Raw genomic sequence first — 57,671 nt, forward strand, 5'->3', positions numbered from 1 at the left:
TTTCCAGAATTGTAGATAGGCGTCTGGCACCAATATTCTCCGTCCCCTGGTTGACGTCAAAGGCGATTTGGGCGATGCGAGAGATTGCTTCCTGCGTGAAGACCAATTTAATACCGTCGGCATTCATTAAGGCGATGTACTGCTTAATCAAAGAGTTGGTGGGGTCCTTCAGAATTCGTTCGAAGTCCTCTTTAGTCAACGCATTTAATTCTACACGAATCGGGAAGCGTCCTTGAAGTTCCGGAATTAAATCACTTGGCTTCAACTCCGCAAAGGCCCCGGCAGCGATGAAGAGGATGTGGTCAGTTTTCACAGGTCCATACTTTGTGCTAACCGTTGATCCCTCAACGATTGGCAGGATATCTCTTTGCACCCCTTCACGCGAGACCTCGCCAGATTGCTTCTTCTCACCACTTGTAATCTTATCAATCTCATCGATGAAAATAATTCCATCCTGCATGCTGCGTTCAATGGCGTTTTGATAAATCTGATCGTAATCAATCAACTTCTTGGACTCTTCTTGAACCAATAACTCACGTGCCTTTGAGACTGGTAGGGTGCGCTTGATTTTCTTCTTCGGCATGAGACCACTCATCATCGAGTTCATATCAATGCCCATCTGGCCCATCATATCGTTCATCGGATTAACTTTGCCAGCCTCTTCAACCTCAATTGTCACATCCGTATTTTCAAGTAAGCCGCGATCCAGCTGCTCCTTTACCGAAAGTCTTTGGTTCAAGACATTGTCGTCAACCTCTTCCTCAGGCTCACCTTCAGCGGGATTTTGGCCACTCATCAACAAGCTCATCATCTCTTGCATGTTATTCTGGCGTTTTTCCTTTTTGATACCAGGAACGAGTAATCTAACCAGTTTTTTGTCCGCTTCCGCTGTGGCACTTGCACGAACCCGACTCATTTGGTCTTTCTCTTCCATGGCTACCGCAACATCAACAAGGTCACGCACCATGGATTCGACATCCCGACCAACATAGCCAACCTCTGTAAACTTTGTCGCTTCAACCTTGACAAAGGGCGCTTCGACAATCTTTGCTAGTCTGCGCGCAATTTCGGTTTTACCAACACCCGTTGGTCCTGCCATCAGGAGATTCTTCGGTGTAATTTCCTGTTGTAACTCTTTAGAAAGCTGCATTCTTCTGTACCGATTATAGAGAGCGACACTGACAGCCTTCTTGGCCTCATTTTGACCAATAATATATTCATCTAATACTGCAACAATTTCCTTTGGTGTTTGAACTGCCATCCTAATTCTCCTTCAGCATATCGGTTTTGATATCGTCATTCGTGTAAACGTCGATACCACTAGCAATGCGGACCGATTCCTCTGCAATCTCAGTTGCACTCATGTCACTTGCATGTCTAATCATTGCTACGGCAGCAGCTTGTGCAAAGTTACCGCCAGAACCAATCGCCACAACGTTCTCATCGGGCTCTAGCACCTCACCACCACCTGATATGAGTAGCAAATCTTCCGCATTAAAAGCAATCAAGAGAGCCTCCAGCTTCTGCAAGGTGGGATCTTTACGCCAATCCCGAGCAAGTTCAACAGCAGCACGTTTCAGATTGCCAGAATAAGCCTCTAGTTTGTTCTCCAACCTTTCCTGAAGGGTGACGGCGTCGGCCACACCGCCGGCAAAGCCAATCACGACCTGATCGTTATAAATCCGGCGAATCTTTCTGGCAGTTTGCTTACTAATCACTTTTTCGCCCATTGTGACCTGACCGTCACCGGCAATTGCGGTTACACCGTTAAATTTCACTGCACTAATTGTTGTCATTAATTAATCCTCTTTCTTTAATTCGTTGCTGTTACGTGGAAAATACTTTTGGTAATCATGTTGTAAATGTTCCATCGTGACATGAGTATACGCCTGTGTGGTCGATAATGAACTATGTCCCAGCAATTCTTGAACAGTTCTTAAATCTGCTCCGTTATTTAACATTTGGGTGGCGAAAGTATGCCGCAACATATGCGGGTGAATCTTCGCTGATAGTGCGGACTTCTCAATTATTCTGTCCAACACATACGTAATCCCCCTACTAGTAATCTTACCACCACGATTGTTCAAGAAGACATAGTCGTTAGTTTGACCAGATTTAGCTAGAAGCTCGGGGCGCACATTATCGAGATAGTCGGTCAAAGCCTTTTTGGCGTGTTCACCAAATGGCACGTAGCGATCTTTATTACCCTTACCATGGACCAAGATAATCTTTAGCGTCAAATCGAGCTGAGCAATGGTCAAGTCTGCTACCTCACTCACACGCATTCCTGTTGCATAAAATAATTCCAGTAACGCGGCATTTCGTCTGTCTAGAGGTGCCTCTCCCGTAGTTGCAGCAAATAAAGCCACCATCTCTTGCTCATAGAAGAAACGGGGTAACTTCTTCTCATTCGTACGCAAGTAGACCGACTCAGTTGGGTTTTTACGTAGTATTTCACGCTTAATTAAGAAGTGGTAAAAGGAGCGTAACGCTGATATCCTTCGCGCAATGCTATCACGTTTATTGCCCTTATCATCTAAGAATGCCATAAATAATTCAACATCTCGATTAGAAACGTTTGAGAAACCGGTAAAGCCCCCATTTTCTGTCAAGAATTGCACGAAACTGGCCAAATCCTTCTTGTATGCTAAAACCGTATTTACTGAGTAACGCCGTTCATTTGTCAAATAGTGTAGAAATTGCTGTATTTGGTCTTCAGAATCTTCGATCAATTAATTACCTCTTGTCTAGAAATTTCTTGTTGAAAATTTGCTAAATCAGCTAATGCTTTCTGAGAGAGCGCTAGATTGCGTTCTTTCTTTTGGCGAATCCGCGTAGATAACGTTGGCACGAGTGCGAAGTTAGCATTCATCGGTTGGAAATGTTTTGCATTTGCGTGGGTGATGTAGTGGGCCATCCCACCAAGCTCTGTCGTTTCCGGGAAGATGATGGGTGCGAGCCCCATTGCTGCTTGATAGGCATTTAACCCGGCCACTAGTCCGCTTCCAGCACTTTCTACGTATCCCTCAACTCCCGTCATCTGTCCAGCAAAAAATAAGCCGGATTGCATCTTCGATTCGTAATTTTGCTTTAATAAAAGTGGTGAGTTGAGGTAGGTATTTCTGTGCATCACACCGTAACGAATAAATTCGGCCTGCTCCAGTCCCGGAATTAACCTAAACACCCGCTTTTGCTCGGGCCATTTCAGATGGGTCTGGAAACCAACGATGTTATACATCGTCGCCTGCGCATCATCCTGACGTAACTGGATCACCGCAAACGGTTCCTCACCTGTCGCTGGGTTCTCCAGTCCAACAGGTTTCAACGGACCAAAGAGCATTGTCTTAAATCCACGGGCTGCCATCACCTCGATTGGCATGCAACCCTCAAAGACCCCTTCATCCTCAAATCCGTGCAGTTCAGCAGTCTCCGCCTTGACCAATTCATTATAAAAGAGCTCAAACTCGCCCTTAGTCAGCGGGCAATTCAAGTAAGCTGCCTCGCCACGATCGTAGCGGGACTTTTTGTAGACTTTCGTCATATCGATGGAGTCTGAGGAAACAATCGGTGCGGCCGCGTCAAAGAAATGGAGGCTATCCTGCCCGTTTAGCTGCTTGATTTGCTCAGCCAGCGCGGGACTGGTCAACGGACCCGTTGCCACAACCGTTACACCAGCGCGGGGCAGTTCTGTTACCTCATCCTGGATAACCTCGATGTTTGGCATACTCAATAGCTTATTGGTTACGAATGCCGAAAAGTGATCACGATCAACGGCTAACGCCCCACCGGCTGGGACGCGATTGGCATCTGCTGCCGCCATGATAAGCGAGTTGAACTGACGCATCTCTTCTTTCAAAAGTCCAACAGCGTTCGTCAATTCATTTGACCGCATTGAGTTGGTACAAACTAACTCAGCAAAATTCTGCGATTGGTGCGCGGGCGTCATCTTCTTCGGGCGCATCTCATATAACTTTACTGTCACATCTGGGTGTTGTGCAATTTGCCATGCTGCCTCGGCTCCGGCTAGTCCTCCGCCAATCACATTGATTACTGGTTTCATCTGCTATCCTCATATTTTCAATATTTAATTGCATAAAAAAATAATATCATTTAGTAGCGAATTAAGTAACCGGTTTCGCACCAATGATATTAAAATTTAACAAATATTATTTTTGAATCTCTTCTTCGTAATCACCGTTCGGACACACAACCCGGCGACCGCCCTTAACCTTCTTCTCAACCAAGAAATGGCCATCCTTAGGACAGTCTCGGCCAATTGGCCGGTCCCATGAAACGAAATCACATTCTGGATAGCGAGAACAACCATAAAATAATCTGTTACGCTTAGATTTCTTCTCAACCACTTGGCCAATATGACATTTCGAACATGTCACGCCAATTTCCTTGACTATCGGCTTGGTGTTACGACAATCTGGGAAACGTGAACAAGCATAAAACTTACCGAAACGGCCTAGTTTAATGACCATCGGTGCACCACAGATATCACAATTGAAGCCGGCTGGTTCATCCTTTATCTGAACTTTCTCGATTTCAGAGTCTGCCTTAGTCAGCTCTTTCTCAAATGGCTTGTAGTACTCGTCGACCACAGTCACCCAATTCTTCTGACCTTCTTCGACGGAGTCTAGATCATTTTCAAGTTGCGCTGTGAAGTCAATATTTACAATATCTGGGAAGAACTCTTCAATCAACGCATCGACAATTTCACCCAAGTCAGTCGGCACAAACGACTTCCCTTCGAGCTTCACGTAATATCGTTTTTGAATCGTATCTATCGTCGGTGCGTAAGTTGATGGCCGACCGACGCCATTCTCCTCAAGCGCTTTGACTAAGCTTGCTTCTGTGTAACGAGCTGGCGGCTGCGTGAAGTGCTGTGCAGGATCGGTCTTAGAAAGTTTGACCTGCTCACCCTCCAAAAGCTCTGGTAATTCGTCCTTCTTACTTGTTTTCGCATCACTCAGATCATATACTTTCGTGAAACCCGCAAATTTAATCTTGGAGCCGTTGGTCCTAAAAGTAACACCATTTTGCTCGATATCCGCCCGTACGGTATCATAAACCGCTGCGGTCATCTGACTGGCAACGAAGCGAGACCAAATCAGCTGGTATAGTCGCATTTGATCCCGCGAGAGGATGTCTTTCAAGCTCTCTGGCGTCCGAAAAACACTTGATGGCCGGATTGCCTCATGGGCATCTTGGGCTCCTTCTTGGTTCTTTACCGTTTGTGGCTTATGGGCTGCGAACTGTTCCCCGTATTCCTCATGAATAAACTTAGCAGCATCGTGCTTAGCAACGCTTGAGATCCGCTTAGAGTCCGTTCTCATGTACGTAATCAAACCGACCGTGCCCTCTTTACCGAGGTTAATTCCCTCGTAAAGCTGTTGCGCAATCATCATGGTCTTTCTAGTCTTGTAGTTCAACCGTTTATTAGCTTCTTGTTGGAGTGAGCTGGTGGTAAAGGGAGCAGCTGGCTGGCGCCGCCGTTCCTTTTTGACGACCGCAGTAATGTCAAATGGTTTATTCTTATCTATTTGACCCAGTAACTCTTTTACTTCATCGTTGTTTTTTAACTCTTTTTTCTTGCCATTCACACCATAAAAGGAGCTGACAAATTTGGTTCTACCTTTAGCAAACTCTGCGTCAATCGTCCAGTACTCTTCAGGATTGAACGCCTTTATTTCCTTTTCACGCGTGATAACCAGATTGAGTGCGATAGATTGAACACGACCAGCACTCAGACCCTTCTTCACTTTCGCCCACAGAATAGGTGAGATAGAGTATCCAACGATCCGGTCTAAGACACGACGAGCCTGCTGTGCGTCGACTAGATCCATATCAATCGAACGTGGCGTCTTAAACGAATTTTTCACGGCATCTTTTGTTATTTCATTGAAAACCACGCGGTTCTTTGAGCCATCGGGTAATCCCAGAATATGCGACACATGCCACGCGATGGCCTCACCCTCACGGTCCGGATCGGCCGCGAGATAAACGTTATCAACCTTTGCCGCCTCTTTTTTAAGATTCTTGATGGTTTCGCCCTTACCACGAATGGATATGTACTTTGGTTCATAATTATGTTCGAAATCGATTCCCATCTGCGACTTTGGCAAATCACGAATATGTCCGAGGCTAGCCACAACATGATAATTGCGCCCCAGATATTTTTCAATAGTTTTGGCTTTAGCAGGTGATTCTACAATCACGAGATTCTTCTTAGGCATTAAAAAGCCCCTTCCTGTTTACTGACAAAAATTAGACTAAGTCTAAAATATAAAAAAATTTCTGTCAATAAATTAAATCCAATATGTCAGCAGACTCTATCATTCCATAATTAGGAGAAATTGTCTAATGAAAAATCAATGATTGGTGTCGCACCCGCGGCAATTAGTTCATTTGTTCCCGCTGAAAGCGGGCTCGTGATTGGGCCTGGAATAGCGAAAACATTGCGATTTTCTTGTAGCGCAACATTGGCAGTGATTAGGGAGCCACTTCTTTGTCTTGCCTCGGTCACAACTACGTCCTCAGCAACCCCAGCGATTAATCTGTTGCGCTCGGGAAATCTAAAACGGGCGGGTGGCGTGTCTGGCAGGTACTCGCTCAACAATAATCCTTTTTTCGCCACCTGCTTTTGCAATGCGTGATTCCGTTCAGGATAGAAGTGATTCACCCCACTGCCAATAATACCAATCGTTGCCCCACCAGCAGCCAACGCGTACTCATGGGCCAGGCAGTCAACACCCTCTGCAAGACCCGAAATAATTATTTTCTGTTTCGCCACCAGCGCAGGCACTAACTCCTGTAGAATTTGACGGCTATAGGCAGAATTCTTTCTGGCGCCCACAATCGCTACACCATGTCCATTTAGTAACCGAATATCGCCCTGATAAAACAACAATAGCGGTGGGCGGTAGATTTCCCGGAGTTTCTCCGGGTAGGCAGCATCGAAAAATGATATTACACCGCAAATCTTCTTAATCCGCTGAACATTCCTGCGCAGTTCTAAGTCAAATATAATTTGCTGAAGCTGATACAGTAGTTCCAGATCCGGCACAACCGCTTTAAGTGTCGTCAGATTGACATCGTCTACCTCTGACAGTTTGCTGGTTAGTTCGAGCATTTCACGGTACTTGTATTTTTGACTCATCTTCGTTAATAGTAAGAATTCTGTTTTGTTCATAAAAAAATCTCCTTTGCTATATATACGCAAAAAAAGGAGATAAACATTTATTTAGTTTTTAATTTTTATCCTGAGCAACAAGATACTGTGAGACAGGCGCAAAAGACCGGCGGTGAATGAAACAAGCACCCAAGCGCTCTAGCCCCAAAAGATGCTCATTTGTGCCATAGCCTGCATTACTAGAGAAACCGTAGCCAGGGAAAACAGCATCGTAAGAGTCCATCAAACGGTCACGCAGCACCTTGGCCACGATGCTTGCCGCCGCAATCGAGTTGCTTTTGGCATCACCTTTAACCAGCCGTACCTGTTCAATCTCCACGGGTACCTGCATCGCATCTACTAGCAGTAATGTCGGTTGAATATCTAGCTGTGAGACAGCCGCCGCCATCGCCAGTCTGGTTGCTTCATAAATATTCACTTGGTCAATTACTTGCGCGCTCTCTATGCCAATGCCTACTGCGACTGCCTGTTCAATAATTTTCAGAAATAATTCGTCACGCTTATGTTTAGTGAGCTGCTTCGAGTCGTTAACATCTAACACACTGAAGTCTTTTGGCAAGATCACTGCGGCTGACACAACAGGACCCGCTAACGGGCCACGTCCTACTTCGTCAACACCTGCAATATACTTGTGTGTGGTCCAATATTCACGTTCAAGAGCAAATCTTGCCTCGAAGGCTGCACTTCTTTTTGCTTCCTGTAAAAGTCCTTTCTCGTATCTTTGACGTAATTTCTGTGCCCCACTGCGCGTGTCTTTTGCGAGCGCTGCTAAAAACTCTGCGCTAGGTGGGAGCGAATTAGTAAATAGAATATCTTTTAGTGCCAAAAGACTCGGCTGTTTAGTTTCTGTTAGTGGTCGATCCTGCCTAGTCATTATGCGCCACCCAATCTAATGATATTCGGCCGAGCTTCAGCTTTCTGAATCGTTGTAACAGTATTAATGCGAAACGGTCATAGTCGTCTCGATAACCGAACTGCTTGGTTAACTGCAACAACAATTCTGGCGTACTCTGTGCGTCTAAATCTGTTACTCTAGTAAATTCTCGTAACTGGCGCGTATAGTTGGTCTTTAAGAAATCCAAGAGATAAATTGCAACGTCATCCGCATGGAAGATACTATCCTTAATCGCACCACAGGCGGCGAGCTTGTAGCCTACCTCCTGATCATCAAACTTGGGCCACAAAATTCCAGGCGTGTCGAGTACTTGAATGTTGCCCTTTGCTTTCAGCCAATTCTGGTTCTTGGTCACGCCGGGACGATCGCCTACGACTGCGACATTCTTCCCAACTAAACGGTTCAAGATAGTCGATTTACCACAGTTCGGGATGCCGACACAAACAGCCCTGATGGTTGGACTGAGTGCACCCTTTGCCATAATCTTCTTTGTTTTAGCAGCAGTAGCCTGCTTGATCAACGTCACAAGTTGCTCAATCTGTGAGTTATGCTTAGCATCCAGTGCGATGACAAATTCATGACCTAAATTGCTGAAATAAGTAACCCAACGTTTCGTCTCGACTGGATCAGCCAAGTCAGCTTTATTTAGGACAATTAAATGCTGCTTTTTCTGGGCCAACTTTTCAATTAACGGGTTACGTGAGGATAATGGAATACGCGCATCAACCACCTCGATGACGACATCAACCAGTTCAAGAATATCAATAATTTGGTTCTTGGCCTTGTTCATGTGTCCTGGATACCATTGAATATTTGCCATCTAGCGGCCCCTCCTCTATATTCTTTAGACTAAATATCTTTTTTCTAAAAGCACGTCTCAAAAAAAGAACGTGACTAGCACGTTCTATTTTAGCATTATTACGTTTAATTTAGAATGTTAGTGTTTCTTCGCAACACGTTCTTGTAAATCTAATAGTCGCTGCTCTATTTCGTCCCTGGCGCTACGAAAAGCCGCCATTATCTCCGACTCCGTTCCTGTTGCTTGGGCTGGGTCTGCCACTGGCCAATGTTCTTTCACAATATTAGCCGGTGTCGCTGGACAACGATCACGCGCGTCACCACAAAGCGTAACCACTAAATCACTGCTCATGAGATAGTCGCCATCAATCAGAGTTGAAACATTTTTGGAGATGTCTACACCACTTTCGGCCATCACTTCGACCGCACGTGGATTCAGACCGTGTACTTCAACCCCCGCACTTGCAACACGCCAATCCGATCCCAGAATCTTCTTGGCAAAACCCTCCGCCATTTGGCTTCGACACGAATTTCCCGTACATAAAAAATATACTTGTGGCATTTCTCTTTCCCCCACCGTTTCTTATTTCTTCGCCTCAGCAACCGCCGTACTGAGAGTCTGGTCATCGTTTTGTGCTTTGAGTGCAATTAATTCATATAACTTATTCTGATTGGTTGCATCAACCTCACCCTTAACTGGAAGATTATTAGCTGTCTGAAACTTTTTGACAGCGGTAAGAGTAGCAGTATCATAGACACCTGTCAGATGATTATTCAGATATCCTAGTGCCATGAGGTACTGTTGCAATACCGAAACATCCAAACCCATTGTATTTGCTTTTAACGTTTCACCACTAGTGAAGCCGGTTAACTTCATATAACTAGGAACCGCAACTGCGATGTCCGGTTTCAAGCCCTTATGATTAATCCATGTACCGTCAGGTGTGAGCCACTTGGCTACCGTGTACTTATACTCGAAGTTCGGGTCAGTACCGTTAACTTCCTGAACGGTTCCCTTACCGTATGATGTCTGACCGACAAGCTTTGCCCCAGCCGACTGTTTTAGTGCGGCGGCGAAAATCTCAGCCGCACTCGCGCTATTACCGTCGATTAAAATAATTGGTTTAATGGTGGTAATCCGCTTGCGTCCCCGAATCTTTGTACTAGACTTAATAATTTCCGGTTTGCCAGTCTTACCCTGGTATTGCATGATTATCTTCTTGTTCTGCACAAACTGTGCAGCGCTCTCTAAGGCCGCATCCATAACACCACCAGGATTCCCCCGAACATCGATAATTACTTTCCGCACACCCTGCTTCTCAAAAGCGCTTAAGTTCTTTCTCAAGTCCTTACCTGTATTTGTGTCAAACTGGCTGATGGCGATGTAAGCTAGTTGATCATCCAGCATCTTTGTAGTGAGGCTACTTTGCGTAATCTTCGCCCGTGTGAGCGTCACATTAAACGATTCCTTGTCACGCTGCACCTTAATCGTTACCTTGGTACCAACCTTGCCACGAATTAAACTTGAGGCTTGACTGATATCACCATCCTTGATTGTCGTCTTATCAACGGCCAAAATAAGGTCACCGGCTTTAAGATTGCTCTTTGCAGCAGGAGTTTCTGGCATAATAGAGTCGATTACAACCTGTTTATTTTTAGAGACCACCGTCACGCCAACGCCACCAAAATTAGTACCGGTGATTGTTTGGTTTACCTGCTTTGTCTGACTGTCATTCAAAGAAATCGAATAAGGATCTCCTAGAGCGTCAAGCATACCAGAAATAGCACCTTGCTGTAATTTTGTGGCAGAAATTTTCTTGTAGTAGCGTTGCTGTAGTTGTTGATAAACCTGCTCAACTTTCGCCAAGCCGACCGGCTTCTCTGCCGCCTGTTCATTCAGTACTGTCAGCACAATTGCTAATGTTAAAAAAGCTCCTACCAGAAGGCTGGCAAGAGCGATTAAGAATGTGTTTTTTCGCGAAAAGACAACCCGCTTCTTGTTCTCATTTGCTTTTTTCATCTAACTATCCTAGTTCCACTTTAAATTTACTGTTTTTAATTCATTTTATCCAGGTACATCCTGTATGCCTCATCGAACACATCCATGTTAGGTAAATAGCTACCATTCAGTTCCAAATAATTAGATAATTCTTCATAATCCTGCATCTGTTTAGGAAAATATTGGTCATTAAACGCATTATTGGCAAACTCTGCAATCATGGTGTGACTGTCAGGATTTCTGAGCGTCATTAAGTACTGGTAGAAACTTTGTCTCATCAAATTTATCAGCCCTATTCTGTATAAAAAATCACTGCAAATGCGCCGCGACCAGCATGAGTTGCCACAACCGAACTAGTCTCACGTACCAAAATAGGCACAGTGGGATTAACCGCATGAATTTGGTCAGCAAACTCGTTCATTTCAGCTTCAGCGTCGACGTGCGACAAGCCAATCTCAACGATGTTCTTGTATTTCTTAATCGTATCAATGACTTCTTGCTTGAATTTATTCACCGTCTTTTGCCCACGACCCTTCTGTGCAATCTCAAGCTTACCGCCCTGCATCTTTAGGATTGCTTTGATATTCAGTAGCGTAGCAATACGACCGGTTGTCTTACCAAGTCGTCCGCCCTTGATGATGTTGTCGAGGTTAACCACAACCAACTTAAGGTAGGTGTTTTCCTGAATTTGCTTGACATGGGCAACAACTTCATCCATTGAGTGCCCTGCCGCGATATCCTTCGCTGCCGCGATGAGCTGCTGCCCTTGGGCACGGTCCGTATACTCGCAGTCAACCACTGTAATGGCATCTGTTTCTAGAATCTGCACCGCCTGCCTTGCGGCATTTACCGTCCCGCTGAGTGATTCCGCCATCATAATCGCGAGTACCTGACTACCATCTGCAATTAATTCCTGAAAGACCTCGACGAACTTGCCGATGGCCGGTTGAGACGTTGATGGCAAGTCCTTAGCTAGTTCCATCTTCTGCACGAATTCCTTTCGTGAGATATCCACCTCATCGACGTAGTTCTGCCCGTCAATGTTAATGGTCAATGGTACAATTGTAATCTGGTATTGTTCAATCTCTGCTGGTGTTAGTTGGACTGAAGAGTCGGTTACTAATTTAATTTTCGTCAATTTTTTACTTCCATTTCAAATAAGTATTTGTAAATGTGTTAACATTACTTAGTAGCCTCCACGTATCTGATGAGTCGAGCAGACACTAGTTACTACATATCAGTATATCAAATGTGGAAAGCCATATCATAAATTAAATGTTAAATTTACAGAATGAGGATGAATATTTATGCGAATTAGCGAACTTTTTAAAGTGCCAGAGCCCAGATCAAAGGCCTACAACATTGTGAATGAAACATTTGGGGCGGTGACTCATGGTATCGGCTTCTTCCTCTCGGTAGCGGGACTAGTAATGCTAATTATCAAAACGATCCCGGAGCATGATACACTCAAGCTGGTCTCGTTCATTATCTACGGTAGTTCCCTAATTCTGCTGTACCTCTTTTCGACTCTTTACCATAGCTTAGTCTTTACACGAGCACGTCATGTATTTCAGATATTTGATCACAGCTCAATCTTTATCCTAATCGCTGGTTCATACACACCGTACACGTTGGTCGGTGTTGGCGGGCGGTTTGGCTGGATCATGTTTGTGCTAATTTGGGTGCTTGCAGTGCTCGGAATTCTCTACAAAATTTTCCTAGTCGGGAAGTACGGCAAATTCGAGACTATTCTCTATATCATTATGGGGTGGCTAGTCATACTAGCCTCAAAGCCCCTTGTGGCGACACTTGGACCGACGGGTTTCATGTTGCTCGTCAGTGGTGGCGTTGCATATACATTCGGGGCATTACTCTACAGTATGAGAAACGTACCATTTATCCATGTAATTTGGCACATTTTCGTCATGTTGGGTTCAATCTTAATGTACTTTTCAATTCTCTTCTATCTATAAACGATTTCAGGCAAAAAGGGCGGAAAATTTTCTGCCCTTTTTTATTTGAATCCTGGCCTTGCTAAATCATTACGCTGATAGATATAGAAATGGTGGGGATAAATATTTCGTTCATCAACACGACCCGCTAACTCTTTTATGAGTTCAAATTTAGTTAAATCAATCTGGGGCATTTTGGTGTCACCAGCAATGGTATTCTGGACTTTTGTGATATACAAAAGATCGACCTCACCGACCAATGCTTCATAAATTTGTGCTCCACCTATTACGAAAATTGTTTCATCCTCTGCATAAGGTATCTGCTCAAGGTGATGCAGCAATTGAGCAACAGAGTGAACAACAGTGACACCCGCATAACTCCAATCCGGGTTTCTCGTCAGAACAATATTCTCCCTCTCTGGTAGAGGTTTGACGTGCAAAGAGTCAAAGGTTCTACGTCCCATCACAACGGGATGCCCTTTCGTCTGTTCCTTGAAGAACTGCATGTCGTCTGGCAAGTTCCAAGGTATGACCCCATCTTTACCAATATAACCAAGGCTATTTTCAGCCCAAATAAACGCGATTTTTTTCATTAGATTGCCACCGGTGCCTTTATTGTATTTTGTGGATGATAGTTAACGATGTTGAAATCAGTCAATTGATAGTCAAACAAATTTGGTTCGTTCACTTGTGTACTAAAGTGATTGATACGCAATTGCGGGCCCGCATTCGGTGTACGTGCTAACTGCATCTTCGCCTGGTCGACGTGGTTTGCATAAAGGTGCACATCGCCAAATGTGTGGACTAACTCGCCCACCTCTAGGTCGCAGATATCAGCAACGATATGCGTGAGTAGCGCATAACTCGCGATATTAAATGGTACTCCTAAAAAGACGTCACCAGAGCGTTGGTACAGCTGACAAGAGAGTTTACCATCGAGCACATAGAACTGAAACAACGAGTGACATGGGGGAAGCGCCATACTCGGTACATCCTCAGGATTCCAAGCACTGACAATTAACCTGCGCGAATCCGGATTACTCTTGATTGTCATGACAACATTGAGCAGTTGGTCGATTGTCTCACCGTTTCTGCTCTGCCACTCACGCCATTGCTTACCATAAACCGGACCAAGGTTACCAAAACGCTGGCTAAATTGTTCATCAGTCAGAATTTTTTGGACGAACTTGGCATGCTCTAATTCATACTGATGCTTGAAGTCCAGATTGGTGAGCACACGATGACCGAAATCAGTCATGTCAGGTCCTGTATACTCTGTACTTCTGACATAGTTCAAAAAAGCCCACTCATCCCAAATATGATTATTATTTTCCAACAAATATTTGATGTTCGTATCGCCATGCAAGAACCAAAGTAGCTCACTTGCAATCAGGCGGAACGGTACTTTCTTGGTCGTTAACAAAGGAAAATTTTCTTGAAGGTCAAAGCGCATTTGATAACCAAATAGGCTATAAGTGCCCGTTTTTGTCCTGTCTTCTTTGAAATTTCCCTCTGTTACCAACTTATTCAAAAGTGTGAGATACTGCAGTTCATTATTGTTCATGGCAATCCCAAAAGCTTTCCAAAAGATTTTAACTAATTCTAGTTTACCAAAGAACAAAAAAAATAAGCTAAGAAAACAACCTCTCTTAACTCATTTAATTAACTTTGTCGGTTAGCCGAATAATTGACTAGTCATTATAAACGTCAAAGACGGTTTTCTCACGGTCAATCATGATGTGCAGGTGGCCGTCTTTCTCTGAAATTTCAGTTGTTTGATACTGATTATCCAACCCGTTTACGTCTTTTTGCTTGAATGGGAAGTAAATCATGATGGGCTCTTCAAGTGCTGCCTCTTCACCAAATTGGACTTCACACTTCTCAATGTCTTGGTATTTCACAACTCTGGCGAACATTCCTGCCTGAACGGCAGCAATATCGTTTTCACCACCATGATCAGCATCTGGCATGATATCAGCTTGGAAAGATTTGCAAGGATGAATCTCTTCAATCTTCCCGCCATCGATTCTGCCATAACTAGTAGTCACACGTGAAATCCAAATATCACTGAAATCCTTGTGATCAACAATCCAAACATCGCCATTTCTAAAGTAGAATTTTACTGATTGTAATACATGTTTCATATGCTTTCCCTCGCTTTCTGAAAATATCATACCACACTTGTGATTTTTTTAACATACTTTGCGATACTTTTTTGATTATTTTTTATTTGACCAGCGAGGATGGCATCGAGCGTTAGTTGGAGCAATCGCCCAATCCGTGGTCCTGCGGGAATTCCCAGGTTTGCCATCAGGAAACGTCCATCAACGGCAAGCTCGTGGGCATCCTTTAGCGGTAGGTGGTTATACCTGTCAATCAGGACCACCCCATTGACTGGTTCTCCCAGAATATCAGCTAAGTCAATCGTCGAAGCTAATGTAGTCACACCGAAATCGAATAACTCACGGTTTGTCAATTCACGCTCACTCACTATGTCGAAACACTCAACGATTTGTTGAACCTGATGTGCAACTTCATTCGAGTTTTTCCAAGTTCGCATAAATGCACGAACCTCATCATTGGTCAGTTTAATTAAAACAATAATTAACGCCCAAAAAATCGGTTCCGTTGTTGGAAAAAAATTTAATGTTAGATAATTTTTTAACAAGCTGCTTTTACCAGCTAGGAGTGGTAAATCTTCTATTAATTCGGAATCGATAAGCACACTAAAGCCATCCTTACTGTCCGGCCCCAAGCCAAGCTTCAAGAACTCCTCTCTAATTCGCTCCACTGCAATATGGTGAAGCAGCTCACGGTTCTCTGTAATGGCCTTCTTCGTATCCCGCTCTAAAGTAAACCCTAATTGGCTTACAAATCGGACCGCACGCATCATTCTTAGCGCATCTTCATGAAACCTCTCACGTGCCTCACCGACAGCTCGAACAACTTTATTATTCAGGTCGGTAATGCCACCAAAATGGTCGATAATCTCACCGCTACCAGCCATTGCTAAAGCATTTATTGTGAAATCACGGCGCTTTAAATCTTCGCTGAGATTCTGGACAAATTCTACATGATCCGGACGTCTGAAGTCCTGGTAGGTCGATTCTGTTCTGAAAGTCGTTACCTCGTAGAACTCTTCGCCATATTTCACGGTGACCGTACCGTGTTGAATACCTGTGTCAATCGTCACGGGAAAGATCCGCTTCACCTCGGCTGGATAAGCATTAGTTGCAATATCAACGTCATGAATTGGTCGTTTCAGTAAGAGATCGCGGACTGATCCGCCAACGAAATACGCCTTAAAACCAGCCTGTTCAAGATTTTTAATTATGGGTCGTGCTTCTTTGAAAATTTGTGGTAAGTCTTCAACAATCATCAAGCTTGCCGTCCTTTTTAATTTTTATGTATTATCATAGTGTCTAGCGTCGAATGGTGCTACATTAGTATCTAGGGAGGAATTGTGGAATGACTAAAAAAACATTACTACACGAGAGTGGCACACTGCTCATGATCATGCTAGGCACCGCCATCTACGCACTAGGTGTTGTTGCCATTAATATTCAAAATAATTTGGCAGAGGGCGGCTTAACCGGTATCACATTGATTCTGCGCTTCTGGTTCCACATTGATCCCGCTATCTCGACGATTATCTTAAATATACCATTGATTCTATTAGGATATCGTTCGATGGGCAAAAAAGCACTTTTCTACACGATTTGGGGCACAGGCTCCCTCGCCCTCGCCCTTTTTATCTGGCAACGTATCCCTATTATATCGCAATTAAATATTGAACATGATTTATTTATTGCCGCAATTCTTGCTGGATTGATAGGCGGATTTGGTGCTGGAATTGTATTCAAGTTTGGTGGTACAACGGGTGGGACGGATATCATCGCCAGAATACTAGAAATACGTTTCAACCTCCCGATTGGTCGAACTCTTCTGACAGTCGACTTTCTTGTCTTGACAGCGTCTCTTTCCTACCTGAACGTTAAGCAGATGATGTACACCCTCTTTGCTTCATTTGTCTTTTCAAACGTCGTGAACTTCACCCAGGAAGGCTCATACAGTGCTAAAGGTGTGCTCATTATCAGCCAAAAGTACGCGGAAATTGGTCAGATGATCGATTTGAAATTGGAGCGAGGCTATACATACTTGATGGCCGAAGGCGGATTTGAGCAAGATCAGAAGAAAGTCATCTATTCAGTGGTCAGTCGCGCCGAGATACCTGCATTGAAGGAACTCATCATGCAAGAAGATTCCAATGCATTCATTTCCATTATAGATGTGCATGAGGCTTTTGGTGAAGGTTTTTCCCACAACAAGAAAAAAACTAGGCTGTTTACCCGTCGGTAACTACCTAGTTAATCAAATAATTTTCGTATGAATACCTATGACTTACTCGTCAAGACTCTGGAGCAGTTCTTGCATTTCGAAATCCTCAGGCTGGAGTTTCAGATAAGAGTTGAGTGCTAGTTTCAAACTAGTTGTATCACCAAGTTCTTGGAAGAGGTGGATAACCTGAAGTAAGAAATCGGTATTATCATTGAAACTACGGTACGCCAATAAATATTGTGGGCGTGCCTTTTCTAATTCATCCAACGAATCATAGGATACCGCCAGATTCCAGTGGGCCTGATCTTCAATCTCTTCATCTGCAATCTCCTCAAACAACCCAATATTCTTCTCATGCTCACCTTGCTGCAAATAGAGATTGCTGAGTGATAATCTTAAGCTAGAGTTATCCGGATTAACGGCTAGTCCATCTTCGAGCAGCTTAATTGCAGTTTGATAATCCTGTAGATTAGCAGCTGCCTTAGAGCCAAGATCGTACAAAACCTCATCAAATTTATTGTAGCTCAGACCGATTTGAGCAGTTGCAAGGACGTTGTCATTATCGTGTTCCTGCTGATACGCCAGGGCCAAGTTGGGATAGACATTAACGTAGTCTGGTTGTACTTCAATCACGCTATTAAACGCCTCGATTGCCTCCTTGATTCTATCTGCTTGGAGGAAAATTAGGCCGCCCTCATACTGCGCGTTGATATCTAATTCATCGGTGTTGGACTGGGCAATTAGGTCTGAAGCTCGTTCAAATTCACCGATGTGTGCCCAAGTATTTGCCAAGCGCCGATTGATATCAACTCCGCTCAGTTCGCGGATGTTCTCCCGAATCAGTTTCTGATAATATTCAAGCGCATTATTATAGTTACCAATTGCGTAAAATAGCTCGGCCAAGGCAAACCAGACCACTTCCTCGTCAGGAGCTAATCTAGTGGCCTCTAGCAGCTTTTGTTCTGCTGCCTCAACCAGTCCCTCGCTCTGGTAGTAATCCGCCTGAACAAGCAGGGATTGCACATACGCTGTGGAAGCAGGATTGATTTCGTACAAAAGCTGCAAGCCAGCATAAATCTGGTCCTCGTTCACTAGAATCTCGGCAAGATATACTTTGAAAATATCTTCCTGTGGAAAATCGGCAATGAGCTGGCGGTATATGTCTTTTGCATAATCACTGAAGCCATAGGCGGTAAGCTCCTCAGCGAGGCTAGCAATAACCTCTGGTTCGTCATTCTTTAGTGATAAATCAATGGTTTTCTTTAAATCAGTAAATTTATTTTGCTCAATTTGTTGTAACGCATCCTCTGCATAACTCATTTAATCATCTCCTTTGAAGATTCTACTATTAACTCTCTCTTAGCGCCAATTATTTGAGCCGCTATCAAAAATAAGCCGGGAAAATTTTCGCGGCTTATTTTCTACCATTTATTTTGGCTATATTTCTTAACGTAGTTCACTTGTCGAGCAAATAGGTAACTGCTTCGCTTCAAACTACGATCAGCCGAATAGAATAATGGATTACCCCACTTCTTTTGTCGAATCAGTCTACGAATATCTTTCTTAACTGTGGGATTAAATACAAAGTGCCGTAACACCATCTTTGGCACAATCGAGAACAGGTACTCAGATTGGTTATACTCAATCGGCAGTTCTCTTTGTGCGACACAATCTTCAACCAAATACTTAGCCATGTTATGTCCTGTCTGAGTTACGTAATAGCTAGAGCGGCCCTGGCGAATATTTATTTCGAATATCTTAAACTTCTGATCACGTTTGTCATACTTAATATCAAAGTTTGCAAATCCCGTATAGCCAATCTTCTCCAAAATTTCCTGCATCTGCTTCATCAAGGGTAGATTGTTACGGGTAATAATTGCTACCAGATTACCAATCGCAGTTGGTGTATGTTCCTGTAAGACAACTTGCCCCAATGCCACCAACTCGGTTTTGTGATTTGAGTTAACATAAAGCACACCATCCCACATATTCGTATCATCACCGGGAATAAACTCTTGGATTATCAGTTCATCGTCATACCCAGCATTTCGCAGTAACTTGATAACGCCAAGTACCTGATCTCTCGTCTTCACCCGATAAACCTTCTCTTTACCTGCAAAGTGCATATCGAAATAAGCTACGACGTTGCTAGGCTTAATAATTAGCGGATATTGTAATTTGCTATCATCAAACTGCTCCGGTGTTTCATTGCGCCCCACAAAAATTGTATTGGGGTGCTCTATTTGTAACGTATCACACAATTCATAGAAACTTTTCTTATTCTGAAGTTGATCCATGATTGCAGCACTTGGATAGTTAAAGACATAATACTTTTTGAGAAATTCTGCATTCAGGATGATATTGCGAACGTAAATATCACTTGTACCCACCAACAGAAGCTTTTTACCGGTGCGCTGGTATTTTTGCGCTACTCGTAAAAGAATGTGAGCAAACTCCGTTTCATCATGAAGCTTTGGAAAGTACTCAATTGCCTCCGGGATACTACTAAGTCTAGTAAACGGTAGCGGCGCAGAACCCACCAGGATTGGTTTAATGCCATACTCTTGGTGAAACGAAATAGCCATGTTGTACGTATTAATATCTGTCCCAACAATTACAGGAATAAAATTTGATTTCAAAAAATTAACTCTCTCTTCTCTTGCTCAAACTATTAATGTGAGTATACAAAGGAATTCTAGCCTTTTTCAATAATAACAGCAACAAATTAATTTACAGAAAATCAGCATAATAAAAGGTTTTTCCCCTTTTTTGCCTCTTTTGGGTACCAGGACAAAAAACAAACCGCTGAGGCTCAGAGCCCCAACGGTTTTGCTTCCGTAATTATTTAACTGCGTCCTTAAGCGCCTTACCTGGTTTGAATGCAGGTACCTTGCTTGCAGGGATTTCAATCTCTGCGCCAGTTTGTGGGTTACGACCCTTACGTGCTGCACGGCTACGTACTTCAAAAGTACCGAAACCGATGAGTTGTACTTTGTTGCCTTTTGAAAGATCCTTTTCAATTGAACTGAAAACAGCGTCTACTGCTGTTGCAGCATCTTTCTTAGTCAACTTAGCTTTCTTAGCTACTTCTGCAACTAATTCTGCTTTGTTTGCCATTCAATTCACCTCCCGAAGTTTGAACACATTGTTCAGAGTTTATTCCTATTACTAGAAACGAGAAAAATGTTGTTGCCATCACTTTTCTTGTCTTAAAATTATCACAGAAACCGCTTAACAACAAGCTTTTTTTGCAAAAAAGTTGGAAAAAAACGTTATTTTAGAGTTTTTTGGCAATAAAAGGACTCAAAACATGGAAAAGCCCGTCTTTAACTACTTTCTTTCCCGTGGAATAAGCTTAATTGGCGTTCCGGTAAAGTCAAAATTCTGGCGTAACTGATTAATCAAAAATCTCTGGTATGAGAAATGAAGTAGGTCCGGATCGTTGACAAATACCACAAAAGTTGGCGGATTTGTTGCAACTTGAGTCATATAATAAACTCGCAGCCTTTTCCCATTGACCAAAGGCGTTGGTGTTATTCTTGTGGCCTCAAGTAGGAGATCGTTTAATACAGCAGATTGAATCCGTTGATTCTGATTTGCATGAACTTTTTTGACCAATTCTGGTAATTTGGCTATCCTTTGTTTAGTCCTAGCTGACACGAAAACTATTGGTGCGTACTCTAGGTAAGAAAATTCTTGACGGACTTTAGTCTCAAACTCCTTCATCGAATGATTGTCCTTCTCGATGAGATCCCACTTATTGACCACAATCACAATTCCCCGACCAGCTTCATGCGCGTAACCAGCGACATGCTTGTCCTGCTCGATAATTCCGGTTTCGGCATCGATCACTACTAAAACAACATCGGAACGGTCAATCGCACTCAAAGCACGCATGACGGCGTACTTCTCCGTCTTCTCATACACTTTGCCGCGCTTGCGTATTCCGGCAGTATCGACCATCGTAAATTCGGTTCCATCTGCAGTAAATTTGGTGTCAATTGCATCACGAGTCGTACCCTCGATGTCCGACACAATTACGCGCTCCTCGCCAAGCAGGGCATTAACAAGTGACGACTTCCCGACGTTCGGACGGCCGATAAAACTAAATTTGACCGTATCATCTTCCTCTAACTCGTTCTCCTCAGGGAAGTTCTTGATGATCTCGTCAAGTAAATCACCAATTCCTGTACCATGAGCACCGGAAATTGGAATTGGGTCACCTAAGCCCAGGCTGTAGAAGTCAAAAATATCATTTCTTTGTTCTGGATTATCTGCTTTATTAACCGCGAGAATAACCGGTTTGTTGGTTTTGAACAGCATCTTAGCGATAGTCTCATCCATCAGCGTCAAATGAGCCGTTACATCCGTTAGAAAGACAATGACGTCTGCTTCATCAATTGCAACTTCCGCCTGTGCCTTAATCTCCTCGTTAAACTCATCATTACCTAATTGGATACCACCGGTATCGATGAGACTAAAGTTACGTCCGAGCCAATTTGCATGCGCATAAATTCGGTCACGCGTTACACCAGGGGTGTCTTCGACAATCGAAACACGTTCATTGATTATTCTATTAAAAATCGTGGACTTACCAACATTGGGCCTACCCACTATCGCAACTACTGGCGTTTTCATATCTTGAACTCCTCTAAAAAAAGCTGACTTGAGGTCAGCTTAATTGTGTTCGCCTGTACAACCTCTTCCGCCTAGTTCTACATTCTTTGACTTACTTAGTAAATCTTGAATGAATTCACTAGTGCTCAGAAGCTGACCGTACTGGCTCACTAATTGTTTCTATTTCATTTAGTCTTTTAATTGATCACCAATGAGGTCGCCAACCGCAAACCCATTATCTTGATCAGCTAAATACTTCTTAGTCACATCTTCATCAGAATCTGCTTTACTATCATTGTCGTCGGCAGGTTCGTTGACTTGCTTGATTGACAATGAAATTCGTCTTTCATTGGTGTCGATGCTTAGTACCTTAACTTGAACCTTATCACCAACTGCCAGCTTGTCTGAGGGAACCTTGACATGCTCGTTAGCAATTTCAGAAACGTGTACCAAACCTTGGATACCATTTGCAATCTCAACAAAAGCCCCGAAATCAGTTAATGATTTAACTTCACCATCGACGATATCGCCAGGCTTGATTTCGTTAGTCGCCTTTTCAAAAGGTGAGACTTCAGTTTGCTTGATTGAAAGCGAAATACGTTGCTTGTCAGTATCAATACCGATTACCTTAACCTGTATTTCTTGATCAGGTTTCAACACATCACTAGTCTTTTCAACACGCTTGTATGAAATCTCGGAAATATGAACAAGTCCATCCACACCACCAAGATCGACAAATGCGCCAAAGCTGGTTAGACGAGAAACTTTGCCTGTAACCACATCGCCAACCATCAACTTAGATGCAACACGTTCGAAAGCTTCTTCGTGCTCTTGTGCAAGTAGGTCTTTTCTGCTCAACACAAGTCTGTTCTTTGTTGCATCGATTTCTGAAATTTTTAGTTGCAAAGTTTGACCAATGTACGGCTTGAGGTCTGACACGTAGTGATCGCTGATCAGTGATGCCGGTAAGAATCCTCTTGTACCAACATCCACCAATAGGCCACCACGAACTGAGCCTGTAACTTTACCCTCAATAACTTTGCCAGCTTCGAAATCAGCTTCGAGTGCCTTAAAGGCCTCTCTCTCTTTCAAGCGAGTTGTGCTAAAGAGGAATTCACCATTTTCCTTATCACCACTTGCTTTTCTCAGAACTAATGCCTCAAACTGATCGCCAACTTTAACGAGATCTTGCAATTTTGCATTATAATCGTGTGTATATTCTTTCTTTTGAATTGTTCCTTCGACGCCGGCACCGACCACACCAACGACGATTTGGCTATCTTCAACTGTTAACACTTCAACGTTAACAATCTTGCCGACTTCAACCCCATTCATTTCTTGTAGAGCATCCATCATAAAATTATTATTGTCTACCATAAGTACCTCCCAATGTCTCTTTTATATTTTAGAGTAAAACTAAGAATTTTACTAGCTTTTTAGCTATTTTTCTCTTGATTTTTTTTCACCACTGCGATTATTGCCTCAACCACGTCCGAAATTGTCATGTTCGTGGTGTCGATTTCCACAGCATCATGCGCTTTTTTTAGCGGTGAAATGGCCCTGTGAGAGTCTTTGTAGTCCCTCGCGGAAATATCCTGCTCAAGTTGTGCAAGCGCAAGGTTAATTCCTTTTGATTGAAAATCTTCTTGGCGTCTTTTAGCGCGTGACTCAACGCTAGCTGTTAAAAATATTTTAACTTTGGCATTCGGCAATACTGTTGTCCCGATGTCACGGCCATCCATCACGACGTCATGCTCACCAGCTAAATTCCGCTGTAGAGCCACCATCTGCTCCCGAACGCCGGCAATAGCGGATACGGCGGACACATTAGCCGCCACCTCAGGTGTGCGAATGTCGTCTGTCCGATCAATCTGATTGATATAAATATGCTGAACACCATCAATCAAGCGGAAATCGATTATTATAGCTTTGGCCAACGTTGTGATGCTTTCTTCATCGCTTAAAGCAACTCCCCGCTCTATCGCCAATAAGGTAACAGCACGGTACATTGCTCCTGTATCAATATAGATGAATGAGAGCCTTTCGGCGACAATCTTTGAAACAGTACTCTTACCGGCCGAAGCGGGACCGTCTATTGCAACTTGCATTTTTTTCTCCTTAAAAAAGGAAGACTTATCGTCTTCCTAAGTTTATTTGAGTTTTAGGGTCGTACCAGGGTAAATCGGTGATTCTAGTGTCAAATTATTTAACCTCAATAAGTCATCAATACTCACCCCATTAGCTTGGGCAATTGCATACAATGAATCACCCTGAACAGCTGTATAACTATTCGCATTTGTATCAGTTTCCTCAGTGGTTGAACTTGTAGTTGAACTCTGGCTCGACTCTGCATGACTAGCTGATGTTGTTGTGACACTAGAACTCGAACTACTCTTCACAACCTCGCTAGATGATTGTGATTTTTTCGAGCTCGATTTTTGTGACTTTGTCGAGCTCGATTTTTGTGACTTTGTCGAGCTCTCTTTACTGCTCTGACTAGATTGAACAGTCACATCCTTCGCAGTGGGGTTATTGCTCAAGAAATAGTGAAAAGTCGGAAATAAGGCGACAAAAGCGATTGCGATAATTAAAACTACCGCAGCTAGCCGATTTTTCTTCTTTCTTTTATTACCCTGAACCCGCGACAGTTGTTCATGCTTACTGCGATGTTTTCCGGATTGATTCCTTTTTAATTCACTCATGTTGGACTCCTAAAATTACTGTTTAAATTCTAACACACGAGGAATTAAGTTTCCATCTAAATTCATTTCTGGCGGTTAAGATATCTTTGCAGGATCGGAACCAACGAACTCATTAAGATAAAGGTGGCAATTGAAAGCACCAATCCTTTAACCAGATTAAATGGGATGATAGTGAATAAAATATAATTCAACAATGATGTGGTCAGCTTAAACCCAGCCAGAGAAATATACAGTGGTGTCACAATTACATAGTTAAGAACTGAAAGAACAAAGGTTAACATTAATGTGCCTGCGACAAGTCCCGCAATTTTGGTAAAGAACGTCTTATTCTTCTTGGTTAGGTAATAAAGTGGCAGAGCAAAGGAAACTGATGCCGCAAATGCGGCCACATCACCAACTAGTGACATCAAGTTAGCACCCTTAATTAGAAAATCCAACGTGGCTTTGATTAGCGCGATTAGTGTTGCGCCGAGCGGACCATAAATCATGGCCGAAACAGCAACTATCACGTCACTTAGGTCCATCTTCAGATACGGAAAGGCCGGGATGATCGGAAAAGAGAACTGCATTAGGATAAAGGCCATCGCACCAAGCATTGCCCAACTAATCTGGACACTCAACCGACTGTTCTTTTTGATATTTACATTCTTCAACATTTTTCCACCTCAACAAAAATAGTCTGTTGCTTCAGCAACAGACTTCTCCAAAGTGAATAAGCCTGTCTTCTTTTATCTAGACTTTAACTATCGGTGTTGGAAATTAACCAACTCAGCCAGTTTTACCTGGGTCGCGGACTTTACCGCCGGTCGGGAATTGCACCCTGCCCTGAAGACAACATTTATGATATTTGATTACGCTTTCATTCTACAACAAGTTCGCGTAATTTAGCAACCTCTGTTTTAGAAAGTTCACGGTATTGACCAGCCATCAAAGATTGTAAGTCGAGAAATGCATAGCGTTCACGACTTAGCTTCAGTACCGGATGACCAATCTTTTGAAACATTTTCTTGACCTGGTGATACCGTCCCTCGTGAATAATCAATGAGACAACACTGGTGTTGTGGTCATGATTATTGGAAACGACGCGGACCTTTGCTGGTGCCGTCTTCTTACCGTCAACCAGCACACCACGGCGCAGCTGTTTCACCTCAGCGGAATTGTCTAGGATAATTCCTTGCACCTTGGCCGTATACTGCTTCTCTACCTCACCTTTTGGGTGCATTAAGAGATTAGCTAATTCACCGTCATTAGTCAACAATAATGCACCGGAGGTATCATAGTCTAGTCGGCCAACTGGATACAGACGGTATGGCTCGGGCACTAAATCAATCACGGTTTTTCGTTCCTTGTCATCTCGCACCGTTGAGACAACACCCCTTGGTTTGTAGAGCAGAAAGGTATGGTGTCGCTCCTTCTTGATTGGTACACCCATTACCTCAATATTGTCATCTGCACTCACTTTTACACCCAGGGTCTTGATTACTTCTCCGTTAACCGTGACCTGTCCTTGAAGAATCAAATTCTCGGCCTTTCGTCTAGATGTAACGCCCGCAGCCGCAATCACCTTTTGTAGTCTTTCTTCCATCTCATTCCTCGTCTTCTATGGGGGATTCTACTTCATTTCTTTGAAAAAGATCAACTTGACCCTTCTCATCGAAATCATCATCAAAATTTTCTAAAATAGGTAGTTCCTGCAACGATTCGTAGCCAAAATACTGTAGAAAATAGCTCGTGGTCACATACAAATTTGGGTGACCAACTACATCCTTCTTACCATCCACAGTAACTAGACCACGACCAATCAGCGTCTGCAATGCTCCGCTGCTACTTACACCTCTTACATCATCAATCTCTACTCTCGTAATTGGCTGTCGGTAAGCGACAATCGCTAATATTTCAAGTGCCGCTTGACTAAGTGAGTTAGACTGATCCTTTTGGAAATAGTTCTCAACAACTTCGCTGACACTGCTTTTAGTCGTCATTTTATAAGTATTATTGATTTTAATAATCTGTAATGCGCTATTATCATCGTTATCCAGGCGATTCTCTAGATGCTCAATTAATTGACGCACCGCTGGCTGTGCAATACCCAGGACCTCACTGATGACCGCCTGTGTGAGTCCCTCATCACCGCTAACAAACAATAAAGCTTCTAATTCAGTTTCCTTTGACATTAAGCATCCTCATTTTTTTGTAAAATCAAATCAGCAAATTGATTGTGTTGGATAACAATCAAAAACTTCTTGCTGACCAACTCGAGTACTGCCAGAAATAATCCTACCACATAGTTGATGTCTAACTGATTCTCAATCAAGTTAAAGAAGCTTAAACTGCTTTTCTGCTCAAACATCTGCTTGAGGTAGTCCACCTGAAACTCGACCGAGGCCTCACTAATCGTTAGCGTCCCAATTTGCGGACGCCGTAACTGATAGCGTTGCATAATTTGTGCAAAAGTATTACTCAGATCCGTCGACGTCACCACCCCGACTGGCAGTGGCTTCAATAGTTTATCTGGTGGATTGGTGGGCTCTTTGGACTGCACCTTTGGTGTCTCTAAATCTCGCTCTTTGAGAAATACCGCCACCTTCTGAAATAACTCGTACTGTAGCAGCTGGTCGACCAGTTCCTGTCTAGGGTCCACATCCTCATCATATTCACCCTCAACAAAGTCGTTTTTGGGTAAAAGGACGGATGATTTAATGCGTAGCAGTGTCGATGCCAAAACAAAATATTCCCCCGCCAGGTTTAAATTCATTCGTTTCATCTGATTAAGATAGCTTAGATACTGCTGTGTAATTTGTGCAATTGGAATATCGTAGATATCGATTTTCTGTGACTTAATCAGGTGGAGGAGCAAATCTAGTGGCCCCTCAAAGTTGGGTAAGTTAAGTTCCAGGTTATCCATGGTTCTGCCTCGTGAAGTCACTTAATAATCGAGCGTACTCAGGCGTTGCCAGTACCTCGTCGTTTGGAAAGGCATGTGCCAAATCTGCTAACAAATTAAACTCATTTTGTTGATCACGATAATTAGGTGCAAGCGAAATATACCGCAGCATGACAAATTGCTCCGTCATTTGAATACCTACAATACCAACAAAATCTTGATCGGGCTCTGGTCGGTAGAGAAATATTTGGTATTCATCAGTTTGATTATAGAGCTTCATCTCATCCTTTAAATTTCGAATATTTTTGAAATCAGTCAGGTAAGATAGAAAGCCCATTACTATTTTTTCATAATCTTTCTTGTACTTATAAAGCATATTGATCCCTGTCTATGCTCTAGGATGAGCTTCTTGATAAACTTCCAGCAGGCGTTTTTGCGAGACGTGCGTGTAGATTTGGGTAGTCGAGATATCACTATGCCCCAGTAATTCTTGCACCACACGCAAATCAGCGCCATTTTCCAATAAATGAGTTGCAAAAGTGTGCCGCATTGTATGTGGCGTCACATCTTTCGTAATCCCGGCACTAGTTACATAGGTCTTCAGTTTCTTCCAGACTCCCTGACGGGTAAGCTTTCGACCCCGGGCGTTCAAGAAAACAATATCGGTGGCAATCCCAGCGTCTAATAGTTGGCGTTCACGGACCTCACTGAGATACTTCTGTAGCCAGAACAAGGCGACGTTACCAACGGGAATCAGCCGTTCTTTGTTTCCCTTACCCAGAACCTTAATTAATTTAAGATCCAGATGTAGGTTACTCATACTTAAACTGATAATCTCGGAGACCCGCATACCTGTAGCGTATAGAAGCTCGAGGAGTGCACGATCACGCAAACCAAGAGAGGTTGTAGTATTGGGCTGTTCTATCAGTCGTTCAACCTCGGAAACACTGAGCACAACCGGTAAATGTCGTTCGTGTTTCGGTGAATCGATCTCTTGCATGGGATCAATCTCCACGATTTCCTCTTTGATTAACCACTGGTAAAACTTTCTAAGAGCCGAAATCATGCGGCTTACGGAACTTGTTTTCTTCTGCTGGTCACGTTGCGTCGCTAAGAAGTAGTCAATGGTGACTGCCGGTACCTGAAAGGTGGTAAGCCCTTGACCAGCCAAGAAATTGGTATACTCTGTCAAATCCTGGCGGTACGCGACGATTGAATTATGGGATAATCCGCGTTCTAAGCGGGCAAATCGTAGGTAATCAGCGATAATTTCATTCAGCTTCGTCATGGTCAACTAACTTAATCTCATGCTTCTCTTTATCTTGCGTGATCAATCTATTCTTCAATAGGTGCCCGATGGCCCGTTTGAAGCTAGACTTGCTAATTCCAAAATGCTGTTTAATATCTTCCGCCGCACTAGAATCCGCAAATGGTAGTGTTTTATCTGCTGTGCGCTTGATCATCATCAAGATCATCTGCGCATCGTCATCAATCACCTCAAAGCTTTGCGGTAAAGTACTCAGATTGAGTCGACCATGACTGCCTTCGCCAATTACCCGCGCCTCTAAAACTTCACCCAAGCGTGGAACTTGGAGTAATTGAGATTCATGAATAAAAGTCAGATAGTAGTCACTTGATAAGGCAAAAGCGCCAACAAATCTACTTGCATAAACGGTAACTTTGAGATTTTTGTGCTCCATTCCCTTCGGAAATTTCACGGCAAGTTGTTGAAAAATTGCATCGTCAGCTAGTTTGGCCCAGAGCCGATTCTTATGGTCCTCCTCTAAGGCAACCAGGAGCTGGTCACCTGCTTTAGGCCATTTCGGGTGATCTAGCGGCAAGTCATCGAGTGAAACCACAACGTCCTTATCAGGTAAGCCGATATCAACAAATACGCCGAGATCTTTGCGGACGTCAGTCACCGTTCCCCAGCCATATTGGTCAACTTGTGCCCGTGGATAATATTGGGTCATGACCATCTCACGTTCACGATTCTCATAGACAAATCCCTGTACCGTATCTCCGAGCTCAAGGATTCGTTCGTCGGTCGCAACCGCGTTTTTAGCAAGGCAAAAAGTAATGCCAGCAGTCTGGACGAAAAACGCCTCTTGATTTAGATCTATAACTTTTCCATTAACAATTTGTCCTAACAAGTTTCCACCTTAATTTCGTTTAAGTTTGATTTGACCTTATAACCCTTAATTATAGAGTATTCGAGGACAAAATAAAATAGCCAGCTCAATCGAGCTGACTATTTAGCGAATGCGTGAATTACATGTTAACAGCTTCACCACGGTAGATTGCTCCACGACGTGAATCAACGGTAATCTTCTCACCATTCTTAATCTTAGTAGTTGCTTCTGAAGCACCAACTACGACTGGAATGCCAAGTGAGATACCAACGATTGAAGCATGTGATGTTAAACCACCATTTTCAACTATTAAAGCACTTGCCTTCTTAATTGCAGGCAGGTAGTCCTTATCAGTTGTCTTTGTTACGAGGATGTCACCATCTTTGATGTTGTTATTAGCATCATCAGCGTTATCTGCAACTAAAGCAGTACCAATTACTGATTGTTCGCCAACACCGATACCTTGCGCCAACTTAGAACCAATCAATTGAAGCTTCATCACGTTAGTTGTACCAGATTCACCAACAGGAACGCCGGCAACGATGATTACTAGATCGCCATCTTCAACTAAACCAGTTTCTTTAGCAACTTCCGTTGCTTTGTCGAACATGTCATCAGTTGATGAAGGACGGTTAGTCAAGACTGGGTAAACACCCCATTGAACAGTTAATGAACGTTGAACTTTTTCATCAAAAGTAAGGGCAACGATATCAGCACTGGGACGGTACTTAGAAATCATTCTTGCTGTGTAACCAGAGTTAGTAGCTGTAATAATTGTCTTCACACCAAGTTCTTCTGCAGCCCGGACAACTGACTCACCAACGGCTTCGGTCACATTTGAACCTGAGTAGTCTTCAAATCGTTGCAGAGCTAAAGTATTTCTTTGGTCCATCTGTTCCTCAGTCCGCAAGTTGATGTCGTTCATTGCCTTAACGGCTTCATATGGGTAGTCACCGTTTGCTGATTCACCAGAAAGCATAGTTGCATCAGTACCATCCATCACAGCGTTAGCAACGTCAGTTACTTCAGCACGTGTAGGACGTGGGTTTTCTTGCATTGAATCCAACATTTGGGTAGCAGTAATAACTGGCTTACCAAGTGCGTTGCACTTTCTGATTAAGTCCTTTTGAACAAATGGCACGTTCACGAAAGGAATTTCCACACCCATGTCACCACGAGCAACCATTAAACCGTCAGATACTTTCAAGATTGAGTCAATGTTGTCGATACCTTCTTGTGATTCAATCTTAGGGAAAATCTTAATGTGCTCAGCGTGCTTTTCTTCAAGAATTTCACGGATATCTAAGACATCTTGTGCTTTTCTTACGAATGAAGCCGCGATAAAGTTAATACCTTGCTCAATACCAAAACGAATGTCATCGGCATCTTTTTCGGTGATTCCTGGGAGGCGAATCTCAACACCAGGTGCGTTAACACCCTTCCGTGAACCGATTAAGCCAGGGTTTTGTGCTTTAGTAACTAATTCGCGGTTAGCTTCGTCTTTTTCAGTAATCAAAAGATCAACCAAACCATCATCGATGAGCACATGTCCACCAACATGAGTATCAGCGTATAGTCCAGGATAAGTAACTGCAATCTTCTCTGGAGTACCTTCAAGAGTGTCATCCATTGAAATCCGGAGTACGTGGCCAGTTTCAACCTCGAACTTGCCATCTTTTTGAGGTGTAGTTCTGATTTCTGCACCCTTAGTATCAAGTAGTATACCAACAAGCTTGCCAGTTTCCTTCTCGGCTTGTCTTACAAGTTCCATTCTTTCAGCTTGTTCAGCATGGTCACCATGTGAGAAGTTGAAACGGAAAACATTTGCACCTGCTTCGATTAATGACTTGATGGTTGCAAGGTCATTACTTGCGGGTCCTAATGTGCTGACAATTTTTGTTCTTTTCATATTCGAAAATCTCCTTTTAAGTTACAGATATTATTTAGCCAAAACCTTATTCATGTCATACAGTGACATATCACCATGATGCTTCTCTTCAAAGAGTTCAAGCATACTGTGACTAGTAATCTTGTTGTTCTCAATTCCAACAGCAAGACCGCCTTTACCATCGAGCAACAACTCAACAGCGTGAACGCCAAGTTTGGTAGCCAACACACGGTCTTGTGTGGTAGGTGAACCGCCACGCATCATGTGTCCCAAAGTATTTGCACGAGCATCGAAATCGCCGTACTTCAACAATTCATCTTTGAATTTCTCTGCTGACATTACACCTTCAGCCAATACAACGATTCCGTGACTTTTGCCGTTTGCTAAGCCTTGCTTAAGGTTATCAGCGATTTCCTGCATGTCATAATCACGTTCTGGAATCACTATTGCGTCTGCACCACTTGCAACACCGGCCCACATTGCAATATCACCGCAATTTCTTCCCATGACATTAACGATAAATACACGTTGATGACTTGAAGCAGTGTCACGAATCTTATCAATGGCGTCAATCGCAGTACGACAGGCAGAGTCAAAACCGATAGTGAAGTCTGTGTAAGGAACGTCATTATCGATGGTACCAGGTAAGCCGATTGCGTTATAACCATGTTCAGTTAGACGCAATGCTCCATGGTAAGAACCATCTCCGCCAATTACTACAAGTGCTTCAATCCCGAACTTTTCAAGCTGTTCGATCCCCTTAAGTTGACCTTCAACCTGAGCAAATTCTGGATACCGGGCTGAGTATAAGAAAGTTCCACCACGATTAATTTTGTCAGCTACGGTTGCCGAAGTCATTTGGAAAATATCTCCAGCAACTAGTCCAGCATAACCATAATTAATCCCGAAAACCTCTAATCCTGAGTCGAGCGCCTTACGAGCTACGGCGCGGACGGCTGCATTCATACCAGGAGCGTCGCCACCACTAGTTAAAATACCTATCCGTTTCATGAATTCACCTCAAATATTATTCTTTTTTTATTACTCACAACGGTGTTAATGATATCATTTATCTGCCGAAAAGTCTTTAAAAAACCGTGATATTTCGGAGTTTGTAAACTTTTTCTCATGATTTCGCTTTCATGATTTCATCACATTTTAACTATCATTAGTGTTAATCCTTCTTTGAAAAATTAAATTTTTTCAGGTTGTTCAAAATGTGTTGCTGCGCGTGAATATCGTACCGATCGGCCTGGGTTTTCAACCGTAATAGATAAACTTGCTGTTCAGAAAGCTCGGCTTTTATATCCCGATAAATCTGTGGAAATGCGGTCACTTCTAGCTGATTAATCCCATCTGTGAACGTTAGAAACGCCATCTGCTCATTTTTCTTAGTTAGGATTTGATGATATTTAAGTAGTTTCCCAACTATCAGCTGCATCTGATTAATTTCCAACTTGTCAAACGTAACAGCATTCAGTTTTTGAGCATACTTTTGTGCATCAATTAACAAGTTCTGACTAAAGCTGATACCAAGGACCTCTTCCTCCATTGCCGACTTCTCATTCAGATCGAAATCTGGTAAGTCCTCTAGTTTGGGCTCTAATATATCGAAGATGGACGTATTGTTCCCCGAGAGCTTGATTGCTTGAACCGCATCCGAGACGCTGTTCAATAGCTGATGCCTGTTTGGAGCCAGCTCGTCGAATGCACCAGACTTAACAATATTCTCAATTACCTCCACTCGGAGAAACTGCGGTTCAATTCTTTGCAAAAAGTCCGTTAAATCACGAAACGGCCCCGCCGTGCCCTGTCTTTTAGCGATAATGTCCTTTACGAGATTTAGCGCTACCCCTTTAATAGACGTCAGACCCATTGAAATCACACCTGCACTATAGATGTAGGATATCCCACTTGTGTTTATATTTGGCCCTGCCAACTTAATTCCTTGATATTGGGCTGAGCTCATATACAGGTTACTTTTTACCAAGTTCTTCTGATTCAAATTCAACTGGCTGGCGTAGAAATCACCGGGAAAATGCACCTTAAAATAAGCAAGCCAAAAGGCAAGCATGCTATAGGCCACTGCGTGAGACTTGTTGAAGCCGTAGCCACCAAATCGCTCGATATATTCAAAAACGGTGACGGCAATCTTTTTAGCGTGTCCGCGTTCAACAGCACCACGAATGAACTTCTGTTTCTGCTCCTCTAATAACGCGACCTTTTTCTTCGAGATTGCACGCCGCAACAGATCCGCATCAGCCAGTGAAAAACCTGCAAATACACGTGCCACCTGCATTACCTGTTCTTGGTAAAGCATGATGCCGTATGTTTCCTTAAGAAAAGGCTCTAAAGTTGGATCGAGGTAATTGATTTGCTCCTGCCCGTGCTTACGCGCGACGAAATGCGGAATATTGACCGAAGGACCGGGACGATTCAACGCGTTTGCTGCTACAATATCGAGAAAACTATCTGGCTTAATTTGGCGGAGCATCCGCTTAACGTCCTCGGTATTATCAAACTGGAATATTCCCTCGGTGTCGCCTCGCGCAAAGAGTGCCAGTGTCTCCTTGTCATCAAGTGGAATCTTCTCTAAGACAATATTAGTACCGTTTTGCTTCACTGACTGCACAATACTATCTAATAGTGTTAGGTTACTTAATGCTAAGAAATCAATTTTCAAAAGCCCGATTTTTTCAACAAAAGTCATCGTTTGTTGAGTAAGCGGGATTGAATTGGTGCTACCGGCCTGTAGCCCAACGGTCTCTACTAGTGACCCATCCGTAAGCACGATGCCGGCAGCATGCGTAGAACTGTTCCGCGGTAGTCCTTCAATCAAGCGGGCCGTATCAAAAATCAGCTGATTCTGCGGTGAACTCTTGACGATCGTTTGGAGTTTTTTTGATTTGGCAAACGCCGCACTCAAAGTCTGCTCACCTGTTTGGCCTAATGCCTCAGACCACCGTTTCATCTCGAATTCACTTTGACCAAAAACTCGTCCCGTATCGCGTACCGCTTGTTTCATTCCGAATGTACCAAAAGTAATAATTTGCGCTACGTGATCTAGGCCATACTTAGTAAACATATAGTCCAAAACGCGTTCACGATCCTTATCTGGAAGATCAAGGTCGATATCCGGCATCTGTGCTCGAGCAGGATTCAAGAATCGCTCAAAGATGAGACCGTACTTGATAGGGTCAACACCAGTAATCTGTAACGCATATGACACCAGTGAACCAGCTGCCGATCCTCGCCCGGGGCCAGTCATGATGTACTCGTGGTGGGCGAATCTGACCACGTCCCAAACAATGAGGAAGTAGTCAGCAAAGCCCATTGAATTAATCACAGCCAACTCAGACTGAATTCGCGTGCGATATTCCTTTGGCACGGGTTGATTCTTAAACCTGAAACGGAGACCCCGTTCAACTAGGTCGAGCAGATACTCGCTTGATGTCGCAAACTTATCTTGTTTAAAAACTGGTAGACGCCGTTTAACCGGTTCAAGTTGGACGTTACAAGCAGCAGCGATCATCTCAGTATTGCGTACCGCGTCATCGAGTTCAAATTTGTGGTAGCGCTGTGCCACATCCTGTGGAGTAAGTAGCGCATGACTACCCTTCATCTTAGCTAATGCAGGTGCATCCACAATCTTGTCATTCGCACCAATTGCTACCAATACTTTTCGCTCAAACTGATTGATGTCGTCACGATATAAGACATCTTCTAGCGCAACCAGTGGTACATCGTACTGCTTCTCTAACTGGCGTAATGTAGCCACATAATTTCTTGTCTCATCGGCTGCATAAACACCCAAATAGAGACTGCTAGATGTAGGGATTAACGTCAAAAAATCTCGCATATAAGTATCAATTAACTGGTGGTTCGCCTGATCAAGATACACTAGTTCGCTGGTCGCATTTGCTGGGGTAATGATAAACAGGTGGGATAAGTACTTATGCACCTTGTCTAGAGGCTGTGGTTCCTTTTGTAACGCAGAGTATGACGATAATTTAAGTAAATTCTGGTACCCAATCTGGTCCTTAGCAATAAAAATCAGGTTAAAATTAGCCGATTGATCAACCACGCCTTTAACGCTCAGCTGAACCCCAAATATGGGTTTAATACCCGCTGCCTGTGCCAGTTCGTTAAATTGCAGGAAACCATAGGTGTAATTATAATCAGTCAGTGCAATTGAATCATAGCCCTTTTCTACGGCATCCTGAACCAAATCGGCCACAGTAGTAGGACCCTGCAACAAGCTATACGCGCTAATATTTTGTAAACTGACAAATGCCATTTAATTCACCTCTAGGTTTAATTATAGCAAACAACATCATGCTAAACATTGAAAAGCTCTGTGTAATTTGGTAAGATGCTAAGCGAAAGAAGGATATAATTATGCGCTATATTGTCACAACAGTCTGGGCAATTCTGTTTACAATGATTATTGGTTTCATTGCATCAGCATTGACCAGCATGGATTTCAACCCCATGCAATCAGTTATTATTGGAGCCATCTTCGGCCTGTTCTTTAACGTAATCCCTTATATCATGGATAAATCAGTTAAGGCAAAATAAAATTCCTGAATAATTATTCAGGAATTTTTTGTATACTTTTTTATTTTGTTAGGCCAGACTATATAATTCTGTAGTTCTTGGCTCGTTCAACCTTAACAGGAGAATTGTGTCTGAGATAATCTTCCATAATCTCGGTGATCTCTGGTTCGTACTCGGCCACAATCTTCAAGTCGGGATAAACGGGATATGTTCCACCACCCATGGCGCGGTACTTGCTGACCACGAGTGTGAATATTTGTTGATCTGTGATGGGCTGACCATTAAATTCTAGTCGCGTGACGCGCGTGCCTAATGGTCGATCAACCTCAATCTGATAATTAATCGGATAGAAGGAATCAAAGTGATATAGCTGGTACTTGGGTTCTAGGAATTTCTTGGCAAATGAAATCTCGCCAGTCCGCTGATTCTTAACAAAGAACGTTGCGGTATATTCTAGAATACTGCGCAACTGGGCGCCGCTAAGCTCTAACTTAACTAATTGATTTGAATATGGATAATTCAGTAAGAGATACCGCTTAGAAACCTGCTGAGGTAGTCCCGGAGCATCTTCTTTGATAATGGAAGCAGCTGAGATGTCTGCATCCGTGAGACTTAACTGGACCTGATGAATAAAATTAAGATATGGATCATCATTGATGCGCGCTTTAGCACCAGATTCCAGTTTGAGCGGCTCCGTGAGTGACCCAACTGGTTTATCAAGCCAATCTTCTACAGCATCATTAAACATCGTTAGCTGATCACGTAGTTTATGCTCCACCTCATAATTAGCAGTTTTAAGTAGCTGCGGTGTTTTTTTCTTGATTACAGCCTGGCCGTCCTCAAACTCATACTCTATCTCAACCATGGTGACATCTTTAGCCTGATAACCCGGCTGGACCACCACAACATCATTGACAACCGTTGCGATCTCACGGTGTTGGTGGCCAGTAAGTAAGACGTCAATTCCGGCGACTTCTTGTAAAATCGCGTAGCCCTGATTCTCACCAGTTATCCGCTCAGTCGGCTCACCCGTTACTAAATCACTTTCAAAGCCACCGTGATAGCTGACAATCACCAAGTCAGCATGTTTTCGTACCTGTGGAACTATCCTCTTTAAGGTGTCAACCACATCCAGAAATTCTAAGTTATGAATGTGCGCTGGGCTCTCCCAATGAGGAATATATTTCGTCGTCACACCAATGACGGCAATTTTCAGCCCGCCACGCTCAATCAGCGCAAATTCTTCGCCCATAAATGGCTGGCGTGTTGATTTATCTATAATGTTCGCATTAATCAGTTTCCTGTTGGCAACCGCGAAATTTGCCGTAAGCAACTCAGTTCCGTAATTAAAGTCGTGATTACCCAGTACCCCAAAGTCATAATCCAGTGCATTATAAGCACTTTGAAAATCCGCAATTGCTGCGCTACTTCTCAAGTGCGTCATATATGATGCTAGAGCAGATCCCTGTAGGGTGTCCCCATTTTCGATACTTACTACTTGTCCACGCCCATAACTGTGATAGACCTGATCAAAGACGGTTTTGGCCCGTAACAAGCCGAAAGAATCGCTGTAATCGCCGCGCACCAAATAATTTCCGGGGAAGATATATCCATGTGTGTCGCTTGTTTCTAAAATAGCCAGTTTCATTTACTCACCACATATTATTACTATTCTAAACTAAAAAAAGACACCTACCGGTGTCTAAATTAATTGTTTTCTTGTTCAGCGTTAACAACTTGACGACCCTTGTAGTAACCACTTGGTGAAACTCTGTGGCTCAAACGGTATTCGCCGATAGTTGCATCATAATGCATTGAAGGAACACTCAATTTAATGTGTCCACGACGTTGACGCTTCTTTTGCTTTGATGTTCTGCGTGCTGGAACTGCCATGTCAAAAACTCCTTTATTATATAATCTTCGTGAAAACTTATCACTAAGCGGTGTATAAACAACTCACGAAATACATCATACTATCACTGCCGCTAATTAGCAAGTGATTTTTATTGATTTCGTGAATTAGAATCCGTTTCGTTCTGTTCAAATTTAGCCAGTTGAGCCTTTAACTCACTAATTGTCTTTTCCTGTTCAGCAATCTGCTCATTCAAGACTTTCTCTGATTCAGCGCGTTTTTGTCCCAGTTCCTCGCTCAGTTTTTTTCGTTGTTCTGCCAGCTTCTGTGTCAGCTTTTTATTATTGGCGGCTTCACCTTCACCACGACCGATTAGTAGTGCTACGCCGGCACCGATTAGTAAAAGGAGGACTATTAACAGAATCAGCGGTACATCTAGGTGCGTAAAACCAAAGTTGATGCTTGCTGGGTTGGTATTCAATAATGCAAAGACCACCACAAGTAGCACGGTAACAAGACCCAATACCAGTTTCTTTTGATTTTTCATAGCTTATTTCTCACTCGCAAACTTTAAAGATAGATAATCACCGATAGACGGGAATAAATGGTAGAACTTAGCCGCAATTGCCAAAATAAGCGGTAGATTAAGTTCCCTTCTCCGACTGTCGAAATTGGCCACAATCTTTGCCGCCACATCGTCTGGGTCGAGCATGAGCCACTCAACGTTATCAACATACTCCCCTGATTTATCAGCAATATCAAAAAAGTTTGTGTAAACTGGACCAGGGTTCACGGTCATCACGTGAATATTAAATGGTTTCAGCTCTAGCCTTAGGACGTCAGAAAAGCTAATCACCGCTGCCTTACTTGCTGAGTAAGCAGCCGACTTAACCGTTGGCATCTTCCCCGCCATTGAGGCGATATTAATCACGTGTCCATCCTGCTGGTCAATCATCACACGTGCGACAAGTCTGGTCAGATACATGAGTCCTAGTACATTCGTCTGGAACATGTCCGTGATTACTTTAGGTTCAGTAGATAAGAAATCCTCGAAGTCACCAAAGCCAGCAGCGTTTACGAGCACATCAATTCGTTTGACCTTTGTAATCAACTTGGCGAATGAATGATCAATCTCGTCAGCTTTACTGATATCAGTCGGTAAAATGAACGCATCAGTTCCAGAAACCGCACTGGCTTCTGCCGCGACCTCCTCGAGTTTTGCCTTGTTACGAGCCAGAAGAACTAACGTCGCCCCTCGTTCTGCGGCCTGCATGACAACGGCTTTCCCAATTCCACTAGATGCACCAGTTACGACAACAACCTTATCTCTCAGCGATTCAACCATAATTATTTATCCTTTCATTGGTATCTCTATCATATCAAAGTCACGCGCCACTTGTGAATTAGAAAATATTTTTCGGGCCTCTTTTTGTAAATTATACGCGTTTTTACCGGTATAACGTGCAGAAATATGGGTTAAAATTAATCTCTTAACATGGGCTTTTTGAGCCACCAACGCGGCTTGCGTTGTTGTAGAGTGGTAGTACGCATGGGCAATTCTTTCTTCAACATGGCTAAATGTTGCCTCATGCACGAGCACATCGGCGTCTTTGGCCAACAGCTCAATATTCTTGTTACGTCTGGTATCCCCGATGATGGTCACAATTCTACCGGGCTTTGGTACGCCAATGAAATCCTTCCCGTCAAGTACCCTTCCGTCAGAAAGCGTAACAATTTCTCCAGCCTTTAACTTGCCGTAGATTGGGCCAGAGGGAATTTCGAATTGCTTAAGCTGATCAATAAGTAACTCACCTGGACGTGGTTTCTCTTCGACACGGAAACCAAAGCTTGGCACCCGATGTTCCAATTTCCGTGCATAAACCTTGAAACTATCGTTCTCGAGGACGAGACCATCATCAACGAGCGGAACAAAGTTAATCTTATAACTCAGTTTTGAACCAGAAACTTGGAGTGCTGTTTTGACAAAATCAGCGATTTTTGCCGGACCATAGATGGTCAACGGTTCCTCACCGCCTTGAAAAGAACGAGATGCAATCAATCCTGGTAAGCCAAAAATATGGTCACCATGAAGATGGGTCAAGAATATCTTAGTGATTTTTCTTGGGCGAATATTGGTCGAGAGAATCTGATGCTGGGTCGCTTCACCACAGTCAAATAACCAAATTTCATTTAATTCATCTAGTAGCTTTAATGCGATACTACTAGTATTTCTTCCCTTCGCTGGTACACCAGCGCCCGTTCCTAAAAATTCCAATTCCATGCTAAAACCATCCAAAGCTAAAATTTTGTATTTTTAATTATTTCTTTTGCAATAAATGCCGTGTAGTACTTCGAACCATCAGGACTTGGATGTGTCTGATCATCGTAGAACCAATCCTGGTGACTTACTGAATACTTGTACCAATCAATGACGGTGAGATTCCTATACTTGGCAGCAGATTCGGTGAGCAGTTCATTAACATCTCCCTGCCACTGACGTGGCACCTTAGTATTAATCCAGAATACACGTCTAGATGGGCCGATAATCTGCATCATGTGGGCCATATCATCACTAGTAAATGGACCGTTTGTTCCGAGTGCTATCAAGACCGTATCATTTAATGCACCCTTTTGTTTGTAAGAGTTAACCAGGTCAAATGAATTGACGAGCTGGCGTGAGACAGATGCATCAACAATCATCTGAGGAAAGATAACCTTCAAATTATTACTTGAACCAGCCATTACCGAATCGCCAATTGCCGTTACCGGCAGCTTCTGTGCTAATTGCAGTTGCAATTGCGAAATTCCATATGGTTCAAACTCACGGTTAATTGGTTTTTCTTTGGCATTCTGCTCGGCTTCCCTATATAGATCCGATTTATTAATTTTCTTCTTTTTAGCTTCCTTAGCCTGTCTAATTAAGGCAGAATTCCGCTTTTTATCCTCTGCTTTATTCTTCGCTATCTGCTTAGCTAACGGCGAGTCATTGGGGTCAGCAGCCTTCACGGTTGGCGACACGATAATTGCACTCGCACCGACCAATATGATTAGCACAGCGAAGACGAAGCCAACTTTACGGAATATCTTTGGTGAATGAAAATCAAAGATATTTTTGATGTAACGCCTGGTCTTCGACCAGGTAACCTTTCCGAGCGGACGTTCAATTAATCTGTAAGCTAAATCAGAGACTACCAGAATAATCAGCACCTCGATAATTTGCGCAATGATCTGATTTGAAGGATTCACCTTGACTTTATTCTCGAAGAAAATCATTACTGGGAACTGGTACAGGTAAATTCCATAGCTTCGCTGACCCACCCACTTGAAAATTGGGTTAGTGAGGTACCTGTTAAAGTCGGCTCCCGGATGAGCCACGATAGCAATCAAGATGACGGTTAGAATCGAGAAAATAAACATCCCGCCACGGTATGTTAGAGCCTTTTGCGGATCCATCATTGGCGAGAAAATCAGAAACAACATACCAAGTGCAGCAACGGCTCCGATAGTATTTAAGAGGCGTCGATCACTTTTAGCAATATGCGTCCGTAATTGCGTACTCGGCCAGATAACCGCAAGCGCACCACCAAGTAAGATTGCAAATAGTCTTGTATCCGTGCCGTAATAGATTCTACTTGTGTCAACTCCCGGTTGGTATAAAAAAGCCATCAAAGCAGCAGATAACACCGAAACACCAAGCATAATGCCAAACATTCTGCCGGGTTTCTTAACATAGCGTACTAGGAGAAAGATAATTAGCGGCCAAATGAGGTAGAATTGCCCCTCAATTGAGAGCGTCCAGAGATGTGTAAACGGCGATTCATGACCAGCAAAGCGTTCAAAGTATGATTGACCGTTTGCAATCTGCCACCAGTTGTAAACATTCAGTACATTTGAGATGAAAATCTGGTAGAGTTTGGCCAGCAGGTCTCGCTGGAACATGAAAATGTAGGCACTGGATGCTAACAAGACAGTTAATAGTTGTGGATAAATCTTCTTGATGCGGCGCAGCAAATAGCCTTTATTATCATAGTGTCCTGTCTGCTGATAGCTAGCCAACATGTGATCTGTCACGAGATAGCCCGACACAGCAAAGAAAATGGGTACACCTAGGTAGCCACCAACGAAAACATTTGGGTTCAGGTGGTACAGAATTACCCCTAGCACACCAAATGTCCTTAATCCGTCATAGCCCGTAATATAGCGATTTTTTTGTTTTTTTATATGATTCATTAGTTAAATTCAAACTCTTCTTTTATTCAACAAATTCAAAGGTAAAGTCTGCAACCGTGACATCATCGCCATTCTGCGCCCCAGCATCCCGCAGCGCCTCATCAACACCAAGAGCTTTAAGCTTGCGAGCTAAGCGCATAATACCGTCATTATGCCTAATATTCGTCATCTTAACGGTCTTCTCGAGATCTGCGCCATGAATCTCAAATTCATGTTCGCCCACACGAATAACCTTAAAACTCTGCTCACTAGGAACAAAATTATATTCCTTAGTAGTTGAATCAGTAGTTGGCTCAGGTTCGACAATATTTTCCACCTGTTCAAGCTCAGTTGCAGCTAAGCTCATCAGTTGGAACACACCATCATGTGTCAAACTAGAGATCGGAAAGACTTCTTTATCCCCTAGGTCCTTCTTGAATTGAGCCAGACGGTCATCACTTCCTGGTAGATCCATCTTAGTTGCCACGATAATTTCTGGCTTGGCTTCAACTTTTTCATCATATGACTCAAGCTCTTTTCTGACCACCTGATAGTCATCAAAAGGATCCCGCCCGTTATCTGGATCCATCTCTACTAGATGAAGGATTACCTTTGTCCGCTCCACGTGGCGTAGAAATTGGATTCCAAGACCAACACCATTTGCTGCTCCCTCAATCAATCCGGGTAAATCAGCCATTGAGAAGTCCCGTCCGTCGTCCAATTGAACCATACCCAGGTTGGGCGTCAAGGTTGTAAATTGATACGAGGCAATCTTAGGCTTAGCAGCCGTGACAACGGATAGTAAGGTCGACTTGCCAACTGATGGAAAACCGACTAAACCAACATCCGCAATCATCTTTAACTCTAGTCTTAATGTTCTAAATTCACCAGGCTCACCATTTTCGGCGATTTCTGGCGCTGAATTCTTGGAATTGGCAAAGTGAATATTACCGCGTCCTCCACGACCACCTTTAGCCACTACAAGCGTTTGGCCGTGTTTAGTTAGATCACCAATCAATTCATTGGTATCGAAATCGTAAACCGCTGTGCCAGCTGGAACCTTAATCACCGTATCCTTAGCTGCACGACCATACATTGATTTATTCATGCCGGCTTCGCCACTTGCAGCTTTGAATTTTCTTCTGTAGCGAAAATCCATCAGCGTTCTTAGCCCTTCGTCTGCGCGAAATATGATGCTGCCACCTTTACCACCATCACCACCAGCCGGGCCACCAAGAGGAACAAACTTTTCACGGCGGAAACTGATGGCACCATCGCCACCCTTTCCTGCTTGAACTTCTATTTTAGTTTGATCAACAAACATATATGTTCCTCCACTTCTTTATCGTTATTATAATACCACATAAAGGTTATTTGTTTCGTTGCTTAGAGAAAATAAAAGCCCTCTAAACAAAGATTGTTACAGGGTTAATTTAATCGTCTGTGCCTGTGGTAAAGTCAAACCGGCTTCCTGTAAGTCAGACACACTTGCTTCTTTAATTTTCTTCATGGAACCAAATTCTTTGAGTAATTTAGTCCTAGTTTTGGGGCCTATTCCCTTGATACTCTCGAGCTTCGAGGACAGTGCATTCTTACTGCGTGACTGCCGGTGGAAAGTGATGGCAAATCGGTGCACCTCTTCTTGAATCCGTTGAATTAAGTAGAACGCCTGTGATTTAGCATCCAATTGAACAACAGCCAGTGGCTCACCAAAGATCAGTTCGGCCGTCTTATGTTTATTGTTCTTCACCATCCCAGCTAGTGGAATATCTAAACCCAACTCGTTCACTAGAACATCGCGGGCTGCATTAACTTCAATTACACCCCCATCCATCAGGATTAGTGCGGGCATCTCAGCGTGTTCCTTTAACAGTCGTGTATATCTTCGGCGAATAACCTCTCTCGTATTGGCCGCCTCATCAGCACCTTGTTGATGCTCATATTCACCCTTAAGCTTAAATTTTCGATAATGACTCTTGTCTGGTTCACCATCGGTATAAACGACCATGGCCGAGACAGGATCTGTTCCCTGGATGTGGGAATGATCGAATGCCTCAATCGTATGACCATAGGGCACACCGAGTGCTGCAAACAGCTCCTCCTGCGCTCCAAGGGTCTTTCTGTTATCTAACTCAAGCAGCCGGAATTTCTCCTCGAGCACTAACTGAGCGTTTTCCTTGGCCATGTCTAGTAAGGCTATCTTTTGGCCACGAGAAGGTGTGTGTACCGGTACCTGTAGTATTTCACCCAGCGTACCATTTTCTAATCCCTTCGGAACCAAAACCTCTTTTGGTAAAACGTGATTCTTTTGATTATAAAATTGCAAAATAAACGAACTGAATTCTTCAATCGGATCTGTATCATCAGCCAGTGCAAACAGACGCTTCTCCCGTTTCAACAATTTGGTTTGCCGCAGGAAGAAGATTTGAATGCTCATCCAACCCTTGTCGACGTAAAAATTAAAAATATCCCTTGGCGTGTGGTCGTTTGAGATAATCTTCTGCTTCTCAACTGTGACCTCAATGTAGTGGAGTTGATTCCGAATCTCACCCGCTCGTTCAAATCTGAGCTCCTGAGCGGCCTTGGCCATCTCAGTCGTCAACTTTCGTTTAACCTCGGCCACATTGCCATTCAAAAAGCTCTTGATTTTCTTAATTTGCTTAGCGTACTCTTCCACGGGAACTTCCTTGAAACAGGCGCCGAGGCATTGACCCATATGGTAGTACAGGCATGGCCGACCAAGGTGTCCGGCACAACGTCTTAACGGATACACTTTCTGAAGAAAATGGAGTGTTTCCTGTGCGGCATAAACGTTTGGGTATGGTCCGAAGTAGTAGCCGCCGTCCTTCTTAATGTAGCTGGTAATCTCGCTCTTTGGGTCACGTTCATTCGTGATCTTGATGTACGGATAACCGGTTCCTTGTTTTAATTTAATATTATAGTAAGGCTTGTGTTTCTGAATCAGTGTAATCTCAAGCAAAAAAGCCTCTTTATCACTACTAGTCACAATCGTTTCGAAATCCACAATTTCTGAGACTAGGTGGGCAGTCTTGCCCTCGTGCGCACTCTTAAAATACGAGCGAACTCTATTTTTCAGGTTTTTCGCCTTACCGACGTAAATAATCTTTGAATTCAAGTCCTTCATCAGGTAACAACCCGGTAAATCAGGTAACAAGCTCAATTTATGTTCAATATGTTGACTCGCCAAATTAGTCACCCCCTCTTTTCGATTCTCACTTTGTCTAATTTTATTCAAAAACACAAAAAAAGCAAACATAATGTTTGCTTAAAACCTTGGTATAACAATTATTACTACATATTGGTATCTAAAACTTTGGATAGAAATTCCTGTGTTCGTTCATTTTGCGGATGATCGAAAACATCCGTTGGTGTACCTTGCTCAGCAATAATTCCTCCATCCATGAACCAAACTTGGTTAGCAACCTTCTTCGCAAAGCCCATTTCATGGGTGACAATCACCATTGTCATTCCTTCCTTTGCCAAGTCCTGCATAACCTTCAACACCTCACCAACCATTTCTGGATCAAGCGCGCTAGTCGGTTCGTCAAAGAGCATCACGTCCGGATTCATCGCCAGTGCCCGAGCAATCGCCACCCGTTGTTTCTGCCCACCTGATAACGAGCTCGAAAACGCTGCTGCAAACTCCGCCATGCCGACCTTAGCCAACAATTCTTGTGCCACAGTAGCCGCAGCCTGCTCGTCCATCTTCTTAATCTTCTTGAGTGCTAGCGTGATGTTGTCGAGCACGTTCAGGTTATTGAAGAGGTTGAAGTTCTGAAACACCATGCCCATCTTCTCACGGAGTTGGTTTAATTCACTTTCTTTCAAGCTCAAAAGGCTTTTATTTTCGAATTTGACGTCACCACTTGTTGGTGTCTCAAGCAGGTTTAGACAGCGTAAAAATGTACTTTTACCACCACCAGAGGGACCAATAATAGTAATTACGTCTCCTTGGTTAACAGTAGCCGATATGTCCTTCAAAATCTCTTTATCGCCGAAATTCTTCACTAGATGTTCAACATTAATTATTTCCATGATTCATTCTCCGTTCGTAGAAATTAAGTAACTTAGACAGTCCGTATGTGATGATGAAGTAGATGAGCATTGCAATCACAATTGGAATAATTCCTTGATATGTTGCTGCCTGCACTGCTCTTAATTGGAAGATCAGGTCACTGACACCGATAATTGAAACGATTGAAGTTTCTTTAATCAGTGAAATGAACTCGTTACCGAGTGCCGGCCAAATATTCTTGATTGCTTGTGGCAAAATAATGCTTTGCATGGCCTCCTTCTTCGATAAACCAAGTGAGCGTGCAGCCTCACCCTGACCAGCATCGACAGAATTAATACCACCACGGATAATTTCCGAAACATAAGCAGCACTGTTAATTGAAACAGCGATGAATCCGGCGAGGAGTGGTGAAATATCGACATTCAACATTTTACTCAAGCCGAAATAGACGAACATGAGTTGAATCATCAACGGAGTGCCCCGAATAAATTCAACGATGGCCTTCACGATATTATTGACAAATTTACTATTCACTAACCGTAGTAGTGCGAATAGAATACCTAATACTACACCAAAGATTGCTGACACAACAGTAACAAGGATTGTGTAACCCAAGCCATTAGCAAAATACTTCCAATACTTCGCCACAATTAACCAGCTATTCTCTTTCTTAGCTGCCGGTTTCAAATAATCACCTGCATCTGCTAAGTATTTGGTAATCGAGTCTTTCTCGTGAATCTGGTCAATCGTCTTGTTTGCAGCTGCAACTAACTCTGGTGAATTCTTCGGGAAGGCGATTGCGGTTCCCTCCATGTCAGATCCCTGAACCAACCCACTCTTGATGTACGCGAGATTGTCATCGTGTGCTGCATAGGCAATTGCTACGGTTGATTCCATCAGCAATGCATCTGTTTTGTGTGATTTCAACGCAAGGATTAAGTCAGTAATCTTAGTCATCTGGGTCAACTTGGCCTGAGGCATTTGTTCCTTTGCAAGCTTCAACTGCAAGCTACCAGTTTGTACCCCAATCTTCTTCTCAGCCAATGAATGAAAGTTCTTGTACAGCTTTTTATCATTCTTGTTCACCACGAAGTACTGGTCGGCCTGGTAGTATACTTTGGAAAAGTCAGCACTCTTCTTCCGTTCGTTGGTGGGGGTTAAGCCTGAAATCGAGAAATCGATTTTACCCGTCTCGAGGCCAACTAGTAATGAATCGAAATCCATTTGCTTAATAACCAACTTCACCCCAAGGTCCTTCGCAAACCGTTCACCAATCGAGATGTCCATTCCAATCGCCTTTTGTTTACCATCTACAGTAGCGATGAATTCGTATGGCGGATAGTCAGGCGAGGTTCCCATGACGATTTCGCCCTTTGCCTTAATCTCGGCAACTGTGCTGGCATTGACCTGATTTACTTGTATACCTAACCCAATCGCTAGGCTGATCATAGCGATGAAACTGATGATAATTCCCGTGAAAATATTTTTCTTATGTTTCATTGTGATTACTCCTGTTCCTATTTTGTTGTTATTCAACGATGTTTTTCGTATACTTCATCTAAGGAGATGATTATTTATGGGACTGACATTTAAAAGAGACGACGAGCTCCAGAAGGTACTGGATAAATTTGCCATCCTACCTGATGATAAATCGAAGCCAAAGGAGAAGCCAAACGCAGATTTATCAGGCGCTGAGAACGTGTCTAAGGTAGATACCGCAACTCAAGAGAAAAACTCTAAATAACAATATATTTAATTAATGATTAAACGTTTTATCTTTGTTTAAAGCTAATTTAATGAAAAAAACGGTTAAAAAAAGACAGATTACTTTTCGGTAGAAAAATAATCTGTTTTTTTAAACAAATTATCTTCCGATTTTACGTAATTTAATAAATAAAATTCAAAAGATAGTATTTTTTACATCTGCTCTGGTGCTTTAATTCCTAGTAGGCGTAAGCTCTCCTTCAGGACCGTGGCTGTAGCTTGAACCAATCCTAGTCGCGCGTGGATTCCACCGTCATCAGCAAGTATTTTACTGTTCCCGTAATAACGGTTAAATGCTTGTGACAACTTCAAAGTATACTTTGCGATGACTGATGGTTCGAAGCGATCATTTGCCTCTTTAACAATCTCTGGAAACTTCTCCAACTGTTTAACGACCACCCATGCATTGGCATCGTCTAAAGCATAATCACTCCCAGTAATCGCAAGTTCCTGCGCCTTACGCAGAATACTCTGGCCTCTGGCGTGGGTATATTGGACATAAGGACCAGTGTCACCCTCAAACTTCAATATCTCTTCAAGATTAAAGTCTTCTGCAAGAATGCGTTCGTTCTTCAAATCGTTGAAGACGACTGCACCAACACCAACCTCACGTGCAACTTGCTCCTTGTTTGGTAGTGCAGGATTCTTAGCCTCAATCATCTTTAATGCTAGATCCATTGAGTCGTTTAGCACTTCCTCTAGCAAAATGATGCGTCCTGAACGGGTCGAAAGTTTCTTACCATTCACTGTAATCAAGCCAAATGGGATATGATGCATCTCCTTAGCCGATTCAAAGCCCATCTTCAGGAGTACGGCTTGGACCTGCTTGAAATAATGCGTCTGTTCACTACCAACCACATAAAGGTTCTTGGCGAAATCGAATTCGCGCTCACGATAGATTGCCGTGGCCAAATCACGAGTGATATACAGGCTAGCACCGTCGCTTTTCAGAATAACCGCTGGTGAAAGGTTGTATTCGTCAAGGCGAACAATTTGTGCACCCTCAGATTCTTCCAACAGATTCTTTTGTTTCAACAACTCAACTACCTCGTCGAGTTTATCGTTATAGAAGGCCTCACCGTTATAGATATCAAACTGAATATCCAAAATATCGTAAACCCGTTGGAATTCCTTCAAAGATACCTCGCTAAACCACTTCCAGAGACGGTGTGCTTCTTCATCACCATCCTCAAGTTTCTTAAACCAAAGACGTGCTTCGTCATCCAGTTCCGGATGCTCAACATCCTCCTCATGAAACTTCACATAATAAGCAACGAGATTTTTTATTGGATCCTTTTTGACATCCTCCTCGTTACCCCAGAGCTTGTAAGCCGTGATTAACTTACCAAATTGGGTTCCCCAGTCACCTAGATGATTGTCTTTAATCGGATGGTAGCCACGTTTAGCGAGAATATTAGCAACCGCATTCCCAATTACCGTTGAGCGTAAGTGACCCATGGACATTGGCTTAGCGATATTCGGTGACGACATATCAATCGGGACGTTTCCATTATGACCTTCATCAAAGTAACCGTAATCTGCTCCCTCGTTCAAAACCTGCTTAATTACCTCATTTGAAACGACGTTCTTGCTCAAGAAAAAGTTGAGGTATGGTCCCACTGCTTCAACATGGTCGAAATAGTCCGACTTGACTTTAGTCGCCAGTTCTTCAGCGATGACTGCTGGATTCTTATGGAACGTCTTTGCTAATGCAAATGCAGGAAACGCATAATCTCCCAGATTCTCCTGCTTAGGAACTTCGAGTAAGCGATAGATTTCCTCTTCGTTTAATGCTGCGTCAGTCGCAGCGAACACTGCGGCTGCAATAATTTTTTTATAGTCCATTCTTCCTCCGATACAAAAAAAGTCCCTTTTCAATTGAAATAATTGAAAAGAGACGAGTTGTTTAACCCGCGGTACCACTCTAATTGATGATTAATCCGCTTTATTATTCTAATTTAGAATCCTAAAAGGCGCGCCTTCGTCTGGCTACACCGTCAAGCTCTCATCGTCCTTGACTCGCTGTGCGTGTATTCCAGCTTACTCTTCCTTTGTCATTGGAATAGCATTAATTTAACCCATCCAAATTTTAATGTCAACAAAAATATGTTTTTATTTTAAAAATTTGGAGCAAAACTAGACTTATCAATAGTTACTTGTATAATACAAAATTCCGTGTCAACAGCATTACAGCTGTTCTTCGATCCACTGCCAAAATTCTTCAACATGGAGCTTGGTTTCTGCACTGAAAGTCAGGAATGAGACATTTGCAGCATGCAAATCAATCTTGCTGCTGATTTGTTTGAACACCTTATTGTGCTGACTAGGTTTTATTTTGTCAATCTTCGTTGCCACAACCAGGATCGGTTTGCCGATGTATTGGGCGTACTCAAACATAGTCACGTCATCAGCCGTGGGCTCGTGCCGAGAGTCAATCAATAGAACTACCCCACGGAGATTATCACGGGTGGTCAAATATTCTTCAATCATCACCCCGAACTCTGCCCGTTGTTTCTTAGAAACTTTAGCGTAGCCATAACCAGGCACGTCAACCAAATAGAACTCCTCATTGACATGATAGAAATTCAGCGTCTGCGTCTTACCCGGGGAACTAGAAGTCCGCGCGAGTTTCTTTCTGTTCAGAATAGCGTTGATCAAACTGGACTTACCAACATTTGACCGGCCGGATAAAGCAATCTCTGATTGCTGGTCAGTTGGATATTGTTTACTGGAAACGGCACTCATGACCATCTCAACGGTTTTAATTTTCACGTTAAGAAGCCTCTTCTTCCGTCTTCTTTAAGACTACTTCAGCCTTTTTAAGTTTCTGAATCACGGCCCGATCAACTATGACCTTGGCCACATTCTTATTACTTGGGATTTCATACATGACATCCATTAGGCTATCTTCGATAATCGAACGAAGACCACGAGCACCAGTATGGCGCTCAATCGCAATTTTGGCAGCCTCAGCAAGGGCATCATCAGTGAAGTCTAATTCCACCTCATCCAATTCAAATAGCTTACGGTATTGTCTAATAAGCGCATTTTTGGGTTCGGTCAGTATTCTCACTAAATCGTCCTCAGTCAGCTTATCCAATGTAGTGATAATCGGAATTCTCCCAATAAACTCTGGGATCAGACCAAATTTCATCAAATCTGTGGGAATAAGGTGCTTGGTCCACTTATCATCGGCAACGTCTTTTGATTCATCATTAAAGCTACCGAAACCAATTGTTTTGTCACCCAAACGACTCTTGACAATTTTGTCGATCCCATCGAAGGCTCCACCGACTATGAAGAGGATGTTCGTTGTATCAATCTGAATCATTTCTTGTTGTGGGTGCTTGCGACCACCCTGCGGTGGCACGTTTGCAATTGTTCCCTCAAGAATCTTCAGTAGTGCCTGTTGCACGCCTTCACCGGAAACATCACGAGTAATCGAGACGTTCTCACTCTTCTTAGAAATCTTATCAATTTCATCGATGTAAATAATTCCTCTTTGCGCACGTTCAACATCATAATTGGCATTTTGAAGTAACTTGAGCAAGATGTTCTCGACATCTTCACCCACATAGCCAGCCTCAGTCAACGTAGTCGCATCAGCGATGGCAAATGGAACATTCAAAGTACGAGCCAGTGTCTGCGCCAAGAAGGTCTTCCCAGAGCCCGTAGGTCCGATTAGCGCGATATTGCTTTTCTGAAGCTCTGTGCCGTCATCCAGATTCATCTGGCTAATTCTCTTATAGTGGTTGTAAACGGCGACAGAAAGTGTTTTTTTAGCATTCTCCTGGCCAATAACATAATTGTCTAACTTTGCCTTTAACTCAATTGGAGTCGGCAGATCTTTGGCGTCCTTTAACGAGTTGTTTCTGGATTCATCCTCAATAATTTGCTGACTGAGTTCAATACATTCATTACAGATGTAGACGCCATTACCGGCGACAATCGTTCTGACCTGGTCCCGCGTTTTACCACAAAAAGAACATTTAATTTGTTCTGGATTTTCCATTTCATCGACAAACATCAGAACACTCCTCTATCTTGTAAATTTCAATTCAAACTTATTTGTATACTACTTAATTACAACTGCTAAATTACCACAAAACACTACTAGGGTAAAGTTTTCAGCTTAATTGAAAAAAGGTGGGTCTCCCCACCAATTTTATAACACTTATTATTTGTCTTCTTTTGCTTCTTTGTTGTCAGTAGACTTCTTAGTCGACTTCTTGGCTGCTTCCTTCGCTGAAGAGGCAACAAGTTCGATTGCCTTTCTCACAGCAATATCATGTCCGAGCATGTCGTCAGTCAATGTTTGACGAACAACCTTCTCATCCATATTGTATTCAGCGGCAAGATTCTTAATCTCATCCTTAATCTCATCGTCTGAGGCTGTCAATCCCTCTTTAGCGACGATTGCTTCAAGTACAAGGTTTGTCTTCACATGATCCTCTGCTGTACCGGCAATTTGTTGTTTCAAATCATCTTCGCTAGTACCAGTGATTTGGTAATACATCTCTGGTGAGATACCCTGTCTCTGCATGTTCCCAAGGTATTGTTGCAGTTGTGTATTCACTTCATCGTCAATCATCACTTGAGGAATTTCCTCGATGGTAGCATTAGCAACAGCCTGAGCAACAGCGAGTTCTTGAACTGCTTCATCAGCAGCTTCGGCCTTTTGCTCCTTCAATTGACCCTTAATCTTTTCTTTTAGTTCATCAAGAGTTTGAACGGAGTCGTCAACATCCTTTGCAAAATCATCGTCAAGATTAGGGAGTTCCTTCGTCTTGATTTCATGAATCTTAGTCGCAAAGTGTGCCTCTTTACCAGCCAAGTCTTTTGCTTGATAGTCCTCTGGGAAAGTAACAACGACATCGACATCGTCGCCAGCTTCGTGGCCAACTAATTGTTCCTCGAAACCAGGAATGAAGGAGTTTGAGCCAAGAACTAACGAATAGTTGTCGGCAGAACCACCATCAAAGGATTCGCCGTCAACAGTTCCCTTGTAGTCGATCACAACGGTATCACCGTCAGCAGACTTACCTTTTTCCTTAAGGACTAACTCAGCGTTTAACTCACGTTTTGATTCAAGTTGTGCGTTAACATCTTTAACGAGTACGCGGCGATCTTGTTTCTCTACTTCAAGTCCAGTATAGTCACCAAGTTCAACAGCAGGCTTGGTTGCAATTGTTGCCTTCATTACCCAAGCTGCACCCTTATCCATGGATTCAGGCTCGATTTGAGGTTGACCAACAATGTCATTCTCGATACCAGCTTCTTTAATGGCAGCAGCATAGACATCCGGCAGAATGCTGTTAAGCGCTTCTTCATACAATGCTTCTTCACCATACATCTGGTTGAAGATTAGACGTGGAACTTTACCCTTTCTAAAACCAGGCACGTTCAGATTCTTCTTAACACGTTTAAATGCTTCATCTAATCCTTGTTTGATTTGTTCTTCTGAAATTTCAAATGTTAATTCGCCAGAATTTTTTCCAGCCTTTTCCCACTTAGCGGACATTTTATTTCCCTCCGATTGCGTTTTTGGGTTGCTTTAGCATACTTAAATATCTTACATTAAAAATTTGTAAAACGCAATAAAACATACACTTATTGGTCCGGTCCTACTGCATTTTATTTCAGCCTACAATTATCCCTAAGCTTGCTTGTCTAAGGAAATGACCTGGGAGTACATTCCGCTTAGTTCGGGATTCAAATGATGAGTAACTTCTAGCACAGTCCGGTTCTTATCTGCCAAAATACGTTGCTCTATCTTCTTTGCCGTGGCTGTATCAAGCGCCGAAGTTATTTCATCCAGGCTGATTATTGGTTTAGGTGCGTAGAAACTACGGGCAAGCCCGATTCTTTGTTGTTGCGCACCAGAGAAATTACGACCATTCTCCAGGATAACAGTATCATAATCACTGACAAAATCCACACCCGCCATACTTAGTACAGATTCAACCTTTTCAACAGCAGGGTTTTCAGCCCAAATTGTGATGTTATTGACGATGCTGTCGTTGAACAAATAATTATTTTGATCGACGTACTGTGTAATCTGTCTAAGTTGTCCGCTAGTTAGTTCTTTAACCTCACGACCATCAACCTTTAGACTTCCGCTGTAGTCAGGCAACTGGCCGCTCAGGATTTTTAGTAGCGTGCTTTCCCCTGAACCACTCTGACCGATAGTCGCCACTTTTTCATTCTTCTTAATAGTAAAATTGAGATCTGTCAGCACATTTTGCTGCTCTATTTGATAGCCAAGATTCTGTGCCACAATGGCATGCTCAAAATTCAAGTTAGTCTGTCCTTGCTCATTAGTCGATGATTCAGTTGTGCCAAAACTCTGAACTAGCGGCTCAGTTGCCTTTAGTTGGACCTGTTCTTTACTCAAATGTTTCAAACCGTTGAATATACTTGCTGCGATACTGCCGGTAGAGCTGATTGCACCAAAAGGTACTTGGCTCATTATGGCCAATGTGCTTGTGATGACGTCTACCAATATCTGACAGACCAACGAGATAGAGTTAATTCCCGTCCCGACCTGATCCTGCGTCCGCGTGTAATCAACTCGACTAGTCGCGTACGCCTTGGAGGCAACAGCAATTCTTTGTGGAATCATTCTCAGTTTGTCTGCGTTGAAAAACACATTACAACCATTCAGAATATTTGTAATTCTGTTCGAGAATAAGCCATTTGCATTGGACAGTTCTGCCGTTGCAGTACTAAGCCTTTTGCTAAATATCTGAGGTAGCTTTAGCATAACGATTGCTAAAATAAGGGTGGCCGCCAGCAATACATAGTGATACATTGCTAGAGCAATAACCGAGAAAATAATCGCTGCAATATCACTGATTAAACTAAAAAAATTACGAAAAGAATTCGCTTCAATTGTCTGTGTATCATTCACATAGTGTGCGATATATTGCCCAACATTCTTCTGATGAAAGCGATTAATATCAAGTTGCGATATCTAATTTGATATGTCGTGCTTAAGATCAACCAACATTGTTTGGATTAATTTTTCCTACGAGATATCCTGGAAATATTCGCTTGTTATTGATACTGCCCAGGTCAACACGTTGACCCCTGTCCACAGGAGAAACTTATTCAGGTTTCTTTCAAAAATTACGTTGGTCGAGAATGTAAATAAAACCGAAGTGAGTGTACTCAACAGCATATTAAAAGTTAACCAAACTGCGTTTAGGACTGTACTTTTTCTGTGCTTAACCAAATACTTTTTCATTGTTTTTACTCGTTATCAATAGTTTTTTAGACCATTAAGTACAAATAATCTGTCGGTATCTTTTATTCTCGGATTCCTTATAATATTGCGCGAAATGTGACAAGCGCACAAGTTCAGCTGGGCTCTGCATCTATTCTTAATCTAATTAATATATTACTTATTTTAGATAACTCAAATATAAACCTTTAATTACTTTCTTACAATCAAGGCAAAAAAAAAAGACGCATAGATATGCGTCTTCTTAGAGCGTTGATTAGTCAAGAATTTCAGTAACTTGACCAGCACCAACAGTACGGCCACCTTCACGAACAGTGAACTTAGTTCCCTTTTCGATGGCAACTGGAGCGATAAGGTCAACTTCGAAAGTAACGTTATCACCAGGCATAACCATTTCAACACCATCTGGTAACTCGATAACACCAGTTACGTCAGTAGTGTGGAAGTAGAATTGTGGACGGTAGTTTGAGAAGAATGGAGTGTGACGTCCACCTTCTTCTTTAGTCAAGATATAAACTTCACTCTTGAACTTAGTATGTGTTTGGATTGAACCTGGCTTAGCAAGAACCTGACCACGTTCGATTTGGCTACGGTCGATACCACGGAGCAATGCACCAATGTTATCTCCGGCTTCACCAGCATCAAGAGTCTTACGGAACATTTCTAGTCCAGTAACAGTACTCTTCAAGATTTCTGGTTTCAAACCAACGATTGCAACTTCATCACCAACGTGAACTTCACCACGGTCGATACGACCTGAAGCAACAGTACCACGACCAGTGATCGTAAATACGTCTTCGACAGGCATCAAGAATGGCTTATCATTTGAACGTTCTGGAGTTGGAATGTATTCGTCAACAGTGTCCATCAAGTCATAAATAACTTGTTCTTGTTCTGGATCACCTTCAAGTGCCTTCAATGCTGAACCACGAAGCACAGGAATATCATCACCTGGGAAATCGTATTCTGAAAGCAATTCACGGACTTCCATCTCAACTAAGTCAATCAATTCTGGATCGTCAACCAAGTCTGTCTTGTTCAAGAAGACAACGATGTAGCCAACACCAACTTGTTTTGCCAACAAGATGTGCTCACGTGTTTGTGGCATTGGACCATCAGTTGCGGCAACAACTAAGATGGCACCATCCATTTGTGCAGCACCAGTAATCATGTTCTTAACGTAGTCAGCATGTCCTGGGGCATCGATATGAGCGTAGTGACGCTTCTCAGTTTCGTATTCAACGTGAGAAGTGTTGATAGTAATACCACGTTCTTTTTCTTCAGGTGCTTTATCGATTGATGCATAGTCTTGTTCTTTAGCAAGACCTTTCTTAGCTAAAGCACTAGTAATTGCAGCTGTTAAAGTTGTTTTACCATGGTCAACGTGTCCGATGGTACCAATGTTAACATGCGGCTTTGTTCTTTCGTAATGTTCTTTTTCTGCCATTAAAATGACCCTCCTGTAAATTTGCAAGAAGTCCGTTGAGAAAAACGGATAGTTCTCTGTTGATTATTGTACTACTTTCAGGCGAAAAAGCATAGCTCGCTCGCTTGAAAATATCCTTTATTAATTATACTTACCTTATACTAAAATGTAAACCTATTTGAAGACAAATTTTATCTTGCATGATAAATCTGGTTCAAAAGTTCCGTTACGTTCGTTTGCCCCGCCGGATCGTCAGTCGCCAAAAACTGACCGCGCGCAACAAACTCCACTAGTGTAGCACAAAATTCTGCAACATCGGGAATAAATCTTTCCTCCACCGGGTAGAGCGCCCCCAAACAATAACTGAATTCTCCAAGAATCTGCTCTAGCAATATCGGATCCTTCTCAAGCTTTTGCTCGAGCCAGCGTTGTCCGGTAACGTATAAATTAGTTTTGAAGAAAAAATCTGTCGTTGCCGGCACAAAGTCAAATGGTTGATCAAGCACGGTTACCTTCACCGTCTCTTCCAGACGCAAGCGAATTAGGTCCTCCACCAAAAAAGTCTTGTTCTGCACGTTCATGTTTGGCAGTGTGAGGTACAGCCGCGCCAATTGCAGGTAATCGGTTTGGCTGAGCTGATGGAGCTGTCGAATAGCTGTCTGGGTGAATAATCGACCAGTCGAGAACAGAGCCAGACTCGCCTCAAATATCTCACCCCTCTTCTCACCAGTGACGGGCTCAGCCAAGTTTGCATCAACCTTATCCTGGTATAAAGCAAACTCATTTGCATCATAAATTCGGCTCACTTGGGCCACAATCTGTTGTTGTTCGATGTGCAGGTGATTTATGGCCAACACTTTTTGATACAATTCAAACACGTTAATATCTGAAAAAAGATCGGGCATCTCCTTAATTGTAAGGTAAGCCTGATCTTTTTCTTGCAGTTCTAACTCAATCTCTACGAGTTGTCGACTAATCTGCGGCTCCACACTAATCTTATTTGCCTCAACAAGATAATCCCGTGCAACATCAAAATTTTGCGTAACAACAGCATCAGCAGCCAACCTCATAAACTCCACTTGAGTTTTACTTAGCGTCATTTTGTTCCTCTGCCTTGTTCTTGACCAGGTTACGGTGCCTGTTCTGGTTAACTTCCATAATTACCGGTAGAATCACAGGCT

At 42.9% G+C, this 57,671-nt stretch carries 55 protein-coding genes and 1 riboswitch (2 of these 56 running past the window's edge); of the genes, 4 read left to right on the forward strand and 51 right to left on the reverse strand.

Features of this window, described 5'->3' with window-relative positions:
* From hslU to FC62_RS01175, 12 genes are all read right to left on the reverse strand, one after another.
* On the reverse strand, positions 1 to 1,261 hold the 5' portion of the coding sequence (gene hslU / locus FC62_RS01120) for an ATP-dependent protease ATPase subunit HslU (RefSeq protein WP_056946119.1). It extends 131 nt beyond the left edge of the window; the window shows 1,261 of its 1,392 coding nt (coding positions 1-1,261); its start codon is at positions 1,259 to 1,261; the stop codon falls past the left edge of the window.
* A 1-nt stretch (position 1,262) separates the two neighbouring features.
* Positions 1,263 to 1,796, reverse strand: coding sequence for an ATP-dependent protease subunit HslV (gene hslV, locus FC62_RS01125; RefSeq protein WP_054745100.1), 534 nt, complete (start codon positions 1,794 to 1,796; stop codon positions 1,263 to 1,265).
* 3 nt (positions 1,797 to 1,799) lie between these two features.
* Entirely contained in the window at positions 1,800 to 2,732 is a 933-nt protein-coding gene (gene xerC / locus FC62_RS01130; RefSeq protein ID WP_054745102.1) for a tyrosine recombinase XerC, read from the reverse strand.
* Positions 2,729 to 4,060, reverse strand: coding sequence for a methylenetetrahydrofolate--tRNA-(uracil(54)-C(5))-methyltransferase (FADH(2)-oxidizing) TrmFO (gene trmFO, locus FC62_RS01135; protein ID WP_056946118.1), 1,332 nt, complete (start codon positions 4,058 to 4,060; stop codon positions 2,729 to 2,731). Before trmFO ends, xerC begins: the two co-directional genes overlap by 4 nt.
* A gap of 106 nt (positions 4,061 to 4,166) precedes the next feature.
* Entirely contained in the window at positions 4,167 to 6,242 is a 2,076-nt protein-coding gene (gene topA / locus FC62_RS01140; RefSeq protein WP_056946117.1) for a type I DNA topoisomerase, read from the reverse strand.
* A gap of 110 nt (positions 6,243 to 6,352) precedes the next feature.
* Complete coding sequence (dprA, locus tag FC62_RS01145) at positions 6,353 to 7,198, reverse strand: DNA-processing protein DprA (RefSeq protein ID WP_056946116.1); 846 nt, start codon at positions 7,196 to 7,198, stop codon at positions 6,353 to 6,355.
* Between the two features lie 58 nt (positions 7,199 to 7,256).
* Positions 7,257 to 8,072 carry a ribonuclease HII gene (locus FC62_RS01150; protein WP_082611550.1) on the reverse strand — a complete coding sequence of 272 codons (816 nt, stop codon included), beginning with the start codon at positions 8,070 to 8,072 and terminating at the stop codon, positions 7,257 to 7,259.
* The gene (gene ylqF, locus FC62_RS01155; protein WP_054745104.1) at positions 8,065 to 8,913 is read right to left on the reverse strand and encodes a ribosome biogenesis GTPase YlqF; all 849 of its coding nucleotides are present in this window, start codon (positions 8,911 to 8,913) and stop codon (positions 8,065 to 8,067) included. The genes FC62_RS01150 and ylqF overlap by 8 nt, the downstream gene beginning before the upstream one ends.
* A 117-nt stretch (positions 8,914 to 9,030) precedes the next feature.
* Positions 9,031 to 9,453 carry an arsenate reductase (thioredoxin) gene (gene arsC, locus FC62_RS01160; RefSeq protein WP_056946115.1) on the reverse strand — a complete coding sequence of 141 codons (423 nt, stop codon included), beginning with the start codon at positions 9,451 to 9,453 and terminating at the stop codon, positions 9,031 to 9,033.
* 21 nt (positions 9,454 to 9,474) lie between these two features.
* Entirely contained in the window at positions 9,475 to 10,911 is a 1,437-nt protein-coding gene (locus FC62_RS01165; protein ID WP_056946114.1) for a S41 family peptidase, read from the reverse strand.
* Between the two features lie 35 nt (positions 10,912 to 10,946).
* On the reverse strand, positions 10,947 to 11,168 hold the full coding sequence (locus FC62_RS01170; protein WP_054745310.1) for a YozE family protein: 222 nt from the start codon (positions 11,166 to 11,168) through the stop codon (positions 10,947 to 10,949).
* Between the two features lie 14 nt (positions 11,169 to 11,182).
* A complete protein-coding gene (locus tag FC62_RS01175; RefSeq protein WP_056946112.1) occupies positions 11,183 to 12,028 on the reverse strand; it encodes a DegV family protein in 846 nt (281 codons plus the stop codon).
* Positions 12,029 to 12,197: 169 nt separating this feature from the next.
* Here FC62_RS01175 and trhA point away from each other — a divergent pair, with 169 nt between their 5' ends.
* Entirely contained in the window at positions 12,198 to 12,863 is a 666-nt protein-coding gene (gene trhA, locus FC62_RS01180) for a PAQR family membrane homeostasis protein TrhA (protein WP_054745110.1), read from the forward strand.
* Between the two features lie 41 nt (positions 12,864 to 12,904).
* Here the strand turns inward: trhA and FC62_RS01185 are convergent, their stop codons facing one another.
* The 4 genes from FC62_RS01185 to FC62_RS01200 all read right to left on the reverse strand — a co-directional run bounded on the left by FC62_RS01185 (position 12,905) and on the right by FC62_RS01200 (position 16,221).
* Entirely contained in the window at positions 12,905 to 13,435 is a 531-nt protein-coding gene (locus tag FC62_RS01185; RefSeq protein WP_056946111.1) for a dihydrofolate reductase, read from the reverse strand.
* Positions 13,435 to 14,406: a thymidylate synthase gene (locus FC62_RS01190; RefSeq protein ID WP_056946423.1), complete on the reverse strand. Its 972-nt coding sequence runs from the start codon at positions 14,404 to 14,406 to the stop codon at positions 13,435 to 13,437. Before FC62_RS01190 ends, FC62_RS01185 begins: the two co-directional genes overlap by 1 nt.
* 127 nt (positions 14,407 to 14,533) lie before the next feature.
* Positions 14,534 to 14,986: a hypothetical protein gene (locus FC62_RS01195; RefSeq protein WP_054745115.1), complete on the reverse strand. Its 453-nt coding sequence runs from the start codon at positions 14,984 to 14,986 to the stop codon at positions 14,534 to 14,536.
* 26 nt (positions 14,987 to 15,012) lie between these two features.
* Complete coding sequence (locus tag FC62_RS01200; protein WP_056946110.1) at positions 15,013 to 16,221, reverse strand: CCA tRNA nucleotidyltransferase; 1,209 nt, start codon at positions 16,219 to 16,221, stop codon at positions 15,013 to 15,015.
* A gap of 89 nt (positions 16,222 to 16,310) precedes the next feature.
* On the opposite strand from FC62_RS01200, the gene FC62_RS01205 reads away from it, so the two are divergent.
* Entirely contained in the window at positions 16,311 to 17,201 is an 891-nt protein-coding gene (locus FC62_RS01205; protein ID WP_056946109.1) for a YitT family protein, read from the forward strand.
* A 42-nt stretch (positions 17,202 to 17,243) separates the two neighbouring features.
* On the opposite strand, the gene FC62_RS01210 is transcribed toward FC62_RS01205, so the two are convergent.
* The 17 genes from FC62_RS01210 to FC62_RS01290 all read right to left on the reverse strand — a co-directional run bounded on the left by FC62_RS01210 (position 17,244) and on the right by FC62_RS01290 (position 35,700).
* On the reverse strand, positions 17,244 to 18,500 hold the full coding sequence (locus FC62_RS01210) for a tetratricopeptide repeat protein (RefSeq protein WP_056946108.1): 1,257 nt from the start codon (positions 18,498 to 18,500) through the stop codon (positions 17,244 to 17,246).
* A gap of 101 nt (positions 18,501 to 18,601) precedes the next feature.
* A complete protein-coding gene (locus tag FC62_RS01215; protein ID WP_201779026.1) occupies positions 18,602 to 19,819 on the reverse strand; it encodes a carboxylate--amine ligase in 1,218 nt (405 codons plus the stop codon).
* Positions 19,820 to 20,021: 202 nt separating this feature from the next.
* On the reverse strand, positions 20,022 to 20,297 hold the full coding sequence (locus FC62_RS01220) for an HU family DNA-binding protein (protein WP_054745118.1): 276 nt from the start codon (positions 20,295 to 20,297) through the stop codon (positions 20,022 to 20,024).
* 213 nt (positions 20,298 to 20,510) lie between these two features.
* A complete protein-coding gene (der, locus tag FC62_RS01225) occupies positions 20,511 to 21,818 on the reverse strand; it encodes a ribosome biogenesis GTPase Der (RefSeq protein WP_056946107.1) in 1,308 nt (435 codons plus the stop codon).
* Positions 21,819 to 21,986: 168 nt separating this feature from the next.
* A complete protein-coding gene (gene rpsA, locus FC62_RS01230) occupies positions 21,987 to 23,174 on the reverse strand; it encodes a 30S ribosomal protein S1 (RefSeq protein WP_054745121.1) in 1,188 nt (395 codons plus the stop codon).
* 59 nt (positions 23,175 to 23,233) lie between these two features.
* Positions 23,234 to 23,905 carry a (d)CMP kinase gene (gene cmk / locus FC62_RS01235; protein WP_056946106.1) on the reverse strand — a complete coding sequence of 224 codons (672 nt, stop codon included), beginning with the start codon at positions 23,903 to 23,905 and terminating at the stop codon, positions 23,234 to 23,236.
* Between the two features lie 42 nt (positions 23,906 to 23,947).
* Entirely contained in the window at positions 23,948 to 24,499 is a 552-nt protein-coding gene (locus FC62_RS01240) for a LysM peptidoglycan-binding domain-containing protein (RefSeq protein WP_056946105.1), read from the reverse strand.
* A gap of 62 nt (positions 24,500 to 24,561) precedes the next feature.
* The gene (locus FC62_RS01245; RefSeq protein WP_054745127.1) at positions 24,562 to 25,155 is read right to left on the reverse strand and encodes an ECF transporter S component; all 594 of its coding nucleotides are present in this window, start codon (positions 25,153 to 25,155) and stop codon (positions 24,562 to 24,564) included.
* Between the two features lie 60 nt (positions 25,156 to 25,215).
* Positions 25,216 to 25,336: riboswitch (FMN riboswitch) on the reverse strand.
* A 22-nt stretch (positions 25,337 to 25,358) separates the two neighbouring features.
* The gene (locus FC62_RS01250) at positions 25,359 to 26,084 is read right to left on the reverse strand and encodes a pseudouridine synthase (RefSeq protein ID WP_054745129.1); all 726 of its coding nucleotides are present in this window, start codon (positions 26,082 to 26,084) and stop codon (positions 25,359 to 25,361) included.
* A gap of 1 nt (position 26,085) precedes the next feature.
* The gene (gene scpB, locus FC62_RS01255) at positions 26,086 to 26,673 is read right to left on the reverse strand and encodes an SMC-Scp complex subunit ScpB (protein ID WP_054745131.1); all 588 of its coding nucleotides are present in this window, start codon (positions 26,671 to 26,673) and stop codon (positions 26,086 to 26,088) included.
* Positions 26,673 to 27,404 (reverse strand): segregation and condensation protein A, encoded by a 732-nt coding sequence (locus tag FC62_RS01260; protein ID WP_056946104.1) that lies wholly within the window; start codon positions 27,402 to 27,404, stop codon positions 26,673 to 26,675. Before FC62_RS01260 ends, scpB begins: the two co-directional genes overlap by 1 nt.
* A complete protein-coding gene (locus FC62_RS01265; protein ID WP_056946103.1) occupies positions 27,397 to 27,759 on the reverse strand; it encodes a hypothetical protein in 363 nt (120 codons plus the stop codon). Before FC62_RS01265 ends, FC62_RS01260 begins: the two co-directional genes overlap by 8 nt.
* Positions 27,760 to 27,771: 12 nt before the next feature.
* Complete coding sequence (gene xerD / locus FC62_RS01270; protein ID WP_054745313.1) at positions 27,772 to 28,671, reverse strand: site-specific tyrosine recombinase XerD; 900 nt, start codon at positions 28,669 to 28,671, stop codon at positions 27,772 to 27,774.
* Positions 28,655 to 29,536 (reverse strand): S1-like domain-containing RNA-binding protein, encoded by an 882-nt coding sequence (locus FC62_RS01275; RefSeq protein WP_054745135.1) that lies wholly within the window; start codon positions 29,534 to 29,536, stop codon positions 28,655 to 28,657. The genes xerD and FC62_RS01275 overlap by 17 nt, the downstream gene beginning before the upstream one ends.
* Positions 29,537 to 29,654: 118 nt before the next feature.
* The gene (gene pyk / locus FC62_RS01280) at positions 29,655 to 31,424 is read right to left on the reverse strand and encodes a pyruvate kinase (protein ID WP_054745136.1); all 1,770 of its coding nucleotides are present in this window, start codon (positions 31,422 to 31,424) and stop codon (positions 29,655 to 29,657) included.
* Positions 31,425 to 31,454: 30 nt separating this feature from the next.
* Positions 31,455 to 32,414 (reverse strand): 6-phosphofructokinase, encoded by a 960-nt coding sequence (gene pfkA / locus FC62_RS01285; RefSeq protein WP_056946102.1) that lies wholly within the window; start codon positions 32,412 to 32,414, stop codon positions 31,455 to 31,457.
* Between the two features lie 163 nt (positions 32,415 to 32,577).
* On the reverse strand, positions 32,578 to 35,700 hold the full coding sequence (locus tag FC62_RS01290; RefSeq protein ID WP_056946101.1) for a DNA polymerase III subunit alpha: 3,123 nt from the start codon (positions 35,698 to 35,700) through the stop codon (positions 32,578 to 32,580).
* 101 nt (positions 35,701 to 35,801) lie between these two features.
* Between FC62_RS01290 and FC62_RS01295 the strand changes: the two genes are divergently transcribed.
* Positions 35,802 to 35,981, forward strand: coding sequence for a YjzD family protein (locus tag FC62_RS01295; RefSeq protein WP_054745147.1), 180 nt, complete (start codon positions 35,802 to 35,804; stop codon positions 35,979 to 35,981).
* Between the two features lie 58 nt (positions 35,982 to 36,039).
* Here the strand turns inward: FC62_RS01295 and FC62_RS01300 are convergent, their stop codons facing one another.
* The 10 genes from FC62_RS01300 to FC62_RS01345 all read right to left on the reverse strand — a co-directional run bounded on the left by FC62_RS01300 (position 36,040) and on the right by FC62_RS01345 (position 47,557).
* The gene (locus tag FC62_RS01300; RefSeq protein ID WP_056946100.1) at positions 36,040 to 37,608 is read right to left on the reverse strand and encodes a bifunctional metallophosphatase/5'-nucleotidase; all 1,569 of its coding nucleotides are present in this window, start codon (positions 37,606 to 37,608) and stop codon (positions 36,040 to 36,042) included.
* A gap of 59 nt (positions 37,609 to 37,667) precedes the next feature.
* Positions 37,668 to 37,853, reverse strand: coding sequence for a 50S ribosomal protein L32 (gene rpmF / locus FC62_RS01305; protein WP_054745149.1), 186 nt, complete (start codon positions 37,851 to 37,853; stop codon positions 37,668 to 37,670).
* A gap of 110 nt (positions 37,854 to 37,963) precedes the next feature.
* On the reverse strand, positions 37,964 to 38,359 hold the full coding sequence (locus FC62_RS07905) for a lipopolysaccharide assembly protein LapA domain-containing protein (protein WP_075362825.1): 396 nt from the start codon (positions 38,357 to 38,359) through the stop codon (positions 37,964 to 37,966).
* A gap of 3 nt (positions 38,360 to 38,362) precedes the next feature.
* On the reverse strand, positions 38,363 to 39,157 hold the full coding sequence (locus FC62_RS01315; protein WP_056946099.1) for an SDR family NAD(P)-dependent oxidoreductase: 795 nt from the start codon (positions 39,155 to 39,157) through the stop codon (positions 38,363 to 38,365).
* Between the two features lie 6 nt (positions 39,158 to 39,163).
* Entirely contained in the window at positions 39,164 to 40,093 is a 930-nt protein-coding gene (gene rnz / locus FC62_RS01320) for a ribonuclease Z (RefSeq protein WP_056946098.1), read from the reverse strand.
* A gap of 17 nt (positions 40,094 to 40,110) precedes the next feature.
* Positions 40,111 to 42,042 (reverse strand): acyltransferase family protein, encoded by a 1,932-nt coding sequence (locus FC62_RS01325; RefSeq protein WP_056946097.1) that lies wholly within the window; start codon positions 42,040 to 42,042, stop codon positions 40,111 to 40,113.
* Positions 42,043 to 42,064: 22 nt separating this feature from the next.
* Positions 42,065 to 43,345, reverse strand: coding sequence for a GTPase ObgE (gene obgE, locus FC62_RS01330; RefSeq protein WP_054745151.1), 1,281 nt, complete (start codon positions 43,343 to 43,345; stop codon positions 42,065 to 42,067).
* Between the two features lie 96 nt (positions 43,346 to 43,441).
* Positions 43,442 to 45,229 (reverse strand): excinuclease ABC subunit UvrC, encoded by a 1,788-nt coding sequence (uvrC, locus tag FC62_RS01335; protein ID WP_056946096.1) that lies wholly within the window; start codon positions 45,227 to 45,229, stop codon positions 43,442 to 43,444.
* Positions 45,230 to 45,333: 104 nt separating this feature from the next.
* Positions 45,334 to 46,077: an amino acid ABC transporter ATP-binding protein gene (locus tag FC62_RS01340; RefSeq protein ID WP_054745153.1), complete on the reverse strand. Its 744-nt coding sequence runs from the start codon at positions 46,075 to 46,077 to the stop codon at positions 45,334 to 45,336.
* A complete protein-coding gene (locus FC62_RS01345) occupies positions 46,064 to 47,557 on the reverse strand; it encodes an ABC transporter substrate-binding protein/permease (RefSeq protein WP_056946095.1) in 1,494 nt (497 codons plus the stop codon). The genes FC62_RS01340 and FC62_RS01345 overlap by 14 nt, the downstream gene beginning before the upstream one ends.
* 76 nt (positions 47,558 to 47,633) lie before the next feature.
* Here FC62_RS01345 and FC62_RS08065 point away from each other — a divergent pair, with 76 nt between their 5' ends.
* Positions 47,634 to 47,801 carry an SPJ_0845 family protein gene (locus FC62_RS08065; RefSeq protein ID WP_156408168.1) on the forward strand — a complete coding sequence of 56 codons (168 nt, stop codon included), beginning with the start codon at positions 47,634 to 47,636 and terminating at the stop codon, positions 47,799 to 47,801.
* Between the two features lie 173 nt (positions 47,802 to 47,974).
* Here the strand turns inward: FC62_RS08065 and argS are convergent, their stop codons facing one another.
* From argS to FC62_RS01385, 8 genes are all read right to left on the reverse strand, one after another.
* Complete coding sequence (argS, locus tag FC62_RS01350) at positions 47,975 to 49,666, reverse strand: arginine--tRNA ligase (RefSeq protein WP_056946094.1); 1,692 nt, start codon at positions 49,664 to 49,666, stop codon at positions 47,975 to 47,977.
* Positions 49,667 to 50,008: 342 nt separating this feature from the next.
* Positions 50,009 to 50,593, reverse strand: coding sequence for a ribosome biogenesis GTP-binding protein YihA/YsxC (yihA, locus tag FC62_RS01355; protein ID WP_054745155.1), 585 nt, complete (start codon positions 50,591 to 50,593; stop codon positions 50,009 to 50,011).
* Position 50,594: 1 nt separating this feature from the next.
* Positions 50,595 to 51,848, reverse strand: coding sequence for an ATP-dependent Clp protease ATP-binding subunit ClpX (gene clpX / locus FC62_RS01360; RefSeq protein WP_056946093.1), 1,254 nt, complete (start codon positions 51,846 to 51,848; stop codon positions 50,595 to 50,597).
* Positions 51,849 to 51,998: 150 nt separating this feature from the next.
* Positions 51,999 to 53,342 (reverse strand): trigger factor, encoded by a 1,344-nt coding sequence (gene tig, locus FC62_RS01365; protein WP_056946092.1) that lies wholly within the window; start codon positions 53,340 to 53,342, stop codon positions 51,999 to 52,001.
* 135 nt (positions 53,343 to 53,477) lie between these two features.
* A complete protein-coding gene (locus tag FC62_RS01370) occupies positions 53,478 to 54,794 on the reverse strand; it encodes an ATP-binding cassette domain-containing protein (protein WP_338023372.1) in 1,317 nt (438 codons plus the stop codon).
* Between the two features lie 526 nt (positions 54,795 to 55,320).
* Positions 55,321 to 56,511, reverse strand: a complete 1,191-nt coding sequence (gene tuf, locus FC62_RS01375) for an elongation factor Tu (protein WP_054745160.1) — start codon at positions 56,509 to 56,511, stop codon at positions 55,321 to 55,323.
* Positions 56,512 to 56,681: 170 nt separating this feature from the next.
* Positions 56,682 to 57,590, reverse strand: a complete 909-nt coding sequence (locus FC62_RS01380) for a hypothetical protein (RefSeq protein WP_056946090.1) — start codon at positions 57,588 to 57,590, stop codon at positions 56,682 to 56,684.
* Positions 57,577 to 57,671, reverse strand: partial view of a ribonuclease J gene (locus FC62_RS01385; protein ID WP_054745168.1) — the 3' end only. The gene runs 1,627 nt beyond the window's last position; only the last 95 of its 1,722 coding nucleotides appear in the window; its start codon lies beyond the right edge, outside the window; it ends in the stop codon at positions 57,577 to 57,579. Before FC62_RS01385 ends, FC62_RS01380 begins: the two co-directional genes overlap by 14 nt.

Origin of the sequence: Amylolactobacillus amylotrophicus DSM 20534 (genome assembly GCF_001434555.1) — a bacterium.
Taxonomy (GTDB): Bacteria; Bacillota; Bacilli; order Lactobacillales; family Lactobacillaceae; genus Amylolactobacillus; species Amylolactobacillus amylophilus.

What these genes read in the sequence shown, in the direction of transcription:
- FC62_RS08065 (WP_156408168.1), top strand. Translation starts at nt 47,634, where the DNA reads ATGGGACTGACATTTAAAAGAGACGACGAGCTCCAGAAGGTACTGGAT.
- FC62_RS01150 (WP_082611550.1), bottom strand. Translation starts at nt 8,072, where the DNA reads ATGACTAGGCAGGATCGACCACTAACAGAAACTAAACAGCCGAGTCTT.
- scpB (WP_054745131.1), bottom strand. Translation starts at nt 26,673, where the DNA reads ATGTCAAAGGAAACTGAATTAGAAGCTTTATTGTTTGTTAGCGGTGAT.
- clpX (WP_056946093.1), bottom strand. Translation starts at nt 51,848, where the DNA reads ATGTTTGTCGATGAAATGGAAAATCCAGAACAAATTAAATGTTCTTTT.
- arsC (WP_056946115.1), bottom strand. Translation starts at nt 9,453, where the DNA reads ATGCCACAAGTATATTTTTTATGTACGGGAAATTCGTGTCGAAGCCAA.
- rpsA (WP_054745121.1), bottom strand. Translation starts at nt 23,174, where the DNA reads ATGGTAGACAATAATAATTTTATGATGGATGCTCTACAAGAAATGAAT.
- FC62_RS01195 (WP_054745115.1), bottom strand. Translation starts at nt 14,986, where the DNA reads ATGAAACATGTATTACAATCAGTAAAATTCTACTTTAGAAATGGCGAT.
- FC62_RS01250 (WP_054745129.1), bottom strand. Translation starts at nt 26,084, where the DNA reads ATGGAAGAAAGACTACAAAAGGTGATTGCGGCTGCGGGCGTTACATCT.
- FC62_RS01300 (WP_056946100.1), bottom strand. Translation starts at nt 37,608, where the DNA reads ATGAAACTGGCTATTTTAGAAACAAGCGACACACATGGATATATCTTC.
- FC62_RS01265 (WP_056946103.1), bottom strand. Translation starts at nt 27,759, where the DNA reads ATGCTTTATAAGTACAAGAAAGATTATGAAAAAATAGTAATGGGCTTT.
- FC62_RS01205 (WP_056946109.1), top strand. Translation starts at nt 16,311, where the DNA reads ATGACTAAAAAAACATTACTACACGAGAGTGGCACACTGCTCATGATC.
- FC62_RS01210 (WP_056946108.1), bottom strand. Translation starts at nt 18,500, where the DNA reads ATGAGTTATGCAGAGGATGCGTTACAACAAATTGAGCAAAATAAATTT.
- dprA (WP_056946116.1), bottom strand. Translation starts at nt 7,198, where the DNA reads ATGAACAAAACAGAATTCTTACTATTAACGAAGATGAGTCAAAAATAC.
- tig (WP_056946092.1), bottom strand. Translation starts at nt 53,342, where the DNA reads ATGTCCGCTAAGTGGGAAAAGGCTGGAAAAAATTCTGGCGAATTAACA.
- obgE (WP_054745151.1), bottom strand. Translation starts at nt 43,345, where the DNA reads ATGTTTGTTGATCAAACTAAAATAGAAGTTCAAGCAGGAAAGGGTGGC.
- FC62_RS01295 (WP_054745147.1), top strand. Translation starts at nt 35,802, where the DNA reads ATGCGCTATATTGTCACAACAGTCTGGGCAATTCTGTTTACAATGATT.
- FC62_RS01185 (WP_056946111.1), bottom strand. Translation starts at nt 13,435, where the DNA reads ATGAAAAAAATCGCGTTTATTTGGGCTGAAAATAGCCTTGGTTATATT.
- FC62_RS01165 (WP_056946114.1), bottom strand. Translation starts at nt 10,911, where the DNA reads ATGAAAAAAGCAAATGAGAACAAGAAGCGGGTTGTCTTTTCGCGAAAA.
- pyk (WP_054745136.1), bottom strand. Translation starts at nt 31,424, where the DNA reads ATGAAAAGAACAAAAATTGTCAGCACATTAGGACCCGCAAGTAATGAC.
- der (WP_056946107.1), bottom strand. Translation starts at nt 21,818, where the DNA reads ATGAAAACGCCAGTAGTTGCGATAGTGGGTAGGCCCAATGTTGGTAAG.
- FC62_RS01240 (WP_056946105.1), bottom strand. Translation starts at nt 24,499, where the DNA reads ATGAGTGAATTAAAAAGGAATCAATCCGGAAAACATCGCAGTAAGCAT.
- FC62_RS01380 (WP_056946090.1), bottom strand. Translation starts at nt 57,590, where the DNA reads ATGACGCTAAGTAAAACTCAAGTGGAGTTTATGAGGTTGGCTGCTGAT.
- hslV (WP_054745100.1), bottom strand. Translation starts at nt 1,796, where the DNA reads ATGACAACAATTAGTGCAGTGAAATTTAACGGTGTAACCGCAATTGCC.
- FC62_RS01260 (WP_056946104.1), bottom strand. Translation starts at nt 27,404, where the DNA reads ATGGATAACCTGGAACTTAACTTACCCAACTTTGAGGGGCCACTAGAT.
- FC62_RS01200 (WP_056946110.1), bottom strand. Translation starts at nt 16,221, where the DNA reads ATGATTGTTGAAGACTTACCACAAATTTTCAAAGAAGCACGACCCATA.
- trhA (WP_054745110.1), top strand. Translation starts at nt 12,198, where the DNA reads ATGCGAATTAGCGAACTTTTTAAAGTGCCAGAGCCCAGATCAAAGGCC.
- FC62_RS01340 (WP_054745153.1), bottom strand. Translation starts at nt 46,077, where the DNA reads ATGGAAATAATTAATGTTGAACATCTAGTGAAGAATTTCGGCGATAAA.
- ylqF (WP_054745104.1), bottom strand. Translation starts at nt 8,913, where the DNA reads ATGGCAAATATTCAATGGTATCCAGGACACATGAACAAGGCCAAGAAC.
- FC62_RS01290 (WP_056946101.1), bottom strand. Translation starts at nt 35,700, where the DNA reads ATGGCATTTGTCAGTTTACAAAATATTAGCGCGTATAGCTTGTTGCAG.
- FC62_RS07905 (WP_075362825.1), bottom strand. Translation starts at nt 38,359, where the DNA reads ATGAAAAATCAAAAGAAACTGGTATTGGGTCTTGTTACCGTGCTACTT.
- rnz (WP_056946098.1), bottom strand. Translation starts at nt 40,093, where the DNA reads ATGGAATTGGAATTTTTAGGAACGGGCGCTGGTGTACCAGCGAAGGGA.
- pfkA (WP_056946102.1), bottom strand. Translation starts at nt 32,414, where the DNA reads ATGAAACGGATAGGTATTTTAACTAGTGGTGGCGACGCTCCTGGTATG.
- FC62_RS01345 (WP_056946095.1), bottom strand. Translation starts at nt 47,557, where the DNA reads ATGAAACATAAGAAAAATATTTTCACGGGAATTATCATCAGTTTCATC.
- FC62_RS01315 (WP_056946099.1), bottom strand. Translation starts at nt 39,157, where the DNA reads ATGGTTGAATCGCTGAGAGATAAGGTTGTTGTCGTAACTGGTGCATCT.
- FC62_RS01245 (WP_054745127.1), bottom strand. Translation starts at nt 25,155, where the DNA reads ATGTTGAAGAATGTAAATATCAAAAAGAACAGTCGGTTGAGTGTCCAG.
- xerD (WP_054745313.1), bottom strand. Translation starts at nt 28,671, where the DNA reads ATGACGAAGCTGAATGAAATTATCGCTGATTACCTACGATTTGCCCGC.
- cmk (WP_056946106.1), bottom strand. Translation starts at nt 23,905, where the DNA reads ATGCAAGTTGCAATAGACGGTCCCGCTTCGGCCGGTAAGAGTACTGTT.
- FC62_RS01170 (WP_054745310.1), bottom strand. Translation starts at nt 11,168, where the DNA reads ATGAGACAAAGTTTCTACCAGTACTTAATGACGCTCAGAAATCCTGAC.
- topA (WP_056946117.1), bottom strand. Translation starts at nt 6,242, where the DNA reads ATGCCTAAGAAGAATCTCGTGATTGTAGAATCACCTGCTAAAGCCAAA.
- FC62_RS01190 (WP_056946423.1), bottom strand. Translation starts at nt 14,406, where the DNA reads ATGAACAATAATGAACTGCAGTATCTCACACTTTTGAATAAGTTGGTA.
- FC62_RS01220 (WP_054745118.1), bottom strand. Translation starts at nt 20,297, where the DNA reads ATGGCAAACAAAGCAGAATTAGTTGCAGAAGTAGCTAAGAAAGCTAAG.
- rpmF (WP_054745149.1), bottom strand. Translation starts at nt 37,853, where the DNA reads ATGGCAGTTCCAGCACGCAGAACATCAAAGCAAAAGAAGCGTCAACGT.
- argS (WP_056946094.1), bottom strand. Translation starts at nt 49,666, where the DNA reads ATGGACTATAAAAAAATTATTGCAGCCGCAGTGTTCGCTGCGACTGAC.
- FC62_RS01325 (WP_056946097.1), bottom strand. Translation starts at nt 42,042, where the DNA reads ATGAATCATATAAAAAAACAAAAAAATCGCTATATTACGGGCTATGAC.
- trmFO (WP_056946118.1), bottom strand. Translation starts at nt 4,060, where the DNA reads ATGAAACCAGTAATCAATGTGATTGGCGGAGGACTAGCCGGAGCCGAG.
- tuf (WP_054745160.1), bottom strand. Translation starts at nt 56,511, where the DNA reads ATGGCAGAAAAAGAACATTACGAAAGAACAAAGCCGCATGTTAACATT.